The sequence below is a fragment of the Paenibacillus sp. CMM36 genome (genome assembly GCF_053570945.1).
This window is the reverse complement of record NZ_JBSEDY010000019.1, coordinates 1-57,671: the sequence shown is the minus strand read 5'-3', so window position 1 is coordinate 57,671 and position 57,671 is coordinate 1. Positions and strand designations below refer to the sequence as shown.

The following is a 57,671-nucleotide window of genomic DNA, read 5'->3' as shown; positions in this document are numbered from 1 at the left end:
CGTTTTCATTCAAACCAATTTTTAGTAAGTCCTCATTATATTCTTGAATAAATTTATTTTTCAATCCTATTTGAGATCTTAAATTCACTATTTCTTTTTCTATTTTAACTATACGATCTTTTTTATTCTGGATCGCTTCCTCAGCCCTTTTAAGAATCTCATTGATCTCAAAATAGGACTTTTCTATATTCAAATTTAATTCATGTAATTGAAGCTTCTCTTTTTCAAACTCTTCTTTCATCTCTCTTAATTTCATTTCTAACGAAGGTAATTCTTCGTGAATTTGGGTTTGCTGATATTGAATTCGTTGATGTAAATATGTCTTGTTAATTCCCACCGTCCCACAAGCGGGACAACTATTTATTTCATCATCTACGGATAGGTAATCAGACAAACTACTAAGAAATTTCTTATATTTCTGATCTATTCCACGTAATTCTAGCATTGATTCTTCTAAAAGTTTCAGTGATGTATTCGTACTAGCGTGGATACTCGATAAATTTCCAATAGAGATTTGGGTTACACTAATAAATTTTAGAAGCTGGAAGGTTTTTGTTTTCAATTCTAAATCATCATGTTCAAGTAGGATGTCCTTCAGCACATCATGATTATTATTTCTTATGTTTTCTAAGCTCTCTGACAGAGCTTTATTGAAATTATCAGATACACGAACTGAAGCTTCTATTGCCTCAATTTCCTGTTGATAATCTTTGATTTCTTTATTTTTATTTTTAGTGAAATTAATAAAATCCACATATTGATCATAACGACTGATCAAGGATGAAACTAACTTTAGCTTATTGTAATCATTAAGATGATTTTTAAATTTTTCTAATCTGCTAAATTCTATTTTTACAATTTCTTTGTCTTTGAGCCACCCTACTTTAATTTCTTCCAAATCTTTAAGACGTCGTTCTTTATTTTCCAACTCATACCTTTTTAGTTTTAGCGTTTCTCTTTCTTTCTCAATTAATGGTACCAGGGCCCTCCAATCCTCTAATTCAAATTGATTCTCCGGAACTTCGAAATTGTCTTTATATTCCTTAAGAGTCTGACTTAATGTTTTCTGATTTGGATCGGATAACTTTCCGCTTAATTCATCAATCGACTCACTTAGTTCTTTCATTTTGCGATTACCTTCAGTTATTTGACCCTCTACTTGCAGAAGTCTCTCGCTTATCTTTTTGTTCAGTTCATTATATACATCTCTATACTTTATAAAATGCTCTGTTCCAAACAGTAACGAGAGAGAATCGTATCTATCACCATCTTTCATTCCTCGAAGAAACTCATTCAATTTCTCTTGCCCCAAAATATGAGTGAGATGCAGCCCACGAGAAGCTTCGACTTTCTCTCTCCATGCTTCTTTGACTAATAATAATTTCAATAACTCTTCTGCACGCTGATCTATAAACTTTAAACTTCCATTTATGGGTTCAGGACATAGGATTTCTAGTCGATGTTTACCATAGTCCGTACTATCCTGGAGTCTGGCTGTACATGTTCTCTTCACTTTGTATATTTTTCTATTTTGAGTAATTAGCTCTATTTCTACATACGTTTCTTGGGACTGATCAGTATGCAAATTCCTAATAAATCGTGTTCTGTTTCTTTCATCAGTAGCTTGATTAAATCTGTGTATTTCTCCCGAAAGTACCCATTCAATAGCATCAAACACTGATGTTTTTCCGTGTCCATTTGGTCCATAAAGCAATATAACCTTTGCATCATTAAATCGGAAAAAGGCTTCACCAGAAAACCCCCGAAACCCACATATTGCCAATGATCTAATTTTCATTTAAATCATCCTTTTTTGTTATTGAACTAAAAAAATTAATTAATTGATCAGCACTTACACTCGCTTTAAAAAAATTTTGGGGTAACTTAACTAATGTAGATTCTCGTAAGCATTCCCGGAATTGTTCGAAAAATTCATTATCATCAAAAATAAGTAGTTCTTTGTCGTCAGTTAAATCAAGTACAAAAGGAATTTTATTTATGTAGGGATGGTCATTTTTTGTAATGACAATTTTCCTAAAATAGTGGCGATCATTTTCAATTAGTTTCCTAAATGATGTGTCTATCTGATCTTGCATAACTGCAATAATTAGATAGATATCCCATTTGAGCATTTTAAGCTCTTGAGTCAAACGACTTTGCAGTTTTACAGCTAATTCATCAGCTGCTTTTTCCCATCCCCCCCTTAACTCATCTTCGTTATCAAATTGAATAAAGCCGTATATCTGCTCTGGCGATACATAAATTGCATTAAGGTAGTTAAAATGAAGCTGGTCTAATTTTATAAATTCATTTGTCTCAAAGAATCCTAGAATTTCTTCAATCAATATTAGTCATCTCCCTGACATAAGACTCTAAATCTTCTACTTTATTTACTTGATTGTGTAAACCTCGAATGCAATCACCACATAGTATTTTTGTTTCGTTTAAACTTTTGTAGTTATTTTCTTCTAATCCCTGAAAATATCCTTGTTCATCAACTTTAGTAAAATCAATTAATATATCCTCAAAAGAAAACTCTTTTTGACATCTCCTACATAAATTTGCTTTTTTACTTCTGCTAAAGTTGTCTAATATTAAAGGGAAGGGGAATATAGCATCTCCACGACGCAATTCTCTTCTTCCTGTCGGTGTTGATATTTTTTTACGAAACAGTTCTAATACAAGTTCAGGCATTTTAGCATGTCTTTTTGTTGAGAAAATAAGGTATGCAAATATTTCTTCTTGTTCATCTAAACTTAGATTGGCATTTATATCATCATGAATTAAACTCAATTCCTTGAATCCGCATCTTAATATGGTTATTATTTCCATAAATTGTTCTACACCTGATTCAACTCCAACAGTATTAAAAGGATGTCTATAACGTTGAAGGAATACTCCGAATTTTTCAGCACCAGTTTCTAAAATACTATATATTGTGTGACTCAAACTCTCGATCAGGAAAGGATGTGTTTCTTCTGGAAAATCCTTAATTAATTCTATAACAATTTCTTTTTCTGAATCGAACGTACTGTCAATGATTGATCTATTATCTACACTCCGAGCACTTGAACTTTCTCTTTGAATATAACTTGTATCTCGAACAGAAACGGATATTTCCATTAATTCAAGTATTGGAAGACACCGTTTAATCGAAGTTGCTCCAATAATACCACCAGGTGCCAGATCCTTCATTATTCCAACTATTGTACCATTAACTACTATAGGCGATCCTGAGGCTCCATGGGTTATGAAGCCTGGATCCGTTATTTGAGGTATTTCACATATTAAATCCAGATCAGCATCACCTTCTTGCATACAAAAAACATCGACCTGGGATATCTTACCCTTAAAATGTTGTCCTCTATCTCTTTGAGTGCTAGGAAACCCGAATCCTTCCCACTCCTCTCCCAGATTCAGAGCTTGTACACTTAGAGGTAGCGTAGGAAAATATTCAACTTCAGATAAAGACAAAATAGCAACGTCAATCCCTTTAAATGGTCCACTTGGGAAAATAACCGATGCCTCTACTTCATTTTGATTCCCGTATTGAATAAAAACAGGCTTCGGTTCATCTGGTCCAAAACTATCATCAATAACGTGTCTGGCAGTTATCATGGTTCTTTCATTTATTAGAAACCCAGTACCTTTTTCATTTCCGCAATGCACTTTGGCTATAGATTTAAAATCATTCTGATTCATTAATTTCTCCCCCTAAGTTACAAGTGTACTATTACACTTTCTTCAAAATTTGGGAAGTATAGTTCATATTTATACTCGTTCTTCCATTCATCTCTATTAAATGATGTTGCTGCAGGGGTAGGATACGAAAAATATAAGCATCTTGTAAAATTAGATTCTCTAGCAACTATTCTGGCTAAGGTTTCCACATCGGGGTGCCCATGTCCCGATCCGTTAGTAGATATTAAGTATTTCCTTGAATCAATCATATTAAGAAGATCTAAATTCGTATTAAACTGACTCCCATGGTGGGAAATCTTGATCAAATCAAAGTAAATTGGTAGTTCTGTATCTGAGTGCAGAGAACGCAATTGACGAATTATTATTGATGGTGGACAATCGCCTAAAAATAGCATTCTATTTCCCTGGTGTTCTAGGATAAAAGTAATGGAGCTAGCATTAATTTCGTCGCTATCTTCAAAAAATTTTGACTCTGATAATTTTCTTAAAGAACCTGTTGTCGATATATTTTTTCTATAGTTTTCAAACCCTTTTGGTTTTAGATATTCGGATACATACTCTACAGCGTCATCAAAACATTTATCCGAAGTCAAAGGAACTCCCGGAAAAGTTCGATGCAGTTCTTTACTCCATACTCTTTCTAGGTCTTTAAGTTCAATATCAGTAGGAGAAAGTACTGTGAGCTTAACTTCCCCGTTACCCAGAGATATTGGACTTTTTTTATAAGAAACCGCATTACCATTATATAGACCATTCCAGTTGTAACCATTTAAATATATATGACCTGCAAGTCTAGAACCTTGTTTCCCACTTACTGGAACCCTATTATCTGAATCCCTTTCAATGTAACCAACTTTTCGCTCAATCTGTTCTTTATCAACTCTGTCTAATTGATTTTCCTGTTGACTTATTGATAAATGACGATAACTATTGTGCCAAATTTCCTTTACTTTAATTACATTAGGAGCTTCACTGTTTCCGTTTTCCTCTAAAAAAGATATTGCACCTGCAATGTGATCCTTATCTATATGCGTAACAACCATTAACTCTAAACTCTCGTTGTTTTCTTTCATTTTTCTAAGAACAGGTCTTACATAATTCCTATAAGTATGTGAGTATGCCAAATCTATAAGAATATTTACATTTGACTCACCATAACAACTAACTAAAAAAGCATCTCCGTTTTTTGCTGGGAACATCTCTATCCTAGAACTATATATTGGACTCACCCTTAGCTTATTTAATATTTTCTTAATTGCTTCCCAAGAAACATAATAATTCATAGAGTCTTATGATGTTTTTCTTTCCAAACACCATGACCAAATACAACCTACATTCTTCTTCTGAGATCCGTTTTCTGCTCATTATCTTCAACATAAATAACTTTCATAAAAAGAAGACATTATTAGCAACTCGCCTCATTCCACTTTCCCCTTAATTCTCAAGTAAAGTTTGATTCTAAAGAACCGTTTTTATTTGTAGAATAAAGCAATAGTAATGATACCATAGACCTAATGAAAAAAATGTCGCATTTTGTCGCTATAAGTTGGTTTCTTCATAAGGAGAAAAAAATAAAAAAACTTTAAAGTGGTATTATCCCCTTCTAGTAGACAAGAGAAAAAAGACATCTGGTAAGATGGACTTAATCTTGTTGAACGGAGGGGATTTTTCATGGCTAAAAAGGGGCAATCATTCCGACAATACTCCTTAGATGTGAAGATAGAGGCAGTCCGGTTGGTGAACGAAGAACATATGAGTATTCGTGAAGTGACGAAACAATTGGACATTCGTAATAAATCCCAAGTGCAAAACTGGGTGATGAAATATCGAGCGGGGGAGAACCTCCAGCCAACGGTCACAAGGCAGGGACGACCCAAAACGAAATTTTCCAGTATGGAAGAGGAGATGGCGTATCTACGGGCGGAGATCGAATATATAAAAAAGCAGTATCCAAATCTACACAAGGAGTGACGAGGAAAGAAGCAAGGTTTGAAATTATTGAGGGAATGCGAACACGATATTCGTTGAAATGGTTACTTGAATTAGCCCATGTTTCTCGGGCAGGATAGTATAAATGGAGAAAGACTCAGCAAACAACCCAGCAGCGTAAGCAAGAGGAAGAGCTTCTGGAATCGCATATGTTGTCGATCCACCGGATTCACCCCTATTTTGGTTATCTGCGTATGACCGTTGCTTTACGTAGAGAAGGTATCTTGGTCAATCACAAAAAGGTGTACCGTCTAATGAAGAAATTAGGGATCCGTTCCGTCATTCGAAAAAAGCGGCGCTTTTTCGGCAAACAGGCATCTGTGGTAAATGCCAACCGATTAGATCGACAATTTCAGGCAGATTCTCCTTTATCCAAGCTGGTTACCGATATTACATACATACGAGCTGGAGATCGGTTTGTATATCTCTCTGTCATTCAAGATCTGTTTAACAATGAAATCGTGGCTTGGCGTCTTTCGGAACGAAATGACCTTGCTCTAGTTAGCGAGACGCTAGACGTTCTAAGTAAGAACGCGAACATGGAGGGTGTCATTCTCCATTCAGACCAGGGGTTTCAGTATACCTCCAAGCCGTTTAACCGCAAACTTAAGCGGCTTGGCATGCTTGGGAGCCATTCAAGGCGTGGAAATTGCCTAGACAATGCCTGTATAGAATCCTTCTAGGTTCATGTCCACCCTGTGAAATGTTCACACAAAATATCTTACAGTTCCTCTCCTTAATAAATTCCCGAAGTTTCTCCTTTGCCCAAAGTCTCATGTGTTCTCCCCAACCTTTCCCTTACTTCCATTTTAATGGGGTTGAGAGTTTACACAATATATTTTACAGACTCAAAAAAAGAGCTAGTTCAGTCTCAGTTCCATTAGCACTGATTATTTAGTGATGCCTCCTCCATGTTGAAACATTCTTAAATTCTGTATAAATCGGCTTTTTGAAGTACACTCTTTGATGGTTTAACCTTATTTGTGCTGCAATTCCATTCATATGTTCTAATTTCCTCATCGACTATATTTTTTGCAAAACAATCTTCTAGTGGCGTGTTTACACCTTTAGATAATTTTTGATTATAATCAGTTGTTCTTTTAATAATACGTTCTATCGTCTCTTCCCCAAGCCCCTTTCTTATTTGCTTCTTCGTCTCTTCCTCAAGAAGTTTATAGTATCTTGCTCTAACCTCTCTCCCTCTCCCCGCAACAATATCTTTATAGATTTTAAGAAGATTCTTCTTCTCAATGTATTCTATTTTCTTTAAGTGCTTATAATTATTCTCATAATCTCTACGTAATGAAGAGAAAATATCAAAAAGTATGTCGTAATACTTCTCATGGTGCTGTATATACTCGCTATCATTGTAGGCATCTCGTCGTATCATAGATTCAATTTCCGAACGTAATTTACTATTACTGTTCATAGTCTCCACTCCTTTACTTAAAGTCACTCTTATGTATTGTGTAATGATAAAAGGATAAAATCATCCTATAAGCATTGAAGAATATGTGAATTTACGAGTTAGTATTAAGTTCGATAAATATTGTAGAGCCTGGCTCTTGCAGCTGCCAAAGCTAACCGACATCTTATACACAACTCTCAACCCTACTCCATAGCAGCGAATTTCCTAACAGGTGCTGTACATTCAACAAAGATTACCTGTAGCACTTTCGCTTGACATTTTAAGGTGTGCTCTTCCCGCCGCACGATAAATAAATCTTCATTCTGTAAATCATTGATCCTCTTTTCAACATTCACCCCGACCAAATATTCTTCTCATACTCGGTGGGTAAGTTTACCCTGAATAAATCGAACGATTACTTTTTGTGAGGAACATGTCCTATATAAAATCTACGTCATGCTGGGTAACGAGTGCAGCATGACGTTTTTTACGTTACAAGGTATTCATTCTGCTGAGACAGAACGGCGCCTACAAGCCAATGCTTATGAAGTTCATTAAATCACCGAAAGGAGCAAATTTGAAATCTGATTGAGAACTTTATGAGCCAAAATGATTAAAAACATGGGTTTGAATTACTGACTCCTTAGACAAAGAGCTAGGACAATAACATGAGTTCTTTAAGTAATTTTTCTAACTTCCCTTTTATAAACTCTGCGCCATGAAGTTCCGACTCTATCTCATCATCAGGCCGCTCCTCGTTTTCCTCATCTAACTCCACAAATTTGTTTTCTGTTATATTATATTTAAGCCACTTCAAACAGTTAAGCTGATGTTCAGGAATCACTTCTGCTATATAGTAACTTTCATACTCATTTGAGTTTAGAAGCTCACTAACCCTCGGATCATGAACATTAAAAGTATCAATTTTATCTACAATATGTTGAATTTCTTGAATTACATTTTTAAATTTCAATTTTGATATTTCAATATTATATTTCATCTGAATATACATCAGCTCAAATTGTAAAGCTTTATTTTCTATATCTAACCCTTCTAATCTACCTATATATCCCCGCAACTTTTGTTCATCTTGCATTATTAATTTCTGAATATCTTCTACTCTTTCACGATTTTTTTTAATATCTAATGAAAATTGTTGTATCTCCTCATATTTTGTATTTATCGCGTCTATTTTTTTCGAAAATAGTCTATTCAGCCAAATTGACCAGAAAGTAAATGCCACGGTCATCAAAGCTAGTACAATTCCTCCCCAAGTTAAAATCGAAGAGATATTACCTTGGAGAAGGCCTATTTTATCATCCTTAGTTTGCAGTAGTACATCATAGATTTCTTTTTTGTCAACTTGATTCTCTTGTAATTGTTCCAATACTCTCTGTAACAATTCCTCATTAGGATTGATTTCATTTACAGGATTCTGTAAAGTATCTCTATTGTTTTTTGTTTCAGCATTCTGTTGGTTGATAGTTGCAGTAGCATAACCTGCATCGGTAAATAAAAATAACAATATAAACGTCATTGAAATGATTTTTAAGCACCTCAAAGATAGAATCCCCCTTTTGATCTCAGTTCGTTTATTTGGTTTAAATAGCATTTTTGTTACACATGGAATTTTAAAGTATGAATTGTTTAATACGATATATAATCAATAATATCTGTACTTGTTCTATTCCCATTAGTATTCTCTATAGGACTCGGATATCCTTAATCAAACCTATTAAAAAATTTATCCTTAACAATGAACATGTAATCATTCACCAATCTCCCAAAATCACAAATCTTTATTCTACATATAAAATTAAAGTTATCTTTCTTAGGGAGCTTATCTTTAAAAACAATCGTATCCCCTACAATATTAAAGTTTGCATGTGATATTGAATTTCTTATCCTCCTGAGCATTGCCTCATCTTTTTTTTAGTATATCTTTATAGGACAGTGCCTCTTTTGGATATACCAATAATAAGTAAGAAGCCATTATTAAAGAACCAATATTTGAAACGGAGCAACCTTTATTCTTGTTCACAAAAGTATCAAGTAGTTCACCAACTTTTTTATCTTTATTTTCTGGCTTCATAGTTTCCTGAATCCAAAGCAAACTTATATTCCCTTGAAGGATTAAATTCCAATTGATTTCTGATGCATGCATACTGTAACTCTCACTAATTATTATTTATTTTTTTCGTAGTTTTTTAAAGGAGCTTTATATAAATATCTTCAAGGTGACCAATGAGCAGCTTGCATCGCTGGTTTTTTAAACCAAATATTAGTTTAAAGAATGAAATGTAATAGGAGGAGATAAAGGTCATTGTAGCAATAATAATGAATAGAACTGAGAACAAAGTAACTATTTGCTGAGTATTGTTTATATTTTTAAATAGACTTACAGCTGTTTGGTTCCAAACCGGTAGGGTTAGAGCGGCAAATATTCCTGGAATAAAAAATCGTCTTCCCGACGTCTCAGCTGCTTTTTTTTTGAACCGATCGATCAGTAACTCTAGTTTCTTTTCAGTGTGCAAACCCTTACTCTGAAGATAAACAGCTAATTCACCATTGATGTAATTGTAGTAATCAATGCTAGATAAAGGGAATTTATTGGTCAACTTAGCATTATATTTATCTAATAAAACTTTTCCAACACCCTTACAGTAAAAATAAGTAAAAATAAAGAATGCTATTATTCCAAAAACTATTAGAGATATAGAAATGTACCACGTACTAATAAAGAACAAGGCAATTAATTCAAACATAATAGCTACTAAAAGTCCTATTTTCATCAACCATCTTCTAGTAGGCATAAATTTATGAACTTTCTCATCCATTCCTAATTCATGTACAAAGTACTCGTAAACTTCCTCCATTAATGAAAACTCCTTTAATAATACATTCAAGCCTCAATATCAAATAAAGTAGAACTATAATCTTAGTAATTTTAGATAATTACTGTTTGTCTGTACCCTACAATTCTCTCTTAAATAAATCCCATCGTCTGTAGTTATAGAATGATCAGAATATCCGACAATCTCCCCCTCATAATCAAGTTCGTCCTCCACATATATCTGAACAGATACATTGGACATAACACAATTTTGTAGTTGTTCATCAGTCGAAATTGATAGTGTCCTTTTATTGGATTTTACCATTACCATAATCATTCCTTTCAATAAATGAGAGAATAGACCTGTCAGTCTATTCTCCTTCAACTTTACTTATTTAAGTGGAAAATGTTCATAAAACTTAGAAATCGAATGTCTCTCCAACATATCACCACTACTTGGGAATGGTTCGAATACTTTCCCCAAACGCAAGCCAACAGCGTATTCCTTAAGAAGACTTAAAAATTCACCCTCCGTTGTATAATTTTCGATTCGGTCGTTATATTCATCACTCAACAATGCTAATGGCGGAACCGGGCTATCTGTAAACGGAGTGAAAATATCCATTCCCCACTTCCTTACAAAATCTGTAGCGTATCCATTAACAAAGAACGGGGCCGCGTTAAAAGTTCTTCCCTTGGCAAATCGGTAATTACTTCCTTCGAATACTTTATATGCATCTCGATCACCATGGATACTTGTTAGGTTTAATGAAGCTAATTCGTAAGACAGAACACTTGCTATAAAACCACCTAATGAATGACCCGTGATATAGATATCTGTATTTGGATTTTCTTCAATTACATTTGCCACGAATCCCTCGGCCTTACTTGTTTGAAAATTATCATTTTTAAAGAATATAGTTAAATCATTAATTCCATCCACAGCAACGTTTTCCCAGCCATTCTCAAGTTCAGTTCCCCTGAATGCAATAATGATTTCATTACCCTTTTTCAAGGCAACAGCTCCAAAACTAAAATCATACCATTTACTGTCATAAGCCTTAACAATCTTCCAGCCTTCCAATTCTTTATCAGGGCGAACACCGCTATCTTTAAATTTATTTATTATGACATCTTCTAATGGTCCACCGAACTCCCTACCTTGTATGAATTCTAAATTCACATAGCTCAAATCGCTAACCATAACATTATGGCGCTCTGTAACATTATAAATTAGAGGCTGAGGATCAACTGTGTCACTCATACCATCTCCATCAGAGTCCTTTTTCGTTGGATCTGAGATCAATGTAAAATAAACAGGGTCTTGGTCATAATTTTTAGAAGCTAGGACTAGCTCTTCTCCATCGGGGATTCCATCCCCATCTGTATCAGCATTATAAGGATCTAATCCGTACAAGTTGCCATCATTATCTGGGTATAATCTATACAGTATTTTTCCATTACTTAGGCGTACACCATTAATTTCAAAATAATCAGGGATTCCATCTTTATCACTGTCCAATGCCAATGAGGCATCAATCGTTTCGTCCGCTACATGGTCATACGCCAAGTCAATTGATTCTGCAGTTGTAGCATGGAAATACGAACCGCCTGTCTCTGATGCAATTCGTTTAAGCATTATCTCATCAATAGAATCGCCTAGACCAATTGTATAAACAGCGATTTTTTCACTCTTTGCTTTTTGTAACGCATCATCAATAAGATCATTATCCTCAGTTCCTTGCCCATCGGTTAACAGAACAATAAACTTATCATGATTGTCTTCTCCATTTTGCTCTAGCTCTATTAATGCAGAATCTAAAGCAGAGTAAATGTTAGTCCCTCCATACCCACTTACCTTATACACAGCATCTTGTACTGACTGCTTGTCAGAGGTCAAAGCAATTCTTTGAACAGAATCATCATCGAATTGATAAATCGCTGCTCTATCATTCTCTTCCAGCTTACTTACAAAATTACTAACTGCTTGCAATCTCATCTTCTTTGGATCATTCCAAGCCATACTTCCAGAAGTGTCAATACTAAACACGACATCAACTTTACGTTCACGCTCCGTTGAAGGGTCTTTTTTAGGTAATCTAATTTCCTTTGCCCAAGCTGCATCCCAGGCCTTACCGTTTAACAAAATATAAGTGCTAAAATGAGGAACAATCGCTGTTACTGAATGGGTACTCGGATCATACGTTTGATTCTCTACTTTTTCCAAGAGCTGCTTCTCTTTATTGTAGTAAAATATTTCCGGACGGAAATCATCTGACTCCAAGCTCGGATTATACTCAAATGTGATAGCGGCAGTAGCAAATTTGACATCTGTCGTGAACTCAAAAGGTGCACCAATATACCCCGGAATATCCTTATCAATAAAGGCGTCCATTCCATACACATTTGTAATTACTGTAGAAGTTGCCTCTTTGGCATCAGAAGTAATTTTTACTGAAGGGGTAACATTGGAGTCACGCTCAAAGGAGGTTATCTCAGTTTTAAATTCAACGGATTCGTCTCCATCCTTAATACCATTACCATTTGTGTCGGGATTAAGAGGGTCCATTTTTAATTTTTCTTCAATAGAATCCTTTAATCCATCGTGATCTGAATCAGCCTCTAGTGGATTTGTACCTTTCTTTAACTCGTAGGCATCATCCCAACCGTCGAAATCAGTATCCTTGTTACCAGGATTAGTTCCAAGTTTCACCTCTTCCGCGTTCGTCAAGCCATCTCCGTCGCTATCCTCATCACCATCATTCACACCATTTCCATCGGTATCAATTTTTAATGGGTTAGTGCCGATTAGGTTTACTTCTTGACCATCAGTTAGACCGTCCCCATCTGTATCTGGTTTGAGTTTATCTGTGCCTATCATTTCTTCTTTATAGTCAGACAAACCATCCTTATCAGAGTCCAGTTTCGTATCAATTTTATTTTTCTTTGATTTTTTATCTGTATCCGTATTACTTGTAGTACTGCCACCCGTTTGAGTACTTTCATTCTGTCTAATATCTGTACTACTTTCTGAATTAATAGGAGGAATCGTTACAGTTTTATTGGAAGCCTCAAATTTAATAGCCTTATCTAGTAAGGTTACCGCCTCTGCGCGTGTTAACTGATTCTTGGGCATCAGCGTCTTATCAGGGTAACCTTGCAGTATGGAGTGTTTTAAGACACCGGAAAAGCTAGTATTAGCCCATTCAGCTACAGTATTTGAATCCTTATATTCTTTCAAAAGATTTAAATCATCTGCTTTCAGGTTCAACTTGTTCGCTAGTATAACTGCAGCTTCTTGACGTGTCAGAGTCTTATTCGGTTGAAACGTGTTGTTGGGATATCCTTTAATAAATCCCTCATCAACAGCCTTCAACACATCTTTGTAATACCAATTGCTTTCCTCCACATCGCTAAACTTGCTTTTCTTTTCCGATACATCATAAGTATTTTGGCCATCAAACCCCTTATGTAGTATGGTTATAAACTCTGCCCTTGTAACTTGACGATCAGGATATACCTTGCCATTTTCGTATCCTTTTAAAATCCCTTTGGCTAGCCACTCGCTCATTAATGAACTTGCCCAGTGATTCTCTAATTCTTTTCCACTGGTTGCAGCCTGTGCAAATCCTGGTTGTGCTAGAATTAGTAGCAAGGAAAAAATCAACATACCTACTTTCTTCATATTCCACTCTCCCCAATTGATCAATAATACCTATTTAACTACACCTCAATTCTACGAAATGAGACAAAAGTAATAATACCATTTACCTAATGAAAAATTTGTCGTTTTATGTCGGTATATTTGTTTTTTTCAAAGAAAGATAATAGATTTAAAATTGAACGAATGCTCCATTCAAAAATCACATAGACAAAACCCAACTGGATCAGCTAAAAAAGCGGCGGTCAAGACAGAATCACTTCTGTTTCAACCGCCGCTTTTATTTGAATCAACATACAGATCAATTATTTATATTATAAATGTGCTTAAAAACTCTTCGTAATTCAACTATTTCCCCGGTTAGCTTGTCCACAAAAAATCTCTGATTATCCTCTACAATTAGTTGTAAATCGCTCCCTACTGGGAATTATAAATCGCAAGAATAGCTGGTTCAAACCCAACAACTGTATTAAAATCGCATACTGTCATATTCTTAGGGTCATTAATAAATTCGTCATTATCTATATCAGAAAAAAATTTCCATCCGTTATCCACTTCATTAACAGATTCTTCTCTAAGTATCCATTTTAAATGACCTTTATTATCCAATATATTTTTTGAGATAATGCACCCACCAGTCCCTTCTATATACTTAGGATTCTTCCCTTTTAACATTTGCCTCCATCCTTTCTAAAATATTTTTTTTATAAGGTAATTTCTTAGCAAAATCGATAGGTGTCAAACCCCAATCATCTTTTATAGTTAATACTAAATCTTTTCGGGAAAACCACAAATCATACAGGGGCTTTAATTCATCATCCGTATACTTCATGTTCAGTATATATTTAAGTGCCGATCTGTTTTTCTTATCTAATACACTTATGTCTGTACCCATCTTTATCAACCGTTCACATAAATGAGTTACCTGAATTATGTCGTTTTTCACTTGGGAGAGCAAAACATGAAGGACACTTTCGTGGTCTCTATTTAAGCATGTCACATCAATACCCTTTCTAATAGAAAATTCGAGATTTTATGTCGAGCATCTAAATTCTTATTACTAACTGCGAAAAAAATTAATGAAACACCATCATAAGTTTTTAACTGATCCCCTTCCTGAAAAGCAGTAATAAACTCCTCGCCACTCTTAAGTTTTGCAATCATATCAATATTCACGCAATTACCCCCTGTTCATATGTATGACTCCTATTATTTAATGTTAGTTCTGGTACGTAGTTTCGAGGATCATTATACCAATCCCTGAATTCTTTAGGTGTTAATTCGCCGTCCAAATATCTCTTGTGCATTTCAGGATACTTCTCACCTGGCACGTGTCCCATATCCCATACTCCTTTTCCTATAGCATTTTTCCGACCAAATATTTCTTCAAGCTATTCATAAAAAATTCCGCTATTGATTGCTTCCTCCTTGTATTTAGACATGCAAAAAAGACTCATTCCTCTTAAACATCAAGTTGGAATAAGCCTTTAATACTTATCAAGTTTTTTAGTGTTTGGTTTGTTGGTTGTATTGTACGATTTACTCCCTACTAATGTAAAGGATCCACTTATCTGAAATTGTTCTTAAATTCTACTAATTACTCAAACTGTTGTTTTGTAACCATTTTCTAGCTTCTTCATCCACTAGAATGTTTGGTTGTTCTAAAGTCCCTATATTAATACTTTTAATATGAGCCTCTTCTATACCTTTGATATTTTTCAATGACACTCCGTTTAATACGGCTTCTTCAAATGTTGCTACACTTACATCCACATTTTCTAATTTTGCATTACTAAAATCAGTGAGGTAGAAAAGTACATTATTCAACTTACAATCTACTAAAGTTGCATTTTTAAATACTGCTTCCCAACAGTCGCTTTTACTAAATCTAGATTTTTTAATGATACAATTAGAAAAATCCGTATATCTAATGTCAGATTTATAAAAATCACAATTCTCTAAATAAGCATTTTTAAATGTTGACGAAGCTAATAATGACGAATGAAAATCGATATTTCCCAATTGTAGATCATCAAAAGTGCAATCTATCAAATATGCTTGTTCAACCAATTTATCAGATAAATCCACTCCTCTTAAATCCACCTCATCTAACTTTAACATTTCACCTTCTTCACCAAGTGTATCAATCCACTTTTTATGGAGTTCAAATTTCTTATTAAGATTTCCTTTCATTTCCCCACCCCTTAAGGATACCATATTATTTTATCTGTTACTCCTGCTTCATCAATTGCTTTCTTCATTTGTTCAATATGTTCAGGCTCCATTTTTCTCGTGTCAATAATCACGTTATTCCCATTACTAAATTCTTTTTGTAGCTTCTTCATACCTTGTTGGATAGTAAAAGCACCCTTTTTGGGATTTGTTATAGGAATTCCATTATCACCACTTGGAAAAGATTCAAAACTTTTAACGTCCCACTTTAAGCCAGAAGATGTATCAATAAATTCTGCACCATTTTCTCTTTGAGGATCACGTATTAACCTTCCTAATTCACCTCTTTCTTCGAGTGCTAATCCAACTTCTCTTTCCCTTATATTTTTAGGTTCTATTTTTCCATTACTTGCTGGATCACGAGCTAGATCATCTAATTCTTTTTGATTTCTTCCTCCAGTATAAGTACCTTTTCCCGTCCCCTCAGAAGAATGATCATCCTTCTTATGCGATCCTCCTGGTGAAGTACCGTCATCTTTAGAATGATTCTTTCCTTTCCTTCCAACAACAAATGCAAATGCTGCTTCTACTAACAGATGGGCAGTTTCTTGTTTGGAGCTGTTTTTTGCTTTTTCATAAACATCATCTGGCTCCGTTATGACTTTAACAATTTTATCTGCTACGTCTTTTTTTCCTTCGAAGTTATCAATCAACATCTGATGGATATCTAGATTAGGGAAATTACGTATTCGCTCCCATGTCGCCTCTGCACTCTCATAGGCAGAGTTTTTGATTTCATTAAACACAATCCGCTCAGTCTCATCCAGGTCTTTCATAAAAGGACTTTCCCTATACGGCCCATACTCTTTTCTATATTCGTCAATCGAATTCAGAAAATCAATTAGATATTTCTTCTGTTCCGTCGTGTACCCTTTCATATCATCCCGATACTTGGAACTCATCAAAGCTCTTTCACTGTATCGAAAATGATTGTCTGTCTGCCACTGATGTTCCATTAATGCGATTATATCTGTGGAGAGATCCTGATTATTATAATAGGCATCCAGCGCATCCTCAAACTGTTGATCCACATTTTTTTGATACCATCGTTCCCGTATATCAGGAGGAATATCGCTATAGGCTTGGACGGAAGCCTGATTGACTCCCTTTACATAGTTGATGAAGTCATGTATGGATTGTACTCCTCCATATCCTCTGGCACTCGTCCACACCTTGCCCAGAAAATCCATCATTGCATGCCGTTCACGCGCCCTCTGTTCCTCCGCGTGCGCATGTAAGGCTTGGGCAACAACCTTGGCGCTCTTCCCCAACACCACTCCCCAGCCATGGGAAGGTACGCTGGCAATCATGGACAATCCGGCTGCCGCATATTTAACTATGGATGACGGTCCGGAAGAAGCGACCTCGGAACGAATTGAAGCCATTTTTTGACTTGCTGCTTTCGGTATGGCTCCCAATACGGGAATCGACGCAGCCACATCACATACTTTCTGAGCTAATCCCAATACGCCATCCAGTAGACTAGCCTTCGGTGAACTGGGAGTGTTTACAGCCGACTTAACGACTCCACCATCTTTCGACGTAACGCTTGAATTGGAGCTTCCTCCTGTACTACTGCTTGCTGCACTTTTCGCCGCCTGCGCCTCTGCATAGGCTTTTACAGACATTAATGGGGGCTCCCAAATCGGTGCTAAATCAGCAACAAAAACCGGTCTTTTAACCGTGCCTTCCAGCTGTACTTTAGCGGACCGTATATCCGTTTCTCCATCCAACACCAAGCTGCTACTGCCCGCTTTGAAATAAATAGCCTCAGCAGCTTGAATATTCAGCTCCCCATCTGCATGCAAAGAGAGCATCTTCCCTGCCGACAATGACAATTCATGCTCACTGACGACCTGAACACCTGATGCATTCAATTGAATGTGAACCTGTTCCGATTTAGCCGTCACCTTCAATTCACTGGCACTCAGCTTGATGTCCTTGCCATGAGGCGTCCCCCAATACTTGGTGGCTGGATCAGCAAGCTTGGGGGACGAGCTTCGCCCTTGTCGTCTGGAACTTGCCCCATATCCATCTGCCTCATGCTCTGTAGGGAAGCGGACAGATACTGTATCTCCTCGTTCCGGCATGACGTACCAACCACTATGTCCTTCGGCGGTATAACTGCTGGCATATGGAAACCACCACGCCTTATCTCGATCTTGTTTTTCATCCACTGTAAGATGAACACGGATTCGGCCTGATTTGGCTTCTAATACACGTCCATCGAGTGAAGCTCCGGTGAGGTTCGAGCACAAAATCTCTGTTTGCTGAATTCCCTGTTCGTGAACCAGTTCATATTCGTGTAACAGCAACCCTTTCCGCAATTCAGAAGTGACTTCTGCCACTATCCATTGCTCACCATTCCAATTCGTGAGGTCTCCGGGCCGGGCAAGCGTTTCACTCTCCATCATATAGCTGAATTCCGCTATCCTATTCGGATCAAAACTACGTCGAGTACGGTAAACCGGATGCTTCATTTCAACGTATTGTCCCTCCGGCATACCCAACCAGAACTTGGGGCCGTTCAATGAAATTTCCGGTATCAGCACAGCTCTAAATCGGGAAGCGATCCGTTTGAGAAAGGCCCAATCCGTCTCCTGATACTGTAAAGTAAAGGCATGCAAGGTAGCACCGTTTGTTGCGTTATCAATAACATCAGCCTGGCTGTACTTCTGTATGATTTGCTTGATCAAATTTCCGTAGGGCATTAAGGTATCCTGATAAGAACGAGTTACAGGTGTGATATCCAACTGAATCGTATGAGATACGGCTTCAAGCTCCACATAATAGATGCCACGCACCATCCGTGTTTCTGCATGGACCAGTAAACCATGGAACAAAATACGTTCAGGTTGACCATTTTCTGTTTTGGTTCGGATAATGACAGACTCGTTATCCTGATCCTGCTCTATGTAGTAATCTCTCTGTTCCTCATCTATCCATCCACTGATCTTTAACCGAGCGTGGTCATTTAGTTTTCGTTCGATATGCAGTTCGTTGATCGTTTGAAGAGGATATGGACCTGTACATTCCAACTCCTTATACGTTAACATCGTTTGTGTATGATCCAACTTGTACCTCCTTACTCCAGCGTCTGGCCATCGTCTGTAATCCGAATCATTCCCCCGTATAGGCACGCGTTCGAGCATTGATCCAGCAAGGCTGGTTCTCCTTCCACAAGCACATCATTTTTGCCGCCGATCCAGGGTCCGGTGATGACCGGAATACAGTTCGCTTTTTTCACCCCGTAGATATCCACCATGTCACTGCTTTTGACCGCTGGATTAGCTGGACAGGAGCAACGACCAAAATTGCTGATATTGCTTCCTAGCAAGTAATCTCCAACGTTCATTTGCGCTTTATCTTTTACATATACTCCGTGACTGAACGGACGTTTGAGACGTGTTGGTTGCGTACCAAAGCTGCAGCTTAAGATCGCTCCAGCAACAACGTATCCTTGTTTACTTCCCCGTCCAGCTTGAATAGGTTCCTTATCGGAATGAGACTTATTTGCCATTCTTCTATTCCCCCTTTCATTCCTTTCTTAGTTCGTCTTCACTTCACTGCCCAGAACATTCGTCATTCCGCTCAGCGATACGGTGCTGCCTTTGCTCGTCATTTGAATTTCATCCCCTGCCGTGATTTTCACTTTGCTGCCGGAATGAATGGAGATATTCCCTCCTGCTGAAAATTGAATCTGTTTATCACTCACAATGCGAATACCGTCTTTCTCATTTAACTGTATATACACAGCCCCCTCCTTACTGGTAATTACAATTTCATCGGGAGTTAATTTGATTTCCTTACCGTGGGCCGTACGAAATAATTTGATGTCGGGATTAGCAAGCGCATGCTGCTCTACACTCTGATTCTTTTGGCGCAAAGATGTACTTGCCATGCCTTCTTCCTCCCGATGCGTAGGAAAATAGAGTAGCACGGTATCTCCCAACTCAGGCATCACGTACCATCCGCTATGTCCTTCCGCAGTATAAGGAGAAACATACGTGAACCAGCGGGCCTTCGCAGGGTCTTGAACGGCATCTATATTCAAGTGTAATTTGATACGATCTCGCTCTACCTGAATGACTTTACCTGGTAAAGACAGACCGATAAGCTGTTCGTTAAAGACTTCTTTGTGCCTCAACCCCTTGTGAGAAGTTAAGGTATACACGTGTTGCATCACACCCTTTTGCATATGAGTGTCTACCTTGTACACGTACAAGCTTTTACCTTTAAAAGTAACGGTGCTGCCCAACTCCAAAACTTGCTCCGCCTCAACCAGGTAATCAATAAAATCATGCTCGTTTACATGGGCTGTATCGTTGCCGTTAAAATAACGATAATCCGCAACTCGTTTACTGACGGTATAATGATAATTCGTTACATCAAGCCCTGACTGGGTTTCCTCGACTCCAAAATAACACTTGGGCACATCAAACACCGAGGCAGGCGTGAGTGAAGTGTGATAACGCGAAGCGATCCGCTTGAGGAACTCCCAATCGGTTTCACGATATTGGACCGCTATGCGACCTAAAGTTGCTCCCCCTGTAGCCGAATCAATAATATCAAAACCGGGATAATCCCCACCTACAGCCCGCAGCAATTCCTCTACCTTCATATTTTTATCTTGAAAGGACCTGTCTTTTTTGCGAATATCCAGTTTATACGTGTGTGATATCGCCTCGACTTCCAGGTAATACACATCTCTGACCACTTTGACTTCCATATGGAGCACCGTTCCGTTAAATAGCGGTGTTGGAGTGCCTGTCTCATCCAATTGTGATACACAAACCGGGGAATCGGCTTCGATCAGTTGAACATAACTGTCCTGTAATTCTTCAGGTAAAATAGCCGTAAAAGAAAGCCGGGTGTGCTCATTCAGTCGCTTAGTCATACGCAATTCCTGAATACTGACCAATTCAAATGGCGTAATTTGCAACCGATCATATGTAATGTTGGTTATTGTCATAAGGGTTTACCTTCCTTTCGCTCAGACTCGATTTTCAACGTTAGCAGCATACTACGGGCAACGGGCTTCCAAGTCACCATTTCTTCATCCGTACAGTTAAACGCACACATCAGCGCCCGTCCTTCCAGCACCGTAAAAAAGGATAAATTGTACATGCGCGCATTCCATACAGGCGTCATAAATTCGCAGTATCCTATTCGATTCTCTCCTACCTCCAACACTTCATGACCAAACCATTCGGTCAATTTCTGGGTTTGTTTTACCACCTGAGCCATCTCATCCGTAAAGTTCTCCAACTCTTCTGTTTGCAAATGACTTTCGGTATGCTTGAAGGTTAGGTTAATCGTGCCTGCCTCATTGGTGAAAATAAAATCTGGGCGATGGTGAGAAGGATATTTTAATCGTTGCTCATCCATTGGCATATCCCGAAAGCTCTTTGGCATTGTTATACTGATGCGTTCATCTAGCAAAAGCCGCTGAGCAAAAACCAGTCTTTCCCCGCCAATTTGCATAAGTGTTTGTAGCAGCTGTCCAAACGGCTCCTTCTCGTGTGCGTGACTTAAAGCTTCATCCTCAGTTAAGGATGGATTATTCTCGGCATTTTCTGCTGTTACTGTGTGTAGCATCGAGATAATTTTATGATCCAGATGTTCCATACATCATCCACTCCCCTCTTTATTACTGCATGACGACTTCCTGAAAGGTGATGCCACTTGTCCCTCTCCGCAGCAGACTTTCCGCCAATGCCAGATTGACCAACGTACAGGTTTCACGCAACCCTTGGACTTGCAATAGGGATTTCCCCTCGGTACGTTTTCGATCTACGACCAGCTCCATCAATGTTCCTCCGGGACGAAATCGGCTTTGCTCACCCAAACAATCCACTAAAGGGGGGTGAATCATCCAATACAACTTTTGCTGCGAACGTTCCATATCCCGAAGCAAAGCCATACGGCTGAACAAGCTCGGAACGTAGACCTGTAACAATTCATGCACAGCATCAGATACCATCATCCTGGAACCCATCAGAATATCAGGGTAAACCGTATAATCGTGACCATTAACCTTAAACTGTGCAGCATAAGACGGGGGCCAATTCGTCCAGTCATTTAGGTCCATCGTCTCTGCATTTGCCTCTTCGTCCCATACGGGAACAGCAGCATACAACATCCGATCATCCTGCTGACAAAGGAAATACTCCACTATGCCACGCCCCTTCCATTCCGTTTGTCCCACATTGTGTTATCCAAATTAAGTTAGACTCTGAACGGCTGGATGCATACCTAAACTAAACCTGCTTCCATCCAGCACCGCTTCTTTGAAGCAAGCTCCCTCAAACGCTGCCCCCATAAAGTCAGCCCCCTGCAATACGGCCCCAGTGAAATCTGCATCCTGTAAGTAAGCGCCCTGAAATTGGGCTCCTGTAAGATCCGCTCCTGCAAAACTTACGGGTTGAAAACCGGGTCTTTCCCATCGTTCAGACTGGTAAATTCCAGGTACAGCTATTGCATTCCGGAAAGATGCCCCTCTTAAGTTGGCTTGTTCAAAACAGGCTTCCTGAATCAAACAACTGCTAAAATCAGCTTCTATTAAACATGCTTTATTCCAACCGGAACCAATCAAGTTCCCTCCAGTAAAAATACTATTGTTAAAGGAACTTTTACTCAAATCGGCATATTGCAGACGTATTCCCTCATAATCTCCTTGAGACCCGTCAATCCCCCGAAAAACTTCATGTATGTAGTCATATGGTTTCTTTTCCTCAAGCCAATCTTTCATCATACTAGAATCTTTGATACGCACATCCCGTTTAAAAACGACTTCGCTTCGATCCAAATACTCTCCGACTCTCAGCTCGAACACATCTTCCAGCTGTATTTCATGAGCAAACTGTATTGCATCCAGCCATTCCTCTGTGATACCAAAACGCGCCAAAGCAATGATATATTGATGAATATGCGTTGCTGCGTGTAATTTCATTCTTTCTATATCATCTAATCCGATTCTTCCACCATATTTCTTAGCGTGCTTGCTTAATTCCGTCTCCCACTCGTCCAAATAGCGAAAGGCCCATTCTGCATCATAAGCATCCTGGCAAGGATGACGATCCATAAACCACGTCTTGTCCATGGCCTCCACTAAATAGGTCGCTCTTCCGTTTGCTAATTCGGTACGAAGCATAGAGTAAGATATATATCCCAAGGCCTGTTTATTACCTTCTTGTTGCATCAAACTAACTTTCTCAAATATCTGCTCCAGTGAATTACGAAATATCTTGGCCAAAGCATGCTTACGATTTTGAAAAAAGGCTTCCAACGTGAATAACATTTGGTGCTTTAACGGTTCGTAGACCTCATTTGCAAAATGTTGAAGTATTTCCTCACGATTCACGCTCCATCTCCTTTCTTGCAATCGAAATTACAATGCCGTGCAAAAGATATCCAATATCCTAAAATCTGAATTTTATATAAATGATATGTGAAATCATAGTTTCAAGGGTATATTTAACAATAAATCATCCTTATGTATGTATCGGATAGAATAGTGATTTTGTTTACAGAAAGAACCATAATACGTGTTATTTACAATGTAAACAATAAAGACATTGCTATACAACTAATCTATCAAATTGTATAGCTTAGGAGAGTGAGTACATATAATTAATTTGTCCCTCCATCTTTCCTCGTTTCATATGATGTTTACAAATCATAGTGAACCTTTAAGACTTAATAATCTCATTTCTATGCTCTGCTCAATAAAAAGTAAAAACCCGCTCAGAGAGCGGGATGAGCAGGTAGAAACAACGGGAGTCAAACCTCTTCCAGAGTCAAAGAAACATAGGATTCTGCGGGTGTAATGACAGGCTTGATATACCCCTTTCCCTGTCACTGAATTAACTTCGGGTCGTCGGCTAGCCGCATACTAGGAACCACTATAGGTTGAGCTCTTATTCTGGAACATAGACGTGTAGAGCGAGAGCATGTTCACTGAATATTGCCGAACATTTCTTCTGTCCATTCTCTGATGTTCTTCTTTATATAGCTAGGAATGCTAAATTTCTCTTGTGTATAAGCTAAAAAGTCATTAAAAGAAAGAAACTTATACTTTTCTGAACTGGCTTTGCGTAGCAAGAGGTTTGGCAAATTCTTTCCTTTTTCAAGCAAGCCTACAAGGACTTCATACTCATCTATACTTAGCAAGTTCCAAGTTCTCACAGGCAATTCATCGTAAAATCCCTTTTCGCGAATTAAATCATCCATCTCTCTATAGATTTCACTCAAACCGACTAAAGAACCCTGACTAACTATGATACAATGAATACGATTGTATTTTGCTATATCGATTCTGCACTCTTTAAGCAAACTAAATTTCTTAAGATGTTTATAAATTTTCTCTGCTGGTGTTATAAAAATACCAGTTAAATCTTTTTTATACCCCTCTATATTTCCTCTAACTAAAGTATCATTCATTTGGAAACGCTTTGCTTTAAAATCAATCACAATCAAGTCTTTTCCATAACTCAAAAAAAGATCTGGAGATTTTTGACCAGGCAGATATTCAAATTCTGGGATCACCTTTCCGCGAATCTTCTCTTCAATAGAAAGAATTAATTCAGTACAATATGTTTCAAACAATCTACCAAAGAATACTCTGAACTTGTTTTTTATCGAATCGTCTATATGATCTAATATCATCCAAAATAGACCATCCCAGACTTTATCAATCAAGAGCTTTCTATCTAACGGATAAAATACATCTTTGGTACGAATAATAGGCTTATTTCGAAAAAAAGAAAAATCCCAACGTTTATTCAGACTATTTTGATGACTTTGACGAAAGTCTTCAATTCGCCCAGAAATCAGGCCGAATAGCTTTTCAGTTTCTTCAACATCATACTCTATACTTTTCATATAATGATCAATATGAGAAAACAACTTATTAGTCCACGCTAACTCATCAGCAGTACTATTAAGATCATAAGTTGCTACCAGCGCTGTAAGAAATTTTAAAAATGAATTCAATTCTAATCCAGTAGCTTCCATAAACAATTTAGATATATCCAAAAATTCTCCTGTAGGGAATTTCTCCTTTTGCTTGGATAATTTCAAATAACACTCTACACTTCTCTGAATGATACTTAATCCATTAGCCCACCTGTTGAAAACACCATTCTGAACACTTTCCATTAAAATGAAATCTCTGGATGCTTCCCCCTCATAATAGTCTGTTAAAATACAAGCCAAAAAGATAACTCTGACAAAAGGCAGAGGATCTCCAAGGACTGGGGCAGCACTTAACGTATTATCGTCCCCATAAACCAATAAAAACTTAGCAACATTTAAAAGCATTTGCGGACTGTTTAATACAGTTTCTGCGTCTACTGAGTGTTCTAATACCTTTACAATAAAGTTCACTGTTGGACCATAGTTGATATGCTTTGCTTTATCAAAAATTTGATTCAAGACAATATTGCTATTACCGTTAGTCGCATAGTGGATAGCGATTAGCTTTGCAATTGTTGGTAGAAGCTCTCCAATATTCGTCTGTGAAAACTCCCCAAGTATTTCTTCCATACTTAGTGACTGTCCAAACAATTCTTTATAGCTAATAGTTGATTTAAGTGCTACACCTGTTGGAGGAATATTATTCTTTATAGATTTCCTTATAATAATTTTCACCGCCTACCCAGATTACTAAGTCTCTATTACTTAAAATGCCGATTGGTAATTCCACTTGTCAATTTTCCATACTGATCCAGGCTTTCCTCTTCTAACAAATTTGTTTTCTTCGTCAACGTTTATCAAACTATAAGCATATTTGTGTTCTGAGATAACACTATCTTTTTCAATTTGCATACCTACTTCAATTAAAGTGACTGCAGAGGCGGTGTCATCGATACTTAAGAACTTGAAATCTATTAGGAAACTGTCCGCGAGCTTTTCTTTTACTTTTTTTGGCCTTTGCTTTTCTTCAACTTTTACCAGTTGAATAAGTTTAGACATATAACCATAATTTTTCTTTTTCCACAGTTCCATAAATTGGATCAAAACGAATTCTGGAGTACCTTCTTCGATAATAAAGCTATCATCAAAAATTATTTTGCGTGGTTTCCACTTTAGTAATTCATCACGTTCCTCCATCGTTTCAGAATATTCAGAAAACATTTCTCTTAAACTTTTTTTAGGTTCTTCAGCTGGTGGTTTATCTATACCATTTTCAACCTTCAAAGCCCAATCTCTAAGAGAAAATAAGGTCGCCCAAGTTTTGGCAGCTACTAACTTGTTATCGTATCCCAGGTCTGTTCCGTGCAAAATACCGTTCCGATATGGCAAGCTCAGCGATTCGGTAGTTGTTGTACGTCTTCCCTTACGGAATATACTTGCAAGTTGTCCAAGACCTTTACTGTGTGCAGCAAGTGAATTCCATGCTTCAAACTCAATATTCTCAGCAAAAAAACCTTTCTTTGCTTGATGAACATCGTTTACTAGTCCGTCTAAAAGTGCAAGTACAACCGGAATACAGGCATGATATCTTTCTTCTTCATAATCAATTAAAGCTTTATAAGCCAGTCTTAATCTTGGGCGAAACGACTTGATTGCTTGCATCATCGATAAGTGGAGTTTAGTATTTTCTGCATCATAATAATCTACAAGTTCTTGCTCTGCGCCTTTAATATCTCCAGATTCCGCTCTCTTTAAGGCTTTTTCTGCTACGGTAATACTCATCATGTCATACAATATCCAACCATGTTCAGCGAACATGTCATTGAACCGATCGGGTATAGTTGCGAGATCATTGATATTAACAAATCTATCTTCCAATTCTTGAAGTGACTGTTTTATTTGCTCAGTATCTACTCCAAAAACTTTGAGGAACGGAGAAAGTACCGGCATAGCTCTTTTAACGTTTTTTAAAGTACTAGCTTGGAGTTCTACTTCTTTAATGATCGGTAAATCACGAAGTTTAGGCTTCTCGTTGTTACTGTTAGATTCCGACATCTTGAATACCCTCCTTGGCTTAAAAAATATCTCGCCAACCATTCGTTTTTAAATATATTTTTTCCACTTCAACTTTAATTAAGCGAAGAATGCCGTCTCTTTGCATGGGTTTATTACTACCATCACGTCTTATATAGTAGTTATCCTTGTTATTCCTGTATATAGATAGCCATCGGCTTATCGTTTGCTTCTTTAACTCTAACTTATAAAATCGTTATTTCTTTTTATGGACTTTTCTTATAAATGTGATTATAGTATTTTGGTTCTGCACAGAACATAGTGCTTGAAAAAACATGAAAATATGCTGGAGAAATACAAAAACATCTGAATATTCCGTAAGATGGTTGTGCGACCAATCCAGCTTTGAGGAATTACAGATGCACAATCAGTATTTGACTTGCCAGAGATAAAAATAGAAAAAGCCTTGGAAATGGGCGAGCAGACCCTTCATATTGGCGCCACTCCACTTGCTCATAAGCAAGCTTGTCCCCTTAGCCGATCCCTTGATTTTGTGATTCGGAAAGGGAGCAATCAGCGCTTCCCCTTCGTTATAGTCAGACGTTTGGTAAAACCGTTTATGTGCGGGTCTCTGCGATCCGATTGTTTTTGTAAGTAGTGTGAGTGTGGGTTCGTCTGGCAATATACTTTTGTCGATTCGGGAAAACGCTACAGCCGCGCCTTTGAAAAGCAAGCGATTCATACGGTAAACACAGCTACGGTAAACACAGCGCCGATCTACATGCCATGCCCGCCAGTACCCTCCAAACGAAGCACCAGCACTGGTTGGCGTCGGCAATCGAACGCCTTCAGGAACGCGTGTGGCAAGACGCTGATTGTACTTCCAAGCTCGTTACTTGGTGTCGACGATTTAGCCATCCAAAAAGGATAACTTGAGGGGCGAAACGTTACTGGATATCCTTCCTGGCTGGAAACTGGAGGAACTTCGAGCCTATGCAAAGAATATATCCGTATGCAAACTCTGACAATGTGGCATTAGCATCGTCCTTTCAAAAATATTTGCGGATTTATTTTCAGATGAATAGGACCAAATCCAATGGTAAATATATAGTTGTAATTTAGAAAGCTTCCTCATTCATTTTTTATACTCCTTAATTATTTCTCCAAGCTTAACTCTTCTTAATATATAGAATATAGACTATAAAAAACATACCAATAGAACCATTATTTATTTTAAGATTAATCCGATATATGGTAAAAGTCAATCGAAAAAGTAAAAACATATGTTCCTGAACTTCCTATATAATGTGTTTATATATAATCAGCATACTGTATATAGTATACAATTTGAAATAAGTCTAATTCTTTTTTGGTAATACTTGTCCATTCCTTAATTACATACCGTATCTCTTCTGAAGCTGTTATCTCCCTTGAAAAGCCACTTTTAACATAGAAAACTCACATCAAAATACAAATATAGCTCTTAAGAAATCTAAATATAAAAATATGAACTTGCATCTCTACTTAGAAGTATATTCTCTTACATTTAGGTGATACTGCTTAATAGAGGTGATAGATATGGAAGAGCACATATCGGAGCATAATTTGCCCGAGCTTGGTTACGCAGAAGGGTTCAATTATCTATATGAACTGCTTAGCCATTTAACAAGCTCCAGGCAATGGTTCGCTCACAAGATATCTACTATGCTTCGATTATCAAGAGAGACACAACAAAGTCATTTTACTCGAACAGATATCGGAATTATGTTACCCCAATACACCGCTAAAGAAATGGATATAATCCTAAACAGCCTTATGGAAGGTTCTTGGCTTGTACGCCAAGAAGGTACTCTTCAATACTCACTTTCCAAAAGTGGATTATTATTCTTAAGGTTTCTCCCTTTTCTATATCGTGGAGATGAAATGGATGAGATGGATTTTCAGCTTGCAGTAACAGAGATTTTAAACGTGGCCGGCATTATGGGTTTGGATTTGCCCTCACTAGAATTACTTCGAGATCAAATTTTGTATTCTGTGCAACGCAGTATCACTGAGCTCTCCGCTGCTCTTATTTCAAAAAATGAAGAACGTATACGTAAGCTTATTTATAAAATAAGCGGATTTATTGGAAATATTGACGACTTGATTGAACGTATACGCGAAATCAATCATTATAAATTATCAAAAGGAATCGAACTCACAGAATCTGATAGATACGGAATTGAAATGCTCTGTAGTTTTAACACACACGTTATGAGTTTGTACAATGAACTCAGTCCTTATTATCTAAAACATCAGCTTCTAGCTACGGCTCTGTTTACCAAGAATGATATTGATCGTTTACTTACAAACACATCCTTCTACCAATTGGCAGCTTGGATCAGTAAAGGGATTTATGCTCCTTCTTGTTCCTCATGGTTGGATGAATATGATTTAGCCTTCGCTTTAGACTTATTTTTGCAAAAAAGGATACGCCGTCACAAAAAGAAAATAGGTCCTAAAGTAGTCAGTCAAGAAGAAGCTTTTGATACCCTTTTTGAAGGACCTACCTATTCGGAAAAATTAAAATTTTCCCTTTCTGAGAAGTTTAAAACGACTCAAAATATTACAATAGAACATTTTTTAAAACCATATTCCAATAAAGTTGATGGCCTGATGTTGTTGGCAGCACTTTGTGCTATAGAAAATCAAACATATTTTTGGAATGATTCACCATATAAAGGATATACACTTGATGTGAAAGAAGATGGACTTTTTCTTCATGAGCATCCTTTCTATCAACTTTCGAATGGTTTAATTGAAAGGAGAGAGCCGCATGTTTAAGTTAGATAATTATCAAGATTTTAGCCCAACTGAAGTCTGTGCCATGCTTACTATCAAGGCTTGTCCGAAAAGCATGTTTCCTCGTTTGGAGTTTGATGATAACTTTCGTAAGGATGTTGAAGGTCGTCTAGAGCAGGTTGGATACGAATTAGTTGATGATCGCCTTTCACATCATTTTGATGCCCGTTTAAAACAAACTGTTAGGCTTTCAGAACCTTTTACAGAGGGAGCTTTTTTGCCAGGAGATGGCCTTTCAGTCATTTGCAAAGCGCTGCTTGTTATTTTATGGTGCAATCTCATTTTACCTAAATATGATACTGACTTAAAAAGGCAACTCAACGAAGAGCCACACTTAACCGAAGAACAACTTTTTGAAAATTTCAAGTCCCAGTTGGGCTCCATGCAAAATCTTAGAAAGAACCTAACCTTTCTCAAACAACAAGGCTTTATTCAAGGTATCCGCGGGAAATCTTCTATTATTGCAGGACCACGTTTATCAACAGCCATCGATAACTCACGGCTCTATGAACATATTCGTAAAAATGTTAATGAGTTACTGATTGAAGAAACTAAATATGTACATGAGAAAACTTCAGACCAGATCCTACAGGCTAAAACTAAAGGAAAAGAGGCGGATAATCGTGAGCAAATTCTCGGATAGAAAGTATCTACCCATTCGGTTTTTGAATCTCGAAACGGAAGGGTTTTCCTTTTTCCCCCGTCAAGAAATTCCTTTACATTCAAAAATCAATGGAATTATTGGAGTCAATGGTGCTGGTAAAACTACCCTACTAAATATGATGAGGGTGCTTATTGGATCAAAGAAATTTGATAACAATCAGTCCCTTCAAACTTTTTTTGAACGTGATGAGATTGATGAGATTTATATCGTGGGTCGTTTTGATAACAAAGTTAATCCTTCCTATGGGCGACGTCCTTTTGAAGCCATTGGTAAAAGGCAAGATATCGTGTCTGTTATTTGTCGTATAAAACGTGACACCAGTAGACGTGAATATTGTGTCTATGATGGAAATTTCGATCTTGAGCATGACCTTCAAACATATATTCGATGGATTAAAGTGGAACAATACGCTAAACAAATGCAGGAGGTGGGTCTGACAAGATCCCTAATTAATGCATGTAGCCTTAGCCAAGGAAATACAGAGCAGATTATGGATTTAACTGAAGAAGAATTGGCGGACTACATTTTACAAATCTGTGGTGAGCAAGAAAGAATCGATCAGTTTAATCAGATCAAAATTGACCTCAAAGCACAAAAAGAGCAGTATTTTCATATCGAAATGCAGAAACAACGAGAAGAAAGTACATTAAGAGAGATCGAAAACAATCTAAATATCTGTAAAAAGATCGTTGATCAACAAGAGCAATTGACAAGGCTTCACTTCGAACTACCTATTTCCCAGTATGCAAATGTAAAAAATGAGCAAGCACAAAACGAAAGCGAATTAAGGAAACTCATTCAAGATCAGCAACGTTTAAAAGATTCCATTCAGTCTCATGAGGAGTCCCTAGAGGATACAGGGATTAAATTGTCTGAATCACAGGAGACAACGTCACACTTAAGCGAAACGATAAGAGAACTCAACGTAAAAAGCTCAGCTGCTGCAGTTGATTTGCATAACCATCAACGTATAGTTTCAGAGTTAAATACTTTTATGGACACCTATCGCTCTATCCCTCTACAAGATCTAGTAAAACTAACTGAAGATAAACTTCATTTAGAAGAAGATCATAAAGGAAAATTAACTGCTACAGCTACCCTTCGAAGTAATTCACGTGCCTTGGAAAATAAGATTACTCGTATGGAAACAACACATAAAAACGATTTTCCAACTGCAGTTATCCAAATGCGGCAATGGCTAGAATCACAAAACATTAAATATTTGCTGATAGCCGATTGTATTGAAATTCAAGATGAGTTTTGGCGAGAAGCTTTTGAGGCCATGCTTGGATCGGAACGGTTTACCATAGTTGTCGATCCTAAAGATATGGTTTACGTAATGAAAACTGCCCAAGAAAACCGATATCCGTTCTGGGTATCTCCTTTTAAGCCGGCTAAGTTGAAACTTGAGAAGCATGCCATATTAAATAAAGTCACTCTTACAGATGATCGAGTTGCAGGTTATTTGCAAAGATTTGATAAAGTTATGGTTGCGACTCATATGGAAGAGGCATGGTCATGGATAAATAAAGGCTACAGCGCTCTCCTCAACCATCCCTCTCCTTACTATGTAGTTGCTAACCGAGGGGGGCGCTCAATACGTTCGAAAGAATTATGTTGCGGACGACATGCGTATGAAGCTCAGCTTCGAGAATACAAAAGGCAGTACGAAAAGTTAAAGCCCTTACTTTTAATGGCTGAAAATGAGGAAGACAATGCATTCGAAAAGCTTAGCGAGGTAACGGAACAGATTCGTATTCAACAGCAAAGGCTTTTGTTACCCAGAAAAGAAGAAGAGTTAGTTCTTGCTAATAGGACTCTTCAAACTTTACAGGATGCTCTGAACAAAGTAGACACCTTGATTGGTCAATGTTCTGAGCAACTTCTCAAGGAGATACGACACCAAAACGAACTGAGTAGTTACAGCGGTATACTCAAAACAAAGTTACATGCTAATCGAACTCAGTTAGAGGAAAAAAATACTGTTCTAGAAGATAAAAAATCAAAACGAAGTACTTTAGACTCTCAGATTCAGGATATAAAAAAGCTATTTAACGACGAACAAAAGTTGGTTGTAGCGGATACAGAGAGGATGAAATTAATCCTAAGCCCAGACCAATACGAGGAAAATATAAAATCAAAAAAATCCCAAATAGAATTCTTGCGCAATAACTTAACGGGAGGGAACTTTCGACCTGGAGAAGAGAAAGCAACTATTCGATTAGAAAAATCTCATGAAAAACACCGTATACTTCTCGATCAGCATCTTGAAGAGATTAAAAAGATCAAGCATGATTTGGAGAAACTCGAGGAAAAAAGAGTTGAAGCCAAAAAAGAGTATCAGATTATGGTTGATGAGGTTTTCCAAAAAGTACGAAAAGCGCTAGAAGAAATGTCGAAACACGGCGACTTTGATGCCTCACTTAGAGCTGTCTACCTTGATGATGAGCGTTGGAAAGTTGATTACCGGTTAGGATTTAATGGGAAGCCCATAAAAAGCTACCGTGACAAAAGCTCCTTAAGCGGAGGACAAAAGGTGATAGCCTCATTACTTCTAACTTTTGCCGCTATTAAGGCAGATGGCGTACTTAGTTTCATGATTCTAGATGAACCTTTTGCCCATCTGGATGAGGAGCGCATTGGATTAGCTGGTCAATTCTTGAGTCAGTCCGATGCACAGATCATTATTGGTATGCCTTATTCTGAGAATATCAAGCTCATGATGCCCTGGGTAAACATGTTGCTTAATTTCCGGCCGAAAGCAAGAGGCGAAAATGTAGCGCCTCCAATTACCTACGGCGAGTATCGCTAGGAATAATAAGATTAAACTTTAGTAGTAAGGGGTTACGAGTCATGTTATGCGAAAGAGGAAAACATAATTACAAGACTACTACTGTATGGGAACCCATTAAACTTGAGGATCAATTTTACGTCCAACATAAAATCAGGATTCAAGAGTGCAAGTATTGTGGACTCAAACGGACTGCTACTCTTCCTGAACGTATTCGGTATGGCGCCTCTAAAATGCCTCAATCTTTGGGAAGTGCAAAAGAAGGAGAAATGCTGGAGCTGACTCGCTCCTTGCTACTAGATCTATTCAAATCTAAAACACATAAGAGATGGGAAGCATGGAAATCAAAATGGCTGTTGGAGTATGATTATCAATTATTTAATGAAGCTGTCGATTCATTATTTAGTTGGGGATTACTCGTGAAACAGGAGAAAAAATTACAGAATCGAATCCAAACCTGGGAACCAACCTACGTTTTTGCTAATCTTGAATCTTTTCACCTTGATATTGCCCGTTTACTTCATGTGGAGCCATATTTCAATAACGATGAAATGGAATTACTTCTCATAAACTGTAAGAAACTCAAACCCATCTCAACACAAACACAACAAATAAAATCAGTTATGTATGAACAGCTTAACAGAAATAAAAGTCATCCTCGTTCCTTACGAATGATACAAATACTTTTTGCCCTTTATGATCTTACTGAAAAGAAAAAAACAATGAGCTGGAAAATGTTCTCTCAACGATATTTTAAATCCACAAAAGCTCTTCAAGAAAACGACAAGCAACGATTACAAAAACTTCTAGGAAAAAAGCTTTCTGAATTTGGAATTTTCTCAAACAAAACACGGATTTGGTTCTCAGGAGATTTTGCGTGGGAATTAAATGGTTATATAAATTACGGACTAGGTTTTTTAGGTAGTCTATCCTTGCCCCGTAATATGACAAATAAAATGAATATTGTTTATTGGAATTCTCCATATCTGCTTATCATCGAAAACAAAGATTTATTCGATACTTTAATTGATAGCCAATGGCTTAACACTCAAAAATGGGCAGTTCTTTATGGTAAAGGATTTGTCTCTTCTGAAGAAATAGAACTCATTAGCCGCGCTTCAATTCACAATTTAAAAACAATTACAATATGGCCTGACTTTGATCCATTTGGTTTATCTATCGCAATGAATTTAAAAAAGAAACTAACGGAAAAAGACGTAAACATTCCCGTACATCTCTTTGGTTTTTCTCAAGATTGGGGAGAGCATCTGCCTGTAAAAAGTAATTTGTCTCATGAAGATCTTGAAGAAATTCAACGACTTATGAACTCCCCTCTTCCATCGCCTTGCCTTCAAGCTCTCCAGTGGATGAAAAATACGAAACAAAAGGCAGAACAGGAATTATATTTTGATCTATTGGATGAATTCAATGTTGATACCCTTCTTAGTCAAGAAATTATCCAATTACTTTGAATATAGAAAGCCTAGTATGTTAAGCGGGGTATGAATTAATGCTAATAGCAAAAATGAATTGCAAACATAAAACCTTTAAAATATAAAATCTACTTTGTCACAAGTTGACTCATTAAATACATATTACGTTTAGTAAGAAATTGAATATCGTTTTGCAAGTCCAGTATGTGTATTTTTTTGTGACAATTGGGACACAGTGCAATAGTATTTTCGATAGTGTCTTCTCCGCAGCGAGACAGCCATTGGATATGATGCGCCTCAAGATAAGGAACTCCATCTTTATCTGTGAAAGGAGCATCCTCTAAGCAAAGCTGACATTTACCCGACGCCAATCTTTTTGCAAGCAGGGCCACATACAAATTACGCGTGAACACATCAAAAGTTACTCCACGCACTCTGGAAATATGCAGTGCTCTTTTTGAAAGTTGATACAAGTGCTCTGTGCTTATATTAGCAAGCCTAGCTTCCATATTAAAATCGGGCTTAATTACTTCACAAAGTTTCTTCCATTTTTGCAAAATTAGATAAGCTGAATCTTTATCACCAGCATTATCTAAGTGCCCCTTACCTAGAAAAATCCCCTTCCCGCGGGCTTCTTGAAAAAAATACTCTGCTTGTTTTCTATTTTCGGATACTATTATCAGTTGAATATATAGCCTAGAAAAAGCAGCTTCTGGCCTGACTTTTCTAAAGTGTTTTACCTTAAATCCCTCTAATTTCTTATGTAAATCTAAACATTCATCCACTGAAAAAGCAAAATAAGTCATCTGTTCAAGCATCCTTTTGGTCGTTTTTTTACCTAAACGTGAGAATTCGCCGACTAACCATTTTGCTTCTTGATAACTGTTTATTTTCTGTAGAAGATAAATAAAATCCCTTACGCTTGGTCTAATTCCCCTCTCCCCATCCATCCATTGTAAGTAATCTGTTATAATGGGATCTTTCATCGCATAATCTCCATTTCATTATACTAAGTAATTATTGAAAAGAAAAAAATTTCCTCTTTCAACAAATACTAATATTTTATCGCGTCACAAACTCACTCTGTTACTACAGCTTTTGAATATAAACTACAAATTTTATCATTCTTGCTACTTAGGCCTCTTTGTTTTACTTTTTGAACATAATGATCTATTCAATGAAAATTCACTGTGTTATTATTTTTCAGTCTATTATTGTTTCAACATCTTCATGTGATTTTGCATAATAAGTCTCTGCACACCACTTAATTTGAGGTTCTCTATTCTTCTCATAAATTTTAATTAGTTGGTTTAAAACAAAGATCTCTTGAACAATATTTTCACAAAAAAAGTTAAGCTGCCGATTATAAAAATTAATATCCTTTTGAAAAGGATGGCGATGCTTTTGATTCCTCTCATATACATCAAGAAGCTGAATATGTAAATTATATATTTCTTTATAATTAATCTTAATCTCCCCCTTCTTATTTTCATAATCAGTATACCCATATAGTGAACGAAATAGACATATTGATATCCTTCTATATTTCTCAGAAATTAATCAACAAAATGAAATAACTGATGTGTACCTTTTTGCCCCAAATTAACAAATACAGTCTATAACAGGCCTGTTGATTAGAGGCCCAGCGAAGTCGAGTTTTGCAGACCATCAAGGTGGTCGAACAACGCGCAATAACGCTTTGGATCAAGCTAAATGCCGGGCTCCTCACGATTACTGGTCCAGAAGTCCATTGAAAAGAGCTTTAAATAGCGCAAAAGGAGCTCCCGCTACCTTTCCAGGAAAAGTGGAATAGTGCACGGAACGTAGACCGCTTCAGTTAGCGCCATCAGCACCAAGACAATAGCCTCTTCATTGCTCGAAAGCCATCTGAGCCCAGTAACGAAGTAACTCAATATTTCTTGCTGGTACTAGCCTTCTGTTGAACAATTCCAGAAGTTATATGCCGACTTGAATAACCAATATTAATAAGGATAGAATTATGAAAAGTATCCTGCCTAACTAACAATAACTCTGACTAATATTCAATTAAAATTGACAACGGACCTTATATGAAAGTATGGTTACACTCAAGAAAATTTCTAAAGGGAGAGAACATTTTGTATTATTCTATTTCTAAGGACTCCAAGTACTATGTAACTGTAACAGATGGAATTATGGATGTTCCACTTATGGAACTCCCCTCTAAAGAACTTGCTGATGAAGTAGCATATCAACTGCAGTTGGCTTGGAATGAAGGAAATTCATGGGGAAGAACTGAAATGAGGCGTCAACTCGACCCCGAAGGTTTCGGTAAGGAGACTGCCGAGCGCCTACAAAAATTTAAAACCATGAATGAAATGGACAAGAAAAATTACAGTGATCAAATCATAAAGCAATACAAAACTAAACAACAACAGATTAGAAGACAAATATCTCGCTGGAATAAATAAAGTTTTTATTGACTATAAAATATTTTTAGCTTCTATAATGGTTTAGTTGGCTTAAGTTTGAAGGCAACTCTAGCTAATGTTCAGCTGATATCATATTTCCGATTGTTTTACCTGTTTTTGGATCTCTTCCTTGATTAATTCTTCATACTTTAATTCAAAAGCTTTTCTTAAACCAGCAGCTCTTTTCACTTCCCATGGTAAAACAGTAGGTTGTCTTTCTAGCAATCGCTTTACCGTCCTCCGAATCCTTCTTATTTGGAATTGCTCTAAAGATTCAACTGACTCATTAAGCGCTTTACTTGTCAAAGGCAACTTATGAATGGCTCTAACTAAAAGGGACTGCATTCTCAGTTGCCTCCCAATCTCCGTCTTCGTTACACGGATCAACCTAGGTCCAGTATTTTTAATCTCTTCAGCTATTAGTGCTATTTTAGAAGCTATTGCTTTATCTCTTTTTTCCCAATCAATCCTTAAAAGCTTAGGTTTTAGTTGTGCAGAGGTATTAGTTGGTTTAATAATTTTTTTGTATTGATTTCTTACATTTACATTTTTTTGTTTTCCATGCGTAAGGCTAGCTGCCAACGAGGAAACATTTTCCTTAAGAAACCCTAAAACGAGAATATGCCTCATTGGATGACAAGTCACTCTTGGAAACCGCAGTAGTTTATGTAGCCAAGTATCTTCAATTCCAGGAGCAATATAGCTATCTACTCTAAGCAAAAATTCCTTACCGTAAAAGTAAGTGAATCGACTAATTAGATCCATCCACCTAACTCTTCCTGCAGTTGTTACTATATCCAACTCTTGAAGTTTATCTATGTAATATTTTCTTATACTTTCAAGGCCTAATACTCTAGACTTCATATTTAAAAGATCATGAGATTGCTGTGCCAAAAACAATTCTTTTGCAGAACACTTTCTTTCATCTTTATTAATTGTTCCTAAAGATTTGATGTAATTATTCAGTGTTATCATTTCAAATTTATGTCTTTGGTTGAGTTTTACACTAGACTCAATTAAAAAGCACTCATGCTTATAACATGCAACCACACCTTCAGCTTGATGCGATCTATGCCAATACGACTCTCCATATTTCATTGAATCTGCGTGTGCACAAATCGGGCAATACTTTAATAATCCCCCTTTCTTTATTCCACTTGCCGCAATACCTAAAGACATGTATATTGAAGCGCCTCTTTCATGAGTCATAATATTTTTGATTTTTATAATTCTCTCATAAGGCACAGATAGTTCATAGTACGGTAGAAATGTATGATTATCAATTATTTCATCCGGCATCAACTTATGAGCCAACGGGAGTCTTTCGCAGAAAGCCTTTAAATTAGCAGGAAACAGTACTGTCGAACACACATTCGGTGACCCAAACATATCTAACATTGAAGCTCTAGGATTTATATTTCCAGAAATCCAATGATAACGTGCCATAGCACTATAAAGAATCTCATCCTCAAATACAAAAGGGAAAAAAATCATAATCTCACTCCCGTGAATTTTGCTCTCTTAACATTATAATTATTTCCCCTAATATTATGTTTATTCAATTTGTTTAATTACATACGCAAAAGCCCCTTCTCTTTTAGATATTTCAAAAGATAATGTTACAGCATCTCCCTCTGGTATTATAAGCGGATGTAGTTAAGCTTTAAACTGGCCTGATGTCAATTGCGTGATGACTTTGTTAATTATTTTTTCATAGTGACGAAGGATACTTCGAATAAGAAATTTTTTCGAATTTTTCAATAAGTTCGAGTCCGGTAGATTACGCCATTTTCTTTTGTAATAACTACTCCTAGAGTGATTAATTACCTAAAGCATTTTTGCGTTCAACGATCATCTTGAGTCCTATTAATCTCATGCTAATCCAAAGTTTATTAGTGACGGCTGGTTATTTAAATCAACCTTTTTTAATTCTTATTCTGTAAGATGTAGGACTTCCCTCAATAACGGTATTATAACCACAGGTTATACACAGGAATTCCATGTGATAAATACCTCTACGACCATTAACCAAATGACGTTTACATATTGATATAAGCGGCACCTCATAATTTTCACAATTAGGATTTCCACATTTCCATGGGCCTGTCCCAAATGGAATATCTAGAGATATGGGAATCTTTCTTGAAATAAAATCTTTAAATGAATCACACAAAAATCTAACTAAGAGGAGATAAAAATCCATGTATTTCACCATTATTTCTCTATCTAGAAATCTACTTTTGAAGTAAACATTATCTAACTCTTTATTTTTAAGCAATAATCCAAACTTCGAATTAATAAAATCTGAAATAAGCTTTTTTTTCTGAATTTCACCTTTCATTGTTATGTACCCTTTTTCAAACAAATGTTCCTTAAATCGAAATATAATATCATCAATTGTAATGTAATGATGATTTTCTCTTAAATAAAGAAGATCATGTAATAATGAAATTTCAAATTTATACTCAGTCCCCATATTCTTTTGATATTCGATAGGGATGGTATGCCCATTTCGGCACATAGGTCTTTTTAACAATATACCTGTTTTTTCATTGGTAAGATTAGTATTGCAGATTGGACATTTGGAAATAAGACGCGCAGAATGTCTATCACAAGTAACTAAAAACGATAATTGGTGCTCTCTATGAACATAGATTTCTCCAAATGTATGTATATCATCATAAATACAAGCAGGGCAGTATTTAACAACAGAGGATAAAATGGAACGTGTTGATGCATATATTTGCCCTTTATGTTTATTGGTTTGCCCCTCTAACAAACCATATTTAAATAGTTGATAATTTTGTTTATGGCGAGTGGGTGTAATGAAGGCTTTAAATAGCCCATACCATGTATGTTTATATAAAAAATACTCAAGAGTAAAATTGTTATTAATGGGTAGTTTATCAATAAGATGCCCTATTCCCCTAGGAAAGGGAATAAGTGCGCAAGAATTAATTCCAAATATCTGATAACGAGTTTCCTTATATGTTGCGTTCCCAGAGCGTACATGGTATCGATACAAAATACTTCTTAAATCTTCGTCAGGGAACATCTCAGGAAAACTGATTAGTTTCATAATTTTTACACTCACCTCAATGCTGGAGTTTTCAAAACATTAAGAACATTATAATTTTATTAACTTAAGTCATTTTATATATGAAAGAATTTCGTCGGCTTCCCTTATATATCCCTTTTCTTCAAGGGCTTCTTCTGTAGTTAGTTCCTTCTTATGTCCTATTTGAACAACAAAACGAATGTCATCTTCGCTCATATCAGGGCTAACTTTCTTAGTCCTTAATTTCTTTGGGAGTTCTGACGCTATTTTTATCTTCTTCGCAACTTTTTCTGATTTCTCTCCTTGTAAAGCTAATTCTGCTATTTGTACAAACATACCAGTAAGATCCCCCATTCCTTTACTTGCATCGTAAACTCGGTATGCAAGCTCTTCTGCCGTCGAGGGGGATTGGACCAATACGATCGCAAACTCAGTCAACTTTTTCAAAACTTCCGTTTTATCCTTTCGCTGAAGAATACGAGCATGCTCTTCTGCAATACTTCCATGTACTTGAATTCGGTGACTTACCTCGCTAATATAGCCGTTGAGAGGAACCCAATCAGGTTTAATGTCCTCAAGATCTTTATAAGCTTCAGGATCACCAGAGCGAATTCGAACAAATATGGGTTGCACCAGCCTTAGACTTCGCTCTGCTACTTCTTTAATACATGTTATACTTATTTGTTCATCGCCACCCATCACAATACATTTTGATTGACAATGAATGAATAATTTAACTGTTATGTCTGGTATACCCAAGGAGTAATAGTACATAGCTTTTTTCAACTTTGGAGTCAATTCCGTGTACTTTTTGGTATATTGAATATCCCATAAGTTTTCAATAAATTCATTCCACTCCCAGCTATCTTCCAGCATATATCCTGATATACTCTCTGAATAACCACTCGGAATTCCTCTACGTGTGTTTGCAAGAGAATCTTTAAAAAGATATAAAGCTTTAAACGAACCCATAAGAATCGTAGGAATGCCAATCGTGTTTACTAGTTGTGTAATGAAATCAATCATATTATCTTTACCACCAGAATAGGCGCTTTGTATCTTTTGAATCTCATCGATAATTAAAACACCTAAATTTATTTGTGCTGCTACTTTAATCATATTGAGTACAAGTTTATCAATTTTTCCTGGTTTCTCACCAAACTTCTCATAGAAATTTGTTCCTAATAGTTTGTCCACTTCCATGTAAAATACTTTGCAAAATGTACCAACCGATTTGTTATATGGACACTCTACTTTTATCCAAACTACTTGAGTAAGTGGGATATTCCTCCCATCATACTCACTGTGATGAATAACTTGCGGAAAAAGCTGTGTCAACATACGTTCATAAAGTTGTGATTTTCCAAAACCATTAATCGCGATTTCTACATGACTCTGTGCTGTTTGTATATTCCCAGCTAAATTTGCTCCATTCTCATCAACCCCTGCTTTGAAAATCTCGTCCCAACCTATTGAAAATTGTCGATTATACATCGCATGGAGAGGGTTTCGTGATTGATATCCAATTTTAATCATTGTGTAGAGATTAAGATACTTCTCAAAATGCGTTGGCAAAGGCAACCAGAAATCGGGTCTAATTTGTTGGACAAATTCCAAGCGATCTTCACTACTTAAGTTATTGTATTTTTTATCTCGTGGTGGAGAAGAAGAAAGGACATCAATAAAAGTTTCTAAATCTGTTCTATCAGGTAGTGCTTCAATAAAAGGATTACCCATATTCTTGGGATTGATTTGCTCATTGTACTTGGCTAAAACGTGAGTTCCTTTCAATCCATCAATCTTGTTGTTCATCCGATTCATCCTTCCTTCTTCTTTCGCTACTTTTTCTTGAAAACAGCGTTTGAACATCGTTAATACGTTGTGAAATGAAGTATTTTTCTTCCCTTTCCTCCGATGAGAGAAAGTCAATTACATTAGAAGCTTCATTTTTTAAAACTTCCTTATCTAATTTATTCTCTGACTTAGTCAGTGCGTTTTTAGCTCCCCATACTTTTCCATCTACAGTTCTAACTTCACGCTTATTTTGCTTACGGGAGTAGAAGCTTTTATTTTGCGTATTCTCTGCTGTAGTTTTCTTTGCTACTTTGTTTAGCTCTTCAGTAAATGCATGAAACTCAGCTCGATGCTGCTTTTCTACTTTTTCCTGTTCTTTAATTTGGTTATCACGATATTCCATAATTATCTTTACTTCATTAAAATGTAAATTTTCATATTTCTTTGATTTTCCAGTTAAAAAACACTCAATAAGCCCTTTTTTATTTTTAACAAATATATTGTTACAATTCCTGGGATCAAAAGTAACTTCGATATTTTTATTTCCAATTGCAGCCACAGTTTCTCCCTCAAACCATCTCTCTTTAATCCCAAGCTCACAAGTATAGAACAAATTATTAAACTCAATTCCGAATCGGGATACCTTTGCTTGCCCTCGTGGTAGTAAATTATAGCGTAGCTCATCTCTTGTTTTTTCATGCAATAAGCGTTTATTTTTCGACCAGTTCCATACTTTCAATGGGGTCAGCTCCACTTGGTCAGTAAACATTTCTTTTGATGGTAAATAATCTTTACTTAAAGCACTCTTATTATATGTCATAAAGTAAATTATTAAGAATTTATTAAACTCTTCAATGGTCAGTGCTGAATCTAGAGCAGGATCGCGATCTCCCCTTACCATCTGCCTTGCCTCTGTTGAACCCGGGAGTAATTGACGTATCGTTTGGTTAGTGATATGAAAAGTTGATTCTATAAACGGTTTTAAATCCCCTCGATATGAAGGAGCATTTAAGACATCCACATTCAAGTTTACGAATCTCTCGGATAATTGTGACTTTAACTCTCCACGATCTCCTACTAGATTTTTAGGTAAGTAATGACAGGGCCAGTCTTCCTCCGTAATATGAATACCAAACCGTGCACAATTTTCAACCTTGCTCGTTCCAGCATGCTCTACAGCCACCATAGATTCAAACCAAGACTCTGAAGACAAGCTTACATGATAACCAGCAACAAACCTACTAAATACATCCATTACTACATATAGCACTGGTTTTCCTAGAATCGTCTTACGGTCAAATGAAACCAGTAAAATATCAGCTCGAGTTGCATCTACTTCAAAAAGTGCGCCCACATAGTCAGCTTTTTCTGAGGCATTTCCCTTCATATGACGAACGTCCATGGTTGCTCGGCGTTTACCATACTTATTTGCATACCGATTAAAAGAGGTTGAATTATTTGTATACCAATATCTAAACTGCCGTAAGCTTGGAGATCTATCCACATCGACAATCGGAACCCTTACACCATGCTTTCTATAAAAACCTCTTTTATAGTATGTTTCACACATTCTTTCGTGTGTTGTCGTTAAATTCATTCCCTGGCGTATATGAAAAATACGTATAGCCGATTTGAAGTTTTGAATATCGGCCTCCGTGATCAGATATCTGTTGGAAGAGACGGGCCCAGGTTTCTTCTTGTAAACTCGTTGATTACCTGGAGCACCACAATCAAAATAATTATTTAGCAGACCATTTCTAGATTTTCCATAAAACCAATATTTTTTCAAGTAATTTCTTATAACTTTTTTTGATTTCCCTGAATTTAAATGAGCTTGATGGATAAGTTCTCCTCTTTTTTCTGAGATGAAAATTTCAGGCTCTTGAATCACGATATCCTTTATAATATTCCATATACGATCTCGATTTTGTTTGTATTTTTCTAAATAATCCTCATCAGGTGATAATAATCGCATATCAGTTTCTAATTCAGTAACTCTACACCTTTTCAATTCAATTTCCTGAATCAAACTTTTATATGAATTTATAAAGGGCAACTCCATTTTTCGATTATTCTCTATACTCATAACTACTACTTGATCTCCCTCTTCGTCTATCCACAACACACGAAGCAACTGCTCTGTTTCAAGATTCTCATCCAATCTCTCAATTACTGAATTTACAACAAACTGTATCATTAGTTTCCTCCTTATCGAATTGATTTGGTAAAGTTAGGTTTACTCTCTATTTCTGTTACGAGTAGGGGTTCACTTTCTTTAATGACTCGGCTGTGCATATCCATTGTCCACCATTTGTTCGCCAACATATGTTGCATGATAAACATACAAGTTCCTCTCTCAAGTGAATATTCTTTATCCGTACGAAGGCAAAGATTTGTGATAGAGGTTTGGCCTTTATCTTGAATAATAACTTCAAGTAACCCATCTGATATCAAAGTGGTTAATTCTTCGTTCACGCCTGGTCTTGTTTCCAAATACTTTGCTTCAGAGAGCCATTCGATATTTTTAACAAGAATTGATGGGATCTTGTTGTCAGTGATAATACACCAATCAATTCCTTGCTCAGCAAAATAAATTCTCTCGATTTCAAATAATTCTAATGTACGATCAGTTAACTTTTCACAAGGCTTTATAGTCCTAATGACGTCGAGTAGTCCCGATTTTGTTTTAATAGTAAGCCTAAAGTCGGTAGTCATAACTACTGGTGTACCATCAATATTTGCGTGTTTGATTCCAAGTTGTTCAGCAATTTCTATTGTCTTATCTATAGGTAATAAAGGCCATTGTTCTCGTATATCCACAACTTCATCCCACCATTCACAAAAATATAAATACTTTCGTTCATGCTCAGATAAAGTGTGATGAATTCGCCCCGTTTTCCATCCTTTGTGTCGAGTTAACCATCCCTCAGAAGCGATTTTATTATCGTGTGCTTGAATGAATGGAGTGTAGTCTGAACCGATTCCCTGCCCTCTCCCCTTTTTTATATAGTTTTCTTGTAACTTTGCTATCCTCATACTGCGACGAGTCATAACTTACACTTCCTTCCATTAATGAACGTTCATTTGAACGTTTCAGCTATAAAAACGCACAAATGGCTTCGTCCTTGTTGTTTTTAAGGACGAAGCCATTCAATTAGGTTGTTTATGCTTGTTCTAGTTGCTTATACCAAATTTATATCCATAAACCGATTAATTTAAACATATAGAAACCAACTTTATTGTAAAAGTACTAACTATAATGTAAAGAAACCAACTATAATGTCTAGGAACCAACTTTAATGTAACTGAACAATTAATTTAGAATTTTACTAAAGCTTATTCTACGGTAACGCTTTTCGCCAGGTTACGTGGTTTATCAACATCATGACCCAGCGCAAGAGAAGCGTAGTAAGCCAACAGTTGGAGAGATACAACCGAAATTGCAGCAGACAGAATTGGAAGTGTCTTCGGAATGGCAAATACCTGATCCACGGACTTCAACAACTCAACTGCGTGCTCTTCGTACGTAATCGCAAGAACATCTGCACCACGAGCCTTGACTTCCTTAATGTTGCTCACGGTTTTCTCCAACACGGATTCCTGTGTTACCAAAGCGATAACTGGAATTCCCTCTTCGATCAATGCCAGTGTACCGTGCTTCAGCTCACCCGCAGCATATGCCTCGGAATGAATGTAGGAGATTTCCTTGAGCTTCAGGGAGCCTTCCTGTACTACAGCATAGTCCTGACCGCGACCAATAAAGAACAGGTGCTTGTGGCTTGCAATTTGCTCAGCATAGGATTTGATCGCATCTGCTTTACCCAGCATCTCTTCCACTTGCTCTGGCAGAGATTCCATAGCAGCCAGCACATGGGCTACTTGCTCATCCGTTTGTGTGCCACGCACTTGAGCGAGATACAAACCAAACAGATAGAACGCAATCAACTGCGAAGAATAGGCTTTAGTCGAGGCTACGGCAATTTCCGGTCCTGCCAGTGTAACCAACACATCATCTGCATCACGAGCGATGGAGCTACCGACTACGTTTGTAATCGCCAGTACATGAGCGCCGTTTGCTTGTGCTTCACGCAGTGCTGCCAACGTGTCAGCAGTTTCACCGGATTGGCTCACCACGATCACCAATGTCTCTGGTGTTACGATAGGTGAACGATAACGATATTCGGAAGCCACATCATTCTCTACCGGTATACGAGCCAGACTTTCAATAACCGTACGGCCAATCAAACCTGCATTGTAAGCTGTACCACACGCAACAATTTGAATGTTGCGGATATTTTTAATTTGTTCTTCTGTCAGCTTCAGTTCAGGAAGAACAACTTTTTTAGTATCTTTATCGATACGGCCCAACATTGTGTCACGATAAGCCTTAGGCTGCTCGTGAATTTCTTTCAGCATGAAATGCTCATAGCCGCCTTTTTCCGCTGTTACAGCATCCCATTCGACATGAATCATTTCCCGAGAAATAAATTGGCCTTCGATTGTCATTAATTCGACAGCATCACTGGTCAAAACAGCCATTTCGCCATCGTTCAAAATAAATACATTGCGTGTATATTTCAGAATAGCCGGAATGTCGGAACCGATAAAGTTCTCGCCTTCTCCCACACCAATAACCAGCGGGCTAGCTTGACGAACAGCAACCAGCTTATTAGGCTCATGCTCTGTCAGCACACCCAGTGCAAAAGCACCGCGCATAAAGGTAATTGCTTTTTGTACTGCTTTAACGATATCCCCTTTATATTCACGCGCAACCAGATGGGAAATAACTTCGGTGTCCGTTTCGGAAATAAAGGTATGACCTTCGCTGATCAGCTGCTCCTTCAGCTCCAGATAATTCTCAATGATTCCGTTGTGAACTACAGAGAACTTTTGGCTCTCATCCAAATGTGGATGGGAGTTTTCATCAGAAGGCTTACCGTGCGTTGCCCAACGTGTATGTCCGATACCTGCATGGCCTACCAACGGCGTACCATCCAGTTTAGCTTCTAGATTCGCCAGACGACCTTTAGCCTTGGCTACTTGCAATCCTGAATCTGTAAACACGGCAATACCCGCAGAGTCATAACCGCGATACTCCAGCTTCTTCAATCCGTCAATCAATACCTCTTGCGTATTCTGATTACCAATATATCCTACAATGCCACACATATTCGTTATCCTCCCGATCATCATTTCACAAGACGACTCATCACAGGACTAACGTGTGCGGTAGATTGTGGAATAAAGTTCATTCATCTATGAAGTTGTCAATGATAACTATAGAATTTACAGGCATCTCTTCACGAATGTAACGAAATTCCCAAACCGCGCACGCCAATGATGATGGCCGCACATTCATGAAATGAATCTTATAATTTAGGTTATAAAATAATAAAGGCATCTACCGGTGCGTTGTGTAAACAGTTGCCTGTTCATTTTCCGCTGCCGGTTTACGGCTTGATGCTTCACCGGAAGGTCCCCGCCGAATGTTTCGAACACCTTCACCTCGTCAGCTTGTTTTGTCGTGAACCGATCTGCAAGCAACTTTATTTCAACTGAATCCGTTGCTTCTCCACCAAGTTCCCCCGCACAAAATCAAGCTCTGGCGCTTGTATTACGTTACCTTACAACCCTCGCTTTCTCTATCTGAGTCACAGCATCCCTATATTATATTCAGCTAAGTATCATTTGGCAATGACACTTTATTCATAATTACACCATGAAGGCAATAAATCGCTAGTAAATAACCGCAAACGCCGTTGCCTGCTTCTTTTTCACAGGCAACCGACGTTTACAAAATTTTAAACTAATTCTTTCTTCACGACATCTACGATCTGACCGACAAATTGCTCCAGCTCATCTTTATCCGGGCCTTCGGCCATCACACGAATGAGCGATTCTGTGCCTGAAGCACGAACCAGTACACGCCCATTATCGCCCAATTGTTGTTCCACCTGCTCAATTGCTTCTGCAATAGCAGGATTCCCCTCGTAATTGCGTTTGTCCTGCACACGCACATTTACGAGCACTTGCGGATACTGTTTCATGAGCGACTTTAGCTCACTCATTTTCTTGCCGGAAGCTTTCAAGGTATCTACCAGCTGAATCCCAGTCAGCATGCCATCGCCTGTCGTATTGTGATCCAGGAAAATAACATGACCAGACTGCTCACCGCCCAGATTAAATCCACCCCGACGCATTTCTTCCATCACATAACGGTCCCCGACCGCAGTTTTTGCAGTCTTGAGTGCCAGCTTTTCAGTAGCTTTATAAAAACCGATATTACTCATCACTGTCGATACAATAGTGCTGTCCTTGAGTTTTCCAGCGCGGTTCATTGCATCTCCGCAAATGCAGAGAATATAGTCGCCGTCTACCTCTTCCCCGTTCTCATCAATTGCGATCAGACGGTCGGCATCGCCGTCAAAGGCCAGACCAATATCCGCTTTCAAGCGGCGCACTTCCTCTTTCAGCTTTTCAGGATGAGTCGAGCCGCAATGATCATTGATGTTCAAACCGTTAGGCTCGGCACCGATGGTGTGCACCTCAGCTCCCAATTCTGCAAAAAGCTTCGGCGCCAGCTCATAAGCTGCTCCGTTTGCACAATCCAGTACAATTTTTATTCCTTCAAAAGAATGGCTAATTGTTGTTTTCAAGAACTCCAGATAATCGTAACGGGAATGCTCGTCTACAACAACCGTTCCCAATCCGCCGCCAATCGGACGAGGCAGTTGGTCTTCTTTTGCATCCATGAGCTCTTCAATTTTCAATTCCGTTTCGTCTGTCAATTTAAAACCGTCACCGCCAAAAAACTTAATGCCGTTATCTTCAACTGGATTGTGTGATGCTGAGATCATTACACCAGCGTCAGCTTTCAATTGACGTGTGAGATATGCCACCCCAGGCGTCGAAACAATACCTAGGCGAACCACATTAGCTCCAATGGACAGCAAACCGGCTACAAGAGCCGATTCCAGCATCAGACCGGATATCCGTGTATCCATACCAATAACAACTGTCGGTTTCTCTACATTACCTGCTAAAACATATCCGCCGCAGCGGCCAATGCTATATGCCAGTTCGGCTGTAAGTTCCTGATTAGCAACGCCTCGTACACCATCTGTACCAAAATATTTCCCCATGTAAAATGACTCCCTTTTTTTGTCTAATAAATCATGATTATTTACTACAGATAAAACATGTTATGGCTGACTGTTCTCCGGGGTTCCATTCGCAGAAGAATCTGCGCCGTTATGAGGATTTGTTTTATCCTCCGCAGCTGCGTTGTCCCCGGTCTTAACGTCAGAGTTTCCACTTTGATTGCCTTGCCCCTCCTGTGGCCTCTCCTGCCCCTTTTCGCCACTACCAGAGGGGTTTGATTCATTCTCACTATTCGGATTCGTTACAGCAGGCGTAGAAGGGATCTCAATGTTGATCGTTGCCTTTAGTTGGCCAGCATTTCCGGCTTGCGTAATATATTTAGGCAAGCCTACTTTCAGAGTAACCTCGTGTTGACCAGCCGCGAGGCCACTTACATCTGCCACCAAACTAATATCATCATTGGTTAAATTGTTTACCAGATCCTGCGGGCCCTTCACAGTAACATCCATCGTCTTGCCTGCGGGCGCTGTAACAGTCGCAGTCGCTCCATCTCCTGCACCTTGTAAAACGATTGGGATGCCTGACAGCGTCCGTTCCGTATCTGTGACTTCATTGGAAGGAACAACAGTCACCTGAATTTGTATGGACCCTGGCTCGATTTTATCAGAACCTGAGGGGGCTGCCAAATTAGCTTGAACTGTACGAGTCCCCGCTTCCGTAAATTGGCTTAAATCCAATGTAGCCGTGACGTAAGAGCTGAGGCTGCTCAATACATCCTGCGATGCATATACCGCCGCTTCCTTCACGTTTGCATTCACTTTAGAAAGCACCAGTCCGTCTGGCAACTCTCCGGAATAGACAATCTTAACAGGCACAGACTTCGCCTGCTGAGTTACCGGAATTTCAACGGACACAGTAGACGGCTCAATGACCGCTCCCGTAAGTTCCTGTCCCTTTTTATTATAAGCCTTCAGTTTTACACGCTTCTGTTCAAACTTTTCTGAGATGCCATCCGTATTAACAGCCCCCAGAACGGCAGTGACGGTACTCAACTGGCTTTTGGGCAAGGTGACCTTCACGGTCTGAGGAGCAATCACAGGCTTACCAAGCTGCAGTCCCGCATCTGGGTTTCCTTTAGGAACTATAGATACATTAAATGATTTCGTTTGTTTTTCCTCAATCGTCACTGTAACACGGTTAGGAGTCATAGATACCAACTCCACTCCATCCGGCAAGTCCGGTTCGAGTGACAATGTTTTAGTACCTGCTCCTAAGCCGTTTAAGTTTAGCTTTGCTTGATAATTATCCGCAAAAAAGGAAGTCAACACAGAACGCTGTCCTCTGACCTCCATCTTAACATGGTCAGTATCCATGGTTGACAATACATATTTTGAATCATCCAGACCACTGGCCTGAATGGCTACATTATCAATCACTTTATTATTATAAGAAACGGTCAGCGTAGATGAAGGTGTACCTGTATCTAGATGGACCATTCCCCACAGCAGGATAGCAACCGCAAGCGCCAATATCTTGGAAATCGTATTATTGTTAATCCATTTGTCCATCATGAATTTCCACGGCCTCCCCTCCGATTCCAGAATGAGCCGCGTTTTTCCTTCAAAGACGGTGTTGGCCGCAACTCCTCATACAGCTTGGAGATTAGGGATTCTTCCTTAATGTCGCGCACGACCTGTCCATTAATGGCCAAAGAAATTTGTCCTGTTTCCTCCGATACCACGACAGTTACGGCATCCGTTACCTCACTCACCCCAATCGCAGCCCGGTGACGGGTTCCCAGCTCTTTGCTAATGAACGGATTTTCCGATAATGGCAAATAACAGGCCGCAGAAGCAATCTGTTTATTTTGAATAATCACCGCACCATCATGCAGAGGTGTATTAGGAATGAAGATGTTAATTAGCAGTTCAGAACTGACTACAGCCTGTGTCTTGATACCAGACTCCGTATATTCGTTTAGCCCGGTCTCGCGCTCAAATACGACCAAAGCTCCTATTTTCCTACGTGATAAATAATTCAGCGCCTTAATCATTTCTCCGATTAACTTGTTAATCTCTTCATCATCCGCAGACGAACGCCCAAATAATTTGCCACGCCCCAATTGCTCCAGTGCACGACGCAACTCAGGCTGAAAAATAATAAAGATAGCCACCACACCAAAGGTGAACATCTGATTCATCAACCACTTGAGCGTATACAAATCAAACCAGGTGCTAACCGCCCAAATGACAACCAGAAATAGAATCCCTTTCAACAATTGAACTGCACGCGTTCCGCGAACAAGTAAAATAAGCTGATACATAATATAGGTTACGATCAAAATGTCGATAATATCTTTAATGGACTCTTTCCAAGTCAGGTCCGCAAAATAATCCAACATGCGCATGCCCCCGCAATTTTCTGTAGTGAGTGGGTGTAATATGTACACAGTGTGCTCTCTCTATCTAGGTTATAACGATCAGGCTCACGTTGCAAGCTGTGTGACAAAAGAACCGCCAAAATCAGTAAAATACAGTACAATTCGCCAGCTTCATATACAAAAAAACGCCTTTTCCAGCGGAAAGAGGCGCTCGATATCGTCCTTGCCATTTCAAGCTTCTTTTATGGAGAAGAAGGTCCCCCGAATAAATCAGTAACCTTGTACCAAATCCAATCCAAGGTTTGATCAATACTTTTAACCTGTCCTGCAATATGGGCGGTGGACGCTTGATAATAAGAACCATCAATTACAGTGACATTTCCTTCCACTTCACCGTATACACGGGCTTCACCATTTTGCACTGTTAAATCTCCGGCAATGGATTTCCCCTCAGGCACAATCACAGTATCGCCCTGAATAACAACTTGATCCAGATGACTTCCTTTGACTACCAATTGATGGTCCGTGCCAGAAAAGCTGGCCATGCTTGAGCATATAACAATAAGGAAGAAGGCGGCGGCTGTTACAGCGGGATGCCTTTTCACCCAGGTCAGCATAGGCACCGCAGTCTGTCTTTTATGCGGCGGCAAAGCATTCATAATGCGAAATGTCAGCTCATCCGATACACACGGCACTTGATGATAGCGTGTACCGTAAAGCATCGCATCCGTCCGCTCCAGCTCTTTAAAACGCATGCGGCATTCCGGGCAGTCTAACAAGTGCTGTTCCAACTCATGTTTGTCCTGCTCAGACAGGTCGCCATCTAGATAGTCATGCATAAAAGAGACGGCTTGTTTGCAATCCATATGAGCCAATCCTTTCTAATATTCTTCCGTGTTTCTCAACATAACATGCTCCGGCTTAGAAACTTTGCTCATCTTACATACGTTACAACGAGCATTATGTTTCATAAAAACATCTACGCAGACTCTTTTCCTAGAATCTATGCGCATGATCTATAGCTTGTGCTCCAGTTTTTTGCGCAGAAAATCCCGTCCCCTGTGTACTCTTGTCTTAATAGTGGTGACTGGGAGATTGAGCACATCGCTGATTTCCTGTAAGGAAAGCTCCTGCAAGTACCGTAAAACCATAATCGTTCTGTATTTATCCGGAAGGCTGTCGATGGCGTCATGAATCAAGGCCTGTGTTTCAGACAGAAGCGTGCTCCCCTCAGGGGTAAGCTCTTCACTGGCGAGCATGGCGTACCCATCGACACCTTCCTGATCATTCATTTCAGCATCAAGTGAGTATGTAGGTTTTCTCCTTCGCAGACGATCAATGCACAGATTTGTAGCAATTCGATAAATCCAAGTTGAGAATTTCTGTCCATGATCGTATTTTTCCAAATTACGATACACACGCAAAAAAGTTTCCTGCACCAGATCCTCCGCCTCATGGCGATTACCTAGCATCCGGTAGGAAAGATGAAAAATCCGATCTTTATATAACTCGACTAACTCCGCAAAAGCTCGCTGATCGCCTTTCTGTACCAGCCTTACCAAGCGGCTTTCCATATTATCCACTCTATACTCCCCCAGACTTGCTGATGGGTTACTTATTATATGTTTATGATTATTCATCGTAGTTTAATTTTATCCGGAAATCAACTGTAGTATTGTTAATAACTGCAAGCACGCCTGCCATCAATATACAAACAGCACAATCGGGCACCCCATGAGTACCCGATTGCCTGTATTCGTACAACCGTACTATATCAGCCCGTATTTCTCAAGCCTGCGGCAATTCCGTTAATCGTCAACAATACCTCACGTAGCATCTCCGTATCATCACCGTTCTGATCCCGCAGCTCACGTAGCTCACTTAGCAATTGAACCTGCAAGTAACTTAACGGATCGACATAAGGATTACGCAAGCGGATAGATTCCTGAATAACCGGCACGTCGTCCAAAATCTCGGATTGTCCGGTTATTTTCAAAATCAACTCAGATGTCAGCTTAAACTCCGCTGAAATCTGCCCGAAAATACGCTGCCGGGCCTCTTCATTATCCGACATCCCAGCGTACTCTTCTGCAATCAGTAAATCCGCTTTAGCGATTGCCATTTGCAGTGTATCAATAAGTGACCGGAAGAAAGCAGAGTCCCTAAACATCGTTTGCAGCACTTTAAGGTTATCCTCATTGTTTTGATAGAAGCTTTGCAAACCTGTTCCAGCCGCATACCATGCAGGTAACAAGTAACGGCTTTGTGTCCATGCAAAAACCCATGGAATGGCGCGCAAGTCCTCAAAACGTTCGCTGTTCTTACGCTTGGATGGACGAGATCCAATGTTGAGCTCGCCCACCTCAGGCAACGGTGTAGATTCTTTGAAGAAGTTGAAGAAATCTGGATCTCGGAAAATCAAATCCTGATACTTATCCAGTGATACTTGGGAAATGCGGGCGATAATCTCCTCCCAGCTCTCCTCAAACACTTCCTTCTTCCCGGAACGATGATATGCTACAGCCGTAATCAGCGCCGATGTTGCCTGCTCCAAGCTCCGGTACGCGATACCTCTGAGCGAGTATCGGGATGATAGTACTTCACCTTGCTCAGTAATCTTGATTCCGCCTCCAATCGTATGAGGAGGTTGAGCCAAAATACTGCGATTAAGTGGCATTCCTCCACGACCCAGCGCACCTCCACGACCGTGGAAAAACTTCACTTTTACGCCAAACTCATTAACTACTTCCGTAATGCTGTTCATAGCGACCCGAAGTTCCCAGTTCGCTGTAACCACACCGCCATCTTTATTGCTGTCCGAGTATCCCAGCATAATCTCCTGAAGCTGGTCCATCGCAGCCACAGATTGTCGATATACAGGCAAGTTCATCAATCTTCTCATAATATCAGGTGCAGCGTGCAGATCATCTATCGTTTCGAACAAAGGGACAGATTGCAGCGTACAGATAACAGTGCCATCCTTCTCGATGCGGAACAGGCCTACCTCTTTGGATAAGACCATAACCTCCAGTAAGTCACTAGCTCCCTGAGTCATACTGATCAAGTAGCTTGTAATGGACTGCTTGCCGAATTCCTCCTGAGCCAAATAAATCGTACGATATACATCAAGACATTCCTGTGTGCTATCGCTATATTTTAAATAAGGTGAAGTAATCGGACGAGGTTCATTCAGCAGCTTTTCCAGCAGATTAATTTTTTCTTCTTCTGACAGCTTACTGTAATCCGACACAATATTCATTTTAGAAAGAATTTCAGTCATCGCATTTTCATGTTCCTGACTATGCTGACGGACATCCAGCGTAGCTGTATGGAATCCAAACAACTCTACCTGGCGAATCATCTTTTGAATATACGTGTTTGCCACATAATCGGCAAAATGATGACGCAGACTGTGGTCAATAACATTTAGGTCTGCAATGAGCTCTTCCGCAGAATTGTAACGCTCATTGGTACCCTGTTTGCTTTCATCCAGGATGTTGTTCACTTTAGCAATCATATATGCCAGTTTAATGCGGTAAGGCTCTTTTTCGTTATGCCATACTTCCATCTTTTTAAGTGTAATGTGAGTACGGTCTTCTTCAATAGAAGCCAGCAGAGCATCGGAAACTCGCACAATGCTGGTGCTGAAACTCAAGTAACCCATGAGTTCCTTTAACGTGTGCTGATATTCTCTCAAAGCCAACTTGCGCTGCATACGTAACGTTTCCCAAGTCACATGAGATGTCACAGACGGATTGCCGTCCCGGTCTCCACCGATCCAGGAACCAAATCTCAGATAAGTGGGTATGTGCCATTTTTGTTCGGGATAATATTTGTCTAAACATCGTTCCAATTCTTGATATACATCTGGCAGTACATGAAACAAGGTCTCGTGAAAATAATACATTCCATTTCTTACTTCATCTAATACAGTTGGCTTGCGATCACGCAGCTCATCTGTCTGCCACAGCGTAATTACTTCGTTTAGCAGATTCTCCCGTACCTGTTCCCGCTCACGCAAGGTAAGCATCGGATTATCCAGCAGCATGACGTCCTCGGAAATGCGCTTATGGATATCAAGTATTACTCGTCGTGTCGCTTCTGTAGGATGTGCGGTCATGACCAGCTCCAAAGAGAGCTCATTCAGCAAGTTACTAACGTCCTCAGCGGAGAAGCCCCCTTGTTTAAGCTCCTGAACGGAACTTTCAATGGAACCAGGTTGAACATCTTCACCAGCCGAATGCTCATAATCCCGCTTACGACGAATACGATGGTTTTGCTCAGCGATATTCACCAACTGAAAATAAATCGCAAACGCGCGAATAACCTGGTGACGAATATCCGTATCCAGTCCGCTGACCATTTGTTTGAAATTCTCATACAACTCCGGCTGATACCCGGCACGTAACGATTTACTTGTCTCACGTATTTTCTCCACGATATCCAAAAGTTCGTTGCCACCCTGATGAACCAATACCTCACCAAGAATATTCCCTAGAAAACGAACGTCCCGCCGCAGCAGATTGTTGGATTGGTTTTTGTTAGCGGTTAACGTAAGCTCAGTCATGCTTTTCCCCCCATCTGATCTGTTCCACACCATATACAGTTGTAGAAAAGGTACGTATACACACGAAATTTGACACTTTCTTAACATCATACAATAAAACCGCATGAAAAGCTGCAAAATTTACAGTAAAAAATCATCTTTTTGAATTACTTCTTTCGAGAAAATATTGGATTCTTATGAATAAATATGAAATTAATAAATAGAAATTAATGTATACACTAGTGATGCGTGAAACATTATGCACAGTCTCTTATAAAGAGTGTGTTTTTAAAGGTACAAATTCATGCAACATGATGTGTATATGTTTATTATTTGTTGACAAAGTCAACTCCATTAGCCTTCTATCCACAAGGATATACACAAATCAGCCATTTTCTCAGTGTTCCTAAGGTATTTCCTCTTAAACACTCCGCTTTTTACCCACATAAATAAAGGGAAATGTGCACAACCCAAGAGCAACTGTTGAGTTATCACCATGAATTCGTACCATAATAGCTATAGGATTCCTACATTCAAAGGATTTGATCACGAAATTAGCCTTACTGCAGAAGAATGGGGTCGTTAGAGGAGGAAATTCGAGATCTAGGTGTCAAAAGTAACAAGAGCCTATGTACAATATACACAAGTCATCCCCAACTGTGCATGACAGGAGACATATTTGCATTGGCCTATATACATAGAAGTAAATGTAATGTGGACAAAATAAAAAGAAGCCTTTCGGCTTCTCGGTAATCGGTAAGCGGGTGATGGGAATCGAACCCACGCTATCAGCTTGGAAGGCTGAAGTTCTACCATTGAACTACACCCGCAAATTAGTATCGGGATGACACGATTTGAACATGCGACCCCCTGGTCCCAAACCAGGTGCTCTACCAAGCTGAGCTACATCCCGATATTATACTTTTTTAAATATGGCGCGCCCTGAGAGATTCGAACTCCCGGCCTTTTGATTCGTAGTCAAACGCTCTATCCAGCTGAGCTAAGGGCGCAAATATGGAGCGGACGACGGGAATCGAACCCGCGACCCTCGCCTTGGCAAGGCGATGCTCTACCGCTGAGCCACGTCCGCAAAAACAATATGCGCGTGGAGGGACTTGAACCCCCACGTCAAAGACGCTAGATCCTAAGTCTAGTGCGTCTGCCAATTCCGCCACACGCGCATGTAATACAATGGTGAGCCATGAAGGACTCGAACCTTCGACACCCTGATTAAAAGTCAGGTGCTCTACCAACTGAGCTAATGGCTCTTAATGGCTGGGGATATAGGATTTGAACCTATGCATGACGGAGTCAAAGTCCGTTGCCTTACCGCTTGGCTAATCCCCAATATGCATATGATTCACAATTCCCCAAGTATTCATCCAGGTAAGAGGATGAAAAATGGTGGAGGCTGAGGGGATCGAACCCCCGACCCTCTGCTTGTAAGGCAGATGCTCTCCCAGCTGAGCTAAGCCTCCATACTACCCTATGACCCGTAGGGGATTCGAACCCCTGTTACCTCCGTGAAAGGGAGGTGTCTTAACCCCTTGACCAACGGGCCATCCTATAACAAGCTCTCAACCGGGTTCGAACCGGTGACCTCATCCTTACCATGGATGCACTCTACCTGCTGAGCTATGAGAGCAAATGGCTCCCCGAACAGGACTCGAACCTGTGACAACTCGATTAACAGTCGAGTGCTCTACCAACTGAGCTATCAGGGAATAATAAGCATAAAGCTCTGCTTGGCGACGTCCTACTCTCCCAGGACCCTGCGGTCCAAGTACCATCGGCGCTGGAGGGCTTAACGGTCGTGTTCGGGATGGGTACGTGTGGAACCCCTCCGCTATCGCCACCAA

The 57,671-nt window shown here is 38.7% G+C and carries 43 protein-coding genes, 11 tRNA genes, 1 rRNA gene and 1 pseudogene (1 of these 56 running past the window's edge); 7 read left to right on the top strand and 49 right to left on the bottom strand.

The window, feature by feature from the left end:
• The 4 genes in view from ACWA2B_RS24995 to ACWA2B_RS24980 are tightly spaced (at most 17 nt apart) and all read right to left on the bottom strand, a layout consistent with a single transcriptional unit that may run on beyond the window.
• Window positions 1-1,798, bottom strand: partial view of an AAA family ATPase gene (locus tag ACWA2B_RS24995; protein ID WP_449292751.1) — the 5' portion only. 1,058 nt of this gene lie to the left of the window's left edge; 1,798 of the gene's 2,856 nt are visible here — the first part of the coding sequence; it begins with the start codon at window positions 1,796-1,798; its stop codon lies beyond the left edge, outside the window.
• Window positions 1,788-2,345: an ABC-three component system middle component 1 gene (locus ACWA2B_RS24990; RefSeq protein WP_449292750.1), complete on the bottom strand. Its 558-nt coding sequence runs from the start codon at window positions 2,343-2,345 to the stop codon at window positions 1,788-1,790. Before ACWA2B_RS24990 ends, ACWA2B_RS24995 begins: the two co-directional genes overlap by 11 nt.
• Window positions 2,338-3,702 carry an ABC-three component system protein gene (locus ACWA2B_RS24985; protein WP_449292749.1) on the bottom strand — a complete coding sequence of 455 codons (1,365 nt, stop codon included), beginning with the start codon at window positions 3,700-3,702 and terminating at the stop codon, window positions 2,338-2,340. The genes ACWA2B_RS24990 and ACWA2B_RS24985 overlap by 8 nt, the downstream gene beginning before the upstream one ends.
• Window positions 3,703-3,719: 17 nt before the next feature.
• Window positions 3,720-4,985: an MBL fold metallo-hydrolase gene (locus ACWA2B_RS24980; protein WP_449292748.1), complete on the bottom strand. Its 1,266-nt coding sequence runs from the start codon at window positions 4,983-4,985 to the stop codon at window positions 3,720-3,722.
• 388 nt (window positions 4,986-5,373) lie between these two features.
• Between ACWA2B_RS24980 and ACWA2B_RS24975 the strand changes: the two genes are divergently transcribed.
• Complete coding sequence (locus ACWA2B_RS24975) at window positions 5,374-5,673, top strand: transposase (RefSeq protein ID WP_449292747.1); 300 nt, start codon at window positions 5,374-5,376, stop codon at window positions 5,671-5,673.
• A gap of 110 nt (window positions 5,674-5,783) precedes the next feature.
• Window positions 5,784-6,374, top strand: a pseudogene (locus ACWA2B_RS24970) (IS3 family transposase); the annotation flags it as partial.
• A 242-nt stretch (window positions 6,375-6,616) separates the two neighbouring features.
• Here ACWA2B_RS24970 and ACWA2B_RS24965 read toward each other — a convergent pair.
• The 20 genes from ACWA2B_RS24965 to ACWA2B_RS24870 form a co-directional block, all read right to left on the bottom strand.
• Window positions 6,617-7,120, bottom strand: coding sequence for a hypothetical protein (locus tag ACWA2B_RS24965; RefSeq protein WP_449292746.1), 504 nt, complete (start codon window positions 7,118-7,120; stop codon window positions 6,617-6,619).
• A gap of 634 nt (window positions 7,121-7,754) precedes the next feature.
• Window positions 7,755-8,636, bottom strand: coding sequence for a hypothetical protein (locus ACWA2B_RS24960; protein WP_449292745.1), 882 nt, complete (start codon window positions 8,634-8,636; stop codon window positions 7,755-7,757).
• Window positions 8,637-9,020: 384 nt separating this feature from the next.
• Window positions 9,021-9,263 carry a hypothetical protein gene (locus ACWA2B_RS24955; protein ID WP_449292744.1) on the bottom strand — a complete coding sequence of 81 codons (243 nt, stop codon included), beginning with the start codon at window positions 9,261-9,263 and terminating at the stop codon, window positions 9,021-9,023.
• 43 nt (window positions 9,264-9,306) lie between these two features.
• Entirely contained in the window at window positions 9,307-9,975 is a 669-nt protein-coding gene (locus ACWA2B_RS24950) for a hypothetical protein (RefSeq protein WP_449292743.1), read from the bottom strand.
• A gap of 348 nt (window positions 9,976-10,323) precedes the next feature.
• The gene (locus tag ACWA2B_RS24945) at window positions 10,324-13,617 is read right to left on the bottom strand and encodes an S-layer homology domain-containing protein (protein WP_449292742.1); all 3,294 of its coding nucleotides are present in this window, start codon (window positions 13,615-13,617) and stop codon (window positions 10,324-10,326) included.
• 393 nt (window positions 13,618-14,010) lie between these two features.
• Window positions 14,011-14,268, bottom strand: coding sequence for an immunity protein Imm33 domain-containing protein (locus ACWA2B_RS24940; protein WP_449292741.1), 258 nt, complete (start codon window positions 14,266-14,268; stop codon window positions 14,011-14,013).
• Window positions 14,246-14,425, bottom strand: a complete 180-nt coding sequence (locus ACWA2B_RS24935) for a hypothetical protein (RefSeq protein ID WP_449292740.1) — start codon at window positions 14,423-14,425, stop codon at window positions 14,246-14,248. The genes ACWA2B_RS24940 and ACWA2B_RS24935 overlap by 23 nt, the downstream gene beginning before the upstream one ends.
• Before the next feature lie 164 nt (window positions 14,426-14,589).
• The gene (locus tag ACWA2B_RS24930; protein WP_449292739.1) at window positions 14,590-14,769 is read right to left on the bottom strand and encodes a hypothetical protein; all 180 of its coding nucleotides are present in this window, start codon (window positions 14,767-14,769) and stop codon (window positions 14,590-14,592) included.
• Window positions 14,766-14,954, bottom strand: a complete 189-nt coding sequence (locus ACWA2B_RS24925) for an HNH/ENDO VII family nuclease (RefSeq protein WP_449292758.1) — start codon at window positions 14,952-14,954, stop codon at window positions 14,766-14,768. The genes ACWA2B_RS24930 and ACWA2B_RS24925 overlap by 4 nt, the downstream gene beginning before the upstream one ends.
• Before the next feature lie 232 nt (window positions 14,955-15,186).
• Window positions 15,187-15,786: a pentapeptide repeat-containing protein gene (locus ACWA2B_RS24920; protein WP_449292738.1), complete on the bottom strand. Its 600-nt coding sequence runs from the start codon at window positions 15,784-15,786 to the stop codon at window positions 15,187-15,189.
• Between the two features lie 11 nt (window positions 15,787-15,797).
• Window positions 15,798-18,899 carry a phage baseplate assembly protein V gene (locus tag ACWA2B_RS24915; RefSeq protein WP_449292737.1) on the bottom strand — a complete coding sequence of 1,034 codons (3,102 nt, stop codon included), beginning with the start codon at window positions 18,897-18,899 and terminating at the stop codon, window positions 15,798-15,800.
• Between the two features lie 11 nt (window positions 18,900-18,910).
• Entirely contained in the window at window positions 18,911-19,345 is a 435-nt protein-coding gene (locus ACWA2B_RS24910) for a DUF4280 domain-containing protein (RefSeq protein ID WP_449292736.1), read from the bottom strand.
• A 27-nt stretch (window positions 19,346-19,372) separates the two neighbouring features.
• Window positions 19,373-20,797, bottom strand: coding sequence for a phage baseplate assembly protein V (locus ACWA2B_RS24905; protein WP_449292735.1), 1,425 nt, complete (start codon window positions 20,795-20,797; stop codon window positions 19,373-19,375).
• The gene (locus ACWA2B_RS24900; protein WP_449292734.1) at window positions 20,794-21,453 is read right to left on the bottom strand and encodes a hypothetical protein; all 660 of its coding nucleotides are present in this window, start codon (window positions 21,451-21,453) and stop codon (window positions 20,794-20,796) included. The genes ACWA2B_RS24905 and ACWA2B_RS24900 overlap by 4 nt, the downstream gene beginning before the upstream one ends.
• A 22-nt stretch (window positions 21,454-21,475) precedes the next feature.
• Complete coding sequence (locus ACWA2B_RS24895) at window positions 21,476-22,033, bottom strand: hypothetical protein (protein WP_449292733.1); 558 nt, start codon at window positions 22,031-22,033, stop codon at window positions 21,476-21,478.
• Between the two features lie 15 nt (window positions 22,034-22,048).
• Window positions 22,049-23,188 carry a pentapeptide repeat-containing protein gene (locus tag ACWA2B_RS24890; RefSeq protein ID WP_449292732.1) on the bottom strand — a complete coding sequence of 380 codons (1,140 nt, stop codon included), beginning with the start codon at window positions 23,186-23,188 and terminating at the stop codon, window positions 22,049-22,051.
• 593 nt (window positions 23,189-23,781) lie between these two features.
• A complete protein-coding gene (locus ACWA2B_RS24885) occupies window positions 23,782-25,476 on the bottom strand; it encodes a hypothetical protein (RefSeq protein ID WP_449292731.1) in 1,695 nt (564 codons plus the stop codon).
• A gap of 30 nt (window positions 25,477-25,506) precedes the next feature.
• Window positions 25,507-26,796: a hypothetical protein gene (locus tag ACWA2B_RS24880; RefSeq protein ID WP_449292730.1), complete on the bottom strand. Its 1,290-nt coding sequence runs from the start codon at window positions 26,794-26,796 to the stop codon at window positions 25,507-25,509.
• Between the two features lie 385 nt (window positions 26,797-27,181).
• The gene (locus tag ACWA2B_RS24875) at window positions 27,182-27,496 is read right to left on the bottom strand and encodes a hypothetical protein (RefSeq protein ID WP_449292729.1); all 315 of its coding nucleotides are present in this window, start codon (window positions 27,494-27,496) and stop codon (window positions 27,182-27,184) included.
• Window positions 27,497-27,531: 35 nt separating this feature from the next.
• A complete protein-coding gene (locus ACWA2B_RS24870) occupies window positions 27,532-27,672 on the bottom strand; it encodes a hypothetical protein (protein ID WP_449292728.1) in 141 nt (46 codons plus the stop codon).
• Between the two features lie 660 nt (window positions 27,673-28,332).
• Here ACWA2B_RS24870 and ACWA2B_RS24865 point away from each other — a divergent pair.
• Genes ACWA2B_RS24865 through ACWA2B_RS24850 form a run of 4 tightly spaced genes read left to right on the top strand, consistent with a single transcriptional unit; the run spans window position 28,333 to window position 34,522 of the window.
• On the top strand, window positions 28,333-29,577 hold the full coding sequence (locus ACWA2B_RS24865; protein ID WP_449292727.1) for a hypothetical protein: 1,245 nt from the start codon (window positions 28,333-28,335) through the stop codon (window positions 29,575-29,577).
• Window positions 29,570-30,238 carry a hypothetical protein gene (locus ACWA2B_RS24860; RefSeq protein ID WP_449292726.1) on the top strand — a complete coding sequence of 223 codons (669 nt, stop codon included), beginning with the start codon at window positions 29,570-29,572 and terminating at the stop codon, window positions 30,236-30,238. Before ACWA2B_RS24865 ends, ACWA2B_RS24860 begins: the two co-directional genes overlap by 8 nt.
• Window positions 30,219-33,071, top strand: coding sequence for an AAA family ATPase (locus tag ACWA2B_RS24855; protein WP_449292725.1), 2,853 nt, complete (start codon window positions 30,219-30,221; stop codon window positions 33,069-33,071). The genes ACWA2B_RS24860 and ACWA2B_RS24855 overlap by 20 nt, the downstream gene beginning before the upstream one ends.
• Window positions 33,072-33,112: 41 nt before the next feature.
• On the top strand, window positions 33,113-34,522 hold the full coding sequence (locus tag ACWA2B_RS24850; RefSeq protein ID WP_449292724.1) for a hypothetical protein: 1,410 nt from the start codon (window positions 33,113-33,115) through the stop codon (window positions 34,520-34,522).
• Between the two features lie 89 nt (window positions 34,523-34,611).
• Here ACWA2B_RS24850 and ACWA2B_RS24845 read toward each other — a convergent pair whose 3' ends face one another.
• Window positions 34,612-35,469, bottom strand: a complete 858-nt coding sequence (locus ACWA2B_RS24845) for an HNH endonuclease (protein ID WP_016818735.1) — start codon at window positions 35,467-35,469, stop codon at window positions 34,612-34,614.
• Window positions 35,470-36,600: 1,131 nt separating this feature from the next.
• Between ACWA2B_RS24845 and ACWA2B_RS24840 the strand changes: the two genes are divergently transcribed.
• Window positions 36,601-36,933 carry a hypothetical protein gene (locus ACWA2B_RS24840; RefSeq protein WP_016818737.1) on the top strand — a complete coding sequence of 111 codons (333 nt, stop codon included), beginning with the start codon at window positions 36,601-36,603 and terminating at the stop codon, window positions 36,931-36,933.
• Between the two features lie 90 nt (window positions 36,934-37,023).
• On the opposite strand, the gene ACWA2B_RS24835 is transcribed toward ACWA2B_RS24840, so the two are convergent.
• From ACWA2B_RS24835 to rrf, 24 genes are all read right to left on the bottom strand, one after another.
• On the bottom strand, window positions 37,024-38,427 hold the full coding sequence (locus ACWA2B_RS24835) for a TnsD family Tn7-like transposition protein (RefSeq protein ID WP_449292723.1): 1,404 nt from the start codon (window positions 38,425-38,427) through the stop codon (window positions 37,024-37,026).
• Between the two features lie 421 nt (window positions 38,428-38,848).
• Window positions 38,849-40,012, bottom strand: coding sequence for a TnsD family Tn7-like transposition protein (locus ACWA2B_RS24830; RefSeq protein WP_449292722.1), 1,164 nt, complete (start codon window positions 40,010-40,012; stop codon window positions 38,849-38,851).
• A gap of 69 nt (window positions 40,013-40,081) precedes the next feature.
• Window positions 40,082-41,803 carry an AAA family ATPase gene (locus ACWA2B_RS24825; protein ID WP_449292721.1) on the bottom strand — a complete coding sequence of 574 codons (1,722 nt, stop codon included), beginning with the start codon at window positions 41,801-41,803 and terminating at the stop codon, window positions 40,082-40,084.
• Window positions 41,787-43,982, bottom strand: a complete 2,196-nt coding sequence (locus ACWA2B_RS24820; protein WP_449292720.1) for a Mu transposase C-terminal domain-containing protein — start codon at window positions 43,980-43,982, stop codon at window positions 41,787-41,789. The genes ACWA2B_RS24825 and ACWA2B_RS24820 overlap by 17 nt, the downstream gene beginning before the upstream one ends.
• Window positions 43,983-43,993: 11 nt before the next feature.
• Complete coding sequence (locus ACWA2B_RS24815; RefSeq protein WP_449292719.1) at window positions 43,994-44,836, bottom strand: TnsA endonuclease C-terminal domain-containing protein; 843 nt, start codon at window positions 44,834-44,836, stop codon at window positions 43,994-43,996.
• A 285-nt stretch (window positions 44,837-45,121) separates the two neighbouring features.
• Complete coding sequence (gene glmS, locus ACWA2B_RS24810; protein WP_029516807.1) at window positions 45,122-46,954, bottom strand: glutamine--fructose-6-phosphate transaminase (isomerizing); 1,833 nt, start codon at window positions 46,952-46,954, stop codon at window positions 45,122-45,124.
• Window positions 46,955-47,586: 632 nt separating this feature from the next.
• Window positions 47,587-48,927 (bottom strand): phosphoglucosamine mutase, encoded by a 1,341-nt coding sequence (glmM, locus tag ACWA2B_RS24805; protein ID WP_029516808.1) that lies wholly within the window; start codon window positions 48,925-48,927, stop codon window positions 47,587-47,589.
• A gap of 60 nt (window positions 48,928-48,987) precedes the next feature.
• Entirely contained in the window at window positions 48,988-50,457 is a 1,470-nt protein-coding gene (locus tag ACWA2B_RS24800; RefSeq protein WP_069011563.1) for a CdaR family protein, read from the bottom strand.
• Complete coding sequence (gene cdaA / locus ACWA2B_RS24795) at window positions 50,454-51,287, bottom strand: diadenylate cyclase CdaA (protein ID WP_013312127.1); 834 nt, start codon at window positions 51,285-51,287, stop codon at window positions 50,454-50,456. The genes ACWA2B_RS24800 and cdaA overlap by 4 nt, the downstream gene beginning before the upstream one ends.
• A 221-nt stretch (window positions 51,288-51,508) precedes the next feature.
• Window positions 51,509-52,132, bottom strand: coding sequence for an anti-sigma factor (locus ACWA2B_RS24790; RefSeq protein WP_069011562.1), 624 nt, complete (start codon window positions 52,130-52,132; stop codon window positions 51,509-51,511).
• 150 nt (window positions 52,133-52,282) lie between these two features.
• Window positions 52,283-52,849, bottom strand: a complete 567-nt coding sequence (sigW, locus tag ACWA2B_RS24785) for an RNA polymerase sigma factor SigW (protein WP_016818747.1) — start codon at window positions 52,847-52,849, stop codon at window positions 52,283-52,285.
• Between the two features lie 191 nt (window positions 52,850-53,040).
• Entirely contained in the window at window positions 53,041-55,833 is a 2,793-nt protein-coding gene (gene ppc / locus ACWA2B_RS24780) for a phosphoenolpyruvate carboxylase (protein ID WP_029516811.1), read from the bottom strand.
• A gap of 738 nt (window positions 55,834-56,571) precedes the next feature.
• A tRNA-Gly gene (locus tag ACWA2B_RS24775) sits at window positions 56,572-56,642 on the bottom strand.
• 9 nt (window positions 56,643-56,651) lie between these two features.
• A tRNA-Pro gene (locus tag ACWA2B_RS24770) sits at window positions 56,652-56,725 on the bottom strand.
• 20 nt (window positions 56,726-56,745) lie between these two features.
• Window positions 56,746-56,822: transfer RNA gene (locus tag ACWA2B_RS24765), tRNA-Arg, on the bottom strand.
• A 5-nt stretch (window positions 56,823-56,827) separates the two neighbouring features.
• Window positions 56,828-56,902 (bottom strand) — tRNA-Gly (locus ACWA2B_RS24760).
• A 10-nt stretch (window positions 56,903-56,912) separates the two neighbouring features.
• A tRNA-Leu gene (locus tag ACWA2B_RS24755) sits at window positions 56,913-56,993 on the bottom strand.
• 11 nt (window positions 56,994-57,004) lie between these two features.
• Window positions 57,005-57,080: transfer RNA gene (locus tag ACWA2B_RS24750), tRNA-Lys, on the bottom strand.
• Between the two features lie 4 nt (window positions 57,081-57,084).
• A tRNA-Gln gene (locus ACWA2B_RS24745) sits at window positions 57,085-57,159 on the bottom strand.
• A gap of 55 nt (window positions 57,160-57,214) precedes the next feature.
• Window positions 57,215-57,290 (bottom strand) — tRNA-Val (locus ACWA2B_RS24740).
• Between the two features lie 11 nt (window positions 57,291-57,301).
• Window positions 57,302-57,373: transfer RNA gene (locus tag ACWA2B_RS24735), tRNA-Glu, on the bottom strand.
• 11 nt (window positions 57,374-57,384) lie between these two features.
• Window positions 57,385-57,457: transfer RNA gene (locus ACWA2B_RS24730), tRNA-Thr, on the bottom strand.
• Window positions 57,458-57,460: 3 nt separating this feature from the next.
• Window positions 57,461-57,536, bottom strand: a tRNA-Asn gene (locus ACWA2B_RS24725).
• Window positions 57,537-57,555: 19 nt separating this feature from the next.
• Window positions 57,556-57,671, bottom strand: a 5S ribosomal RNA gene (gene rrf / locus ACWA2B_RS24720).

What these genes read in the sequence shown, in the direction of transcription:
- ACWA2B_RS24985 (WP_449292749.1), bottom strand. Translation starts at nt 3,702, where the DNA reads ATGAATCAGAATGATTTTAAATCTATAGCCAAAGTGCATTGCGGAAAT.
- ACWA2B_RS24980 (WP_449292748.1), bottom strand. Translation starts at nt 4,985, where the DNA reads ATGAATTATTATGTTTCTTGGGAAGCAATTAAGAAAATATTAAATAAG.
- ACWA2B_RS24975 (WP_449292747.1), top strand. Translation starts at nt 5,374, where the DNA reads ATGGCTAAAAAGGGGCAATCATTCCGACAATACTCCTTAGATGTGAAG.
- ACWA2B_RS24965 (WP_449292746.1), bottom strand. Translation starts at nt 7,120, where the DNA reads ATGAACAGTAATAGTAAATTACGTTCGGAAATTGAATCTATGATACGA.
- ACWA2B_RS24960 (WP_449292745.1), bottom strand. Translation starts at nt 8,636, where the DNA reads ATGACGTTTATATTGTTATTTTTATTTACCGATGCAGGTTATGCTACT.
- ACWA2B_RS24955 (WP_449292744.1), bottom strand. Translation starts at nt 9,263, where the DNA reads ATGCATGCATCAGAAATCAATTGGAATTTAATCCTTCAAGGGAATATA.
- ACWA2B_RS24950 (WP_449292743.1), bottom strand. Translation starts at nt 9,975, where the DNA reads ATGGAGGAAGTTTACGAGTACTTTGTACATGAATTAGGAATGGATGAG.
- ACWA2B_RS24945 (WP_449292742.1), bottom strand. Translation starts at nt 13,617, where the DNA reads ATGAAGAAAGTAGGTATGTTGATTTTTTCCTTGCTACTAATTCTAGCA.
- ACWA2B_RS24940 (WP_449292741.1), bottom strand. Translation starts at nt 14,268, where the DNA reads ATGTTAAAAGGGAAGAATCCTAAGTATATAGAAGGGACTGGTGGGTGC.
- ACWA2B_RS24935 (WP_449292740.1), bottom strand. Translation starts at nt 14,425, where the DNA reads ATGAAGTATACGGATGATGAATTAAAGCCCCTGTATGATTTGTGGTTT.
- ACWA2B_RS24920 (WP_449292738.1), bottom strand. Translation starts at nt 15,786, where the DNA reads ATGAAAGGAAATCTTAATAAGAAATTTGAACTCCATAAAAAGTGGATT.
- ACWA2B_RS24910 (WP_449292736.1), bottom strand. Translation starts at nt 19,345, where the DNA reads ATGGCAAATAAGTCTCATTCCGATAAGGAACCTATTCAAGCTGGACGG.
- ACWA2B_RS24905 (WP_449292735.1), bottom strand. Translation starts at nt 20,797, where the DNA reads ATGACAATAACCAACATTACATATGATCGGTTGCAAATTACGCCATTT.
- ACWA2B_RS24900 (WP_449292734.1), bottom strand. Translation starts at nt 21,453, where the DNA reads ATGGAACATCTGGATCATAAAATTATCTCGATGCTACACACAGTAACA.
- ACWA2B_RS24880 (WP_449292730.1), bottom strand. Translation starts at nt 26,796, where the DNA reads ATGTCGGAATCTAACAGTAACAACGAGAAGCCTAAACTTCGTGATTTA.
- ACWA2B_RS24875 (WP_449292729.1), bottom strand. Translation starts at nt 27,496, where the DNA reads ATGAATCGCTTGCTTTTCAAAGGCGCGGCTGTAGCGTTTTCCCGAATC.
- ACWA2B_RS24870 (WP_449292728.1), bottom strand. Translation starts at nt 27,672, where the DNA reads ATGGCTAAATCGTCGACACCAAGTAACGAGCTTGGAAGTACAATCAGC.
- ACWA2B_RS24865 (WP_449292727.1), top strand. Translation starts at nt 28,333, where the DNA reads ATGGAAGAGCACATATCGGAGCATAATTTGCCCGAGCTTGGTTACGCA.
- ACWA2B_RS24860 (WP_449292726.1), top strand. Translation starts at nt 29,570, where the DNA reads ATGTTTAAGTTAGATAATTATCAAGATTTTAGCCCAACTGAAGTCTGT.
- ACWA2B_RS24850 (WP_449292724.1), top strand. Translation starts at nt 33,113, where the DNA reads ATGTTATGCGAAAGAGGAAAACATAATTACAAGACTACTACTGTATGG.
- ACWA2B_RS24845 (WP_016818735.1), bottom strand. Translation starts at nt 35,469, where the DNA reads ATGAAAGATCCCATTATAACAGATTACTTACAATGGATGGATGGGGAG.
- ACWA2B_RS24835 (WP_449292723.1), bottom strand. Translation starts at nt 38,427, where the DNA reads ATGATTTTTTTCCCTTTTGTATTTGAGGATGAGATTCTTTATAGTGCT.
- ACWA2B_RS24830 (WP_449292722.1), bottom strand. Translation starts at nt 40,012, where the DNA reads ATGAAACTAATCAGTTTTCCTGAGATGTTCCCTGACGAAGATTTAAGA.
- ACWA2B_RS24825 (WP_449292721.1), bottom strand. Translation starts at nt 41,803, where the DNA reads ATGAACAACAAGATTGATGGATTGAAAGGAACTCACGTTTTAGCCAAG.
- ACWA2B_RS24820 (WP_449292720.1), bottom strand. Translation starts at nt 43,982, where the DNA reads ATGATACAGTTTGTTGTAAATTCAGTAATTGAGAGATTGGATGAGAAT.
- ACWA2B_RS24815 (WP_449292719.1), bottom strand. Translation starts at nt 44,836, where the DNA reads ATGACTCGTCGCAGTATGAGGATAGCAAAGTTACAAGAAAACTATATA.
- glmS (WP_029516807.1), bottom strand. Translation starts at nt 46,954, where the DNA reads ATGTGTGGCATTGTAGGATATATTGGTAATCAGAATACGCAAGAGGTA.
- glmM (WP_029516808.1), bottom strand. Translation starts at nt 48,927, where the DNA reads ATGGGGAAATATTTTGGTACAGATGGTGTACGAGGCGTTGCTAATCAG.
- ACWA2B_RS24800 (WP_069011563.1), bottom strand. Translation starts at nt 50,457, where the DNA reads ATGATGGACAAATGGATTAACAATAATACGATTTCCAAGATATTGGCG.
- cdaA (WP_013312127.1), bottom strand. Translation starts at nt 51,287, where the DNA reads ATGTTGGATTATTTTGCGGACCTGACTTGGAAAGAGTCCATTAAAGAT.
- ACWA2B_RS24790 (WP_069011562.1), bottom strand. Translation starts at nt 52,132, where the DNA reads ATGGATTGCAAACAAGCCGTCTCTTTTATGCATGACTATCTAGATGGC.
- ppc (WP_029516811.1), bottom strand. Translation starts at nt 55,833, where the DNA reads ATGACTGAGCTTACGTTAACCGCTAACAAAAACCAATCCAACAATCTG.